This is a genomic window from Ensifer sp. KUDG1 (assembly GCF_050434285.1).
GTDB lineage: Bacteria > Pseudomonadota > Alphaproteobacteria > Rhizobiales > Rhizobiaceae > Ensifer.
In genome coordinates, this window is record NZ_JBNDIG010000002.1 from 1,000,791 (window position 1) to 1,043,180 (window position 42,390).

At 62.2% G+C, this 42,390-nt stretch carries 39 protein-coding genes and 3 tRNA genes (1 of these 42 cut by a window edge); 19 read left to right on the top strand and 23 right to left on the bottom strand.

Annotation, left to right across the window (positions count from 1 at the left end; translation table 11 throughout):
• Nucleotides 1-247, bottom strand: the 5' portion of a protein-coding gene (locus tag M2267_RS10415; protein WP_043620340.1) for a succinate dehydrogenase assembly factor 2. Its footprint begins 59 nt before the window's first position; the window shows 247 of its 306 coding nt (coding positions 1-247); the start codon lies at nt 245-247; its stop codon lies off the left edge, out of view.
• 154 nt (nt 248-401) lie between these two features.
• Between M2267_RS10415 and recG the strand changes: the two genes are divergently transcribed.
• On the top strand, nt 402-2,507 hold the full coding sequence (gene recG / locus M2267_RS10420) for an ATP-dependent DNA helicase RecG (protein WP_429114449.1): 2,106 nt from the start codon (nt 402-404) through the stop codon (nt 2,505-2,507).
• Nucleotides 2,508-2,551: 44 nt separating this feature from the next.
• Here recG and M2267_RS10425 read toward each other — a convergent pair whose 3' ends face one another.
• The 4 genes from M2267_RS10425 to glmU all read right to left on the bottom strand — a co-directional run bounded on the left by M2267_RS10425 (nt 2,552) and on the right by glmU (nt 7,183).
• Entirely contained in the window at nt 2,552-3,241 is a 690-nt protein-coding gene (locus tag M2267_RS10425) for a DUF502 domain-containing protein (RefSeq protein ID WP_429114452.1), read from the bottom strand.
• Between the two features lie 18 nt (nt 3,242-3,259).
• Nucleotides 3,260-3,757, bottom strand: a complete 498-nt coding sequence (locus M2267_RS10430; RefSeq protein WP_429114534.1) for a GNAT family N-acetyltransferase — start codon at nt 3,755-3,757, stop codon at nt 3,260-3,262.
• Nucleotides 3,757-5,583: a glutamine--fructose-6-phosphate transaminase (isomerizing) gene (glmS, locus tag M2267_RS10435; RefSeq protein ID WP_429114453.1), complete on the bottom strand. Its 1,827-nt coding sequence runs from the start codon at nt 5,581-5,583 to the stop codon at nt 3,757-3,759. Before glmS ends, M2267_RS10430 begins: the two co-directional genes overlap by 1 nt.
• Nucleotides 5,584-5,803: 220 nt before the next feature.
• A complete protein-coding gene (glmU, locus tag M2267_RS10440) occupies nt 5,804-7,183 on the bottom strand; it encodes a bifunctional UDP-N-acetylglucosamine diphosphorylase/glucosamine-1-phosphate N-acetyltransferase GlmU (protein WP_429114455.1) in 1,380 nt (459 codons plus the stop codon).
• 243 nt (nt 7,184-7,426) lie between these two features.
• On the opposite strand from glmU, the gene M2267_RS10445 reads away from it, so the two are divergent.
• The gene (locus tag M2267_RS10445; protein WP_429114457.1) at nt 7,427-9,187 is read left to right on the top strand and encodes a hypothetical protein; all 1,761 of its coding nucleotides are present in this window, start codon (nt 7,427-7,429) and stop codon (nt 9,185-9,187) included.
• 13 nt (nt 9,188-9,200) lie between these two features.
• On the opposite strand, the gene M2267_RS10450 is transcribed toward M2267_RS10445, so the two are convergent.
• Nucleotides 9,201-10,847, bottom strand: a complete 1,647-nt coding sequence (locus tag M2267_RS10450) for a Na/Pi cotransporter family protein (RefSeq protein ID WP_043620323.1) — start codon at nt 10,845-10,847, stop codon at nt 9,201-9,203.
• 350 nt (nt 10,848-11,197) lie between these two features.
• Here M2267_RS10450 and M2267_RS10455 point away from each other — a divergent pair, with 350 nt between their 5' ends.
• The 5 genes from M2267_RS10455 to M2267_RS10475 are packed head-to-tail and all read left to right on the top strand — an operon-like array spanning nt 11,198 to nt 16,652.
• Nucleotides 11,198-13,087, top strand: coding sequence for a SurA N-terminal domain-containing protein (locus M2267_RS10455; RefSeq protein ID WP_429114461.1), 1,890 nt, complete (start codon nt 11,198-11,200; stop codon nt 13,085-13,087).
• Nucleotides 13,088-13,104: 17 nt separating this feature from the next.
• On the top strand, nt 13,105-14,118 hold the full coding sequence (trpD, locus tag M2267_RS10460) for an anthranilate phosphoribosyltransferase (protein ID WP_429114464.1): 1,014 nt from the start codon (nt 13,105-13,107) through the stop codon (nt 14,116-14,118).
• A gap of 14 nt (nt 14,119-14,132) precedes the next feature.
• Nucleotides 14,133-14,948 carry an indole-3-glycerol phosphate synthase TrpC gene (gene trpC, locus M2267_RS10465; RefSeq protein WP_402317190.1) on the top strand — a complete coding sequence of 272 codons (816 nt, stop codon included), beginning with the start codon at nt 14,133-14,135 and terminating at the stop codon, nt 14,946-14,948.
• On the top strand, nt 14,948-15,436 hold the full coding sequence (gene moaC, locus M2267_RS10470) for a cyclic pyranopterin monophosphate synthase MoaC (protein WP_192446098.1): 489 nt from the start codon (nt 14,948-14,950) through the stop codon (nt 15,434-15,436). The genes trpC and moaC overlap by 1 nt, the downstream gene beginning before the upstream one ends.
• 4 nt (nt 15,437-15,440) lie before the next feature.
• Complete coding sequence (locus M2267_RS10475; protein ID WP_429114467.1) at nt 15,441-16,652, top strand: molybdopterin molybdotransferase MoeA; 1,212 nt, start codon at nt 15,441-15,443, stop codon at nt 16,650-16,652.
• Nucleotides 16,653-16,817: 165 nt separating this feature from the next.
• Here M2267_RS10475 and M2267_RS10480 read toward each other — a convergent pair whose 3' ends face one another.
• The 8 genes from M2267_RS10480 to pcsA all read right to left on the bottom strand — a co-directional run bounded on the left by M2267_RS10480 (nt 16,818) and on the right by pcsA (nt 25,729).
• Nucleotides 16,818-18,110, bottom strand: a complete 1,293-nt coding sequence (locus tag M2267_RS10480) for a hemolysin family protein (protein ID WP_043620310.1) — start codon at nt 18,108-18,110, stop codon at nt 16,818-16,820.
• Nucleotides 18,111-18,276: 166 nt separating this feature from the next.
• Nucleotides 18,277-19,056, bottom strand: a complete 780-nt coding sequence (locus M2267_RS10485; RefSeq protein WP_052201907.1) for a FadR/GntR family transcriptional regulator — start codon at nt 19,054-19,056, stop codon at nt 18,277-18,279.
• A gap of 219 nt (nt 19,057-19,275) precedes the next feature.
• Nucleotides 19,276-20,346, bottom strand: coding sequence for a BMP family ABC transporter substrate-binding protein (locus M2267_RS10490; protein WP_043620503.1), 1,071 nt, complete (start codon nt 20,344-20,346; stop codon nt 19,276-19,278).
• Between the two features lie 49 nt (nt 20,347-20,395).
• Entirely contained in the window at nt 20,396-21,316 is a 921-nt protein-coding gene (locus tag M2267_RS10495) for an ABC transporter permease (protein WP_043620304.1), read from the bottom strand.
• A complete protein-coding gene (locus M2267_RS10500; RefSeq protein ID WP_043620301.1) occupies nt 21,316-22,410 on the bottom strand; it encodes an ABC transporter permease in 1,095 nt (364 codons plus the stop codon). Before M2267_RS10500 ends, M2267_RS10495 begins: the two co-directional genes overlap by 1 nt.
• Entirely contained in the window at nt 22,400-23,974 is a 1,575-nt protein-coding gene (locus M2267_RS10505) for an ABC transporter ATP-binding protein (RefSeq protein WP_043620298.1), read from the bottom strand. The genes M2267_RS10500 and M2267_RS10505 overlap by 11 nt, the downstream gene beginning before the upstream one ends.
• Before the next feature lie 48 nt (nt 23,975-24,022).
• Complete coding sequence (locus M2267_RS10510; RefSeq protein WP_429114474.1) at nt 24,023-24,994, bottom strand: quinone oxidoreductase family protein; 972 nt, start codon at nt 24,992-24,994, stop codon at nt 24,023-24,025.
• A 9-nt stretch (nt 24,995-25,003) separates the two neighbouring features.
• Nucleotides 25,004-25,729: a phosphatidylcholine synthase gene (gene pcsA, locus M2267_RS10515; protein WP_034790952.1), complete on the bottom strand. Its 726-nt coding sequence runs from the start codon at nt 25,727-25,729 to the stop codon at nt 25,004-25,006.
• 273 nt (nt 25,730-26,002) lie between these two features.
• Here pcsA and M2267_RS10520 point away from each other — a divergent pair, with 273 nt between their 5' ends.
• On the top strand, nt 26,003-27,214 hold the full coding sequence (locus M2267_RS10520) for a UbiH/UbiF family hydroxylase (protein WP_043620292.1): 1,212 nt from the start codon (nt 26,003-26,005) through the stop codon (nt 27,212-27,214).
• Here the strand turns inward: M2267_RS10520 and M2267_RS10525 are convergent.
• The gene (locus tag M2267_RS10525; RefSeq protein ID WP_043620290.1) at nt 27,182-28,144 is read right to left on the bottom strand and encodes an AEC family transporter; all 963 of its coding nucleotides are present in this window, start codon (nt 28,142-28,144) and stop codon (nt 27,182-27,184) included. The two genes, M2267_RS10520 and M2267_RS10525, sit on opposite strands and share 33 nt — an antisense overlap.
• Nucleotides 28,145-28,260: 116 nt before the next feature.
• On the bottom strand, nt 28,261-29,007 hold the full coding sequence (locus tag M2267_RS10530) for a cytochrome c biogenesis CcdA family protein (protein WP_043620288.1): 747 nt from the start codon (nt 29,005-29,007) through the stop codon (nt 28,261-28,263).
• A gap of 191 nt (nt 29,008-29,198) precedes the next feature.
• On the opposite strand from M2267_RS10530, the gene M2267_RS10535 reads away from it, so the two are divergent.
• From M2267_RS10535 to M2267_RS10545, 3 genes are all read left to right on the top strand, one after another.
• A tRNA-Lys gene (locus M2267_RS10535) sits at nt 29,199-29,274 on the top strand.
• A 224-nt stretch (nt 29,275-29,498) separates the two neighbouring features.
• A complete protein-coding gene (locus M2267_RS10540; protein ID WP_034790944.1) occupies nt 29,499-29,753 on the top strand; it encodes a YMGG-like glycine zipper-containing protein in 255 nt (84 codons plus the stop codon).
• 154 nt (nt 29,754-29,907) lie between these two features.
• Nucleotides 29,908-30,171, top strand: a complete 264-nt coding sequence (locus M2267_RS10545) for a hypothetical protein (RefSeq protein ID WP_043623603.1) — start codon at nt 29,908-29,910, stop codon at nt 30,169-30,171.
• A gap of 116 nt (nt 30,172-30,287) precedes the next feature.
• Here the strand turns inward: M2267_RS10545 and M2267_RS10550 are convergent, their stop codons facing one another.
• Together M2267_RS10550 and M2267_RS10555 are read right to left on the bottom strand one after the other, a co-directional pair.
• Nucleotides 30,288-30,728, bottom strand: coding sequence for a DUF2441 domain-containing protein (locus tag M2267_RS10550; RefSeq protein ID WP_043623606.1), 441 nt, complete (start codon nt 30,726-30,728; stop codon nt 30,288-30,290).
• A 79-nt stretch (nt 30,729-30,807) separates the two neighbouring features.
• Nucleotides 30,808-31,788, bottom strand: coding sequence for a GlxA family transcriptional regulator (locus tag M2267_RS10555; protein ID WP_429114481.1), 981 nt, complete (start codon nt 31,786-31,788; stop codon nt 30,808-30,810).
• 374 nt (nt 31,789-32,162) lie between these two features.
• Between M2267_RS10555 and M2267_RS10560 the strand changes: the two genes are divergently transcribed.
• From M2267_RS10560 to M2267_RS10570, 3 genes are all read left to right on the top strand, one after another.
• Nucleotides 32,163-32,666 (top strand): hypothetical protein, encoded by a 504-nt coding sequence (locus M2267_RS10560; RefSeq protein ID WP_429114484.1) that lies wholly within the window; start codon nt 32,163-32,165, stop codon nt 32,664-32,666.
• 66 nt (nt 32,667-32,732) lie between these two features.
• Nucleotides 32,733-33,482 (top strand): FkbM family methyltransferase, encoded by a 750-nt coding sequence (locus M2267_RS10565; protein ID WP_429114487.1) that lies wholly within the window; start codon nt 32,733-32,735, stop codon nt 33,480-33,482.
• A gap of 74 nt (nt 33,483-33,556) precedes the next feature.
• Nucleotides 33,557-34,405, top strand: coding sequence for a glycosyltransferase family 2 protein (locus M2267_RS10570; RefSeq protein ID WP_429114489.1), 849 nt, complete (start codon nt 33,557-33,559; stop codon nt 34,403-34,405).
• A gap of 209 nt (nt 34,406-34,614) precedes the next feature.
• Here M2267_RS10570 and M2267_RS10575 read toward each other — a convergent pair.
• Nucleotides 34,615-34,691: transfer RNA gene (locus tag M2267_RS10575), tRNA-Arg, on the bottom strand.
• Nucleotides 34,692-34,728: 37 nt separating this feature from the next.
• Nucleotides 34,729-35,034, bottom strand: coding sequence for an ETC complex I subunit (locus M2267_RS10580; protein ID WP_034791376.1), 306 nt, complete (start codon nt 35,032-35,034; stop codon nt 34,729-34,731).
• A 225-nt stretch (nt 35,035-35,259) separates the two neighbouring features.
• Here M2267_RS10580 and M2267_RS10585 point away from each other — a divergent pair.
• The 3 genes from M2267_RS10585 to M2267_RS10595 all read left to right on the top strand — a co-directional run bounded on the left by M2267_RS10585 (nt 35,260) and on the right by M2267_RS10595 (nt 37,869).
• Nucleotides 35,260-35,336, top strand: a tRNA-Pro gene (locus M2267_RS10585).
• Nucleotides 35,337-35,567: 231 nt separating this feature from the next.
• On the top strand, nt 35,568-36,749 hold the full coding sequence (locus M2267_RS10590) for a GGDEF domain-containing protein (RefSeq protein ID WP_429114490.1): 1,182 nt from the start codon (nt 35,568-35,570) through the stop codon (nt 36,747-36,749).
• Between the two features lie 490 nt (nt 36,750-37,239).
• Entirely contained in the window at nt 37,240-37,869 is a 630-nt protein-coding gene (locus M2267_RS10595) for a DUF1062 domain-containing protein (protein WP_429114491.1), read from the top strand.
• A gap of 62 nt (nt 37,870-37,931) precedes the next feature.
• Here the strand turns inward: M2267_RS10595 and M2267_RS10600 are convergent, their stop codons facing one another.
• From M2267_RS10600 to M2267_RS10610, 3 genes are all read right to left on the bottom strand, one after another.
• A complete protein-coding gene (locus tag M2267_RS10600) occupies nt 37,932-38,585 on the bottom strand; it encodes an outer membrane protein (protein WP_429114536.1) in 654 nt (217 codons plus the stop codon).
• Between the two features lie 163 nt (nt 38,586-38,748).
• Nucleotides 38,749-39,234, bottom strand: coding sequence for a DUF192 domain-containing protein (locus M2267_RS10605; RefSeq protein WP_205238990.1), 486 nt, complete (start codon nt 39,232-39,234; stop codon nt 38,749-38,751).
• Nucleotides 39,234-39,812 carry a cold-shock protein gene (locus M2267_RS10610; RefSeq protein WP_043623636.1) on the bottom strand — a complete coding sequence of 193 codons (579 nt, stop codon included), beginning with the start codon at nt 39,810-39,812 and terminating at the stop codon, nt 39,234-39,236. Before M2267_RS10610 ends, M2267_RS10605 begins: the two co-directional genes overlap by 1 nt.
• A 196-nt stretch (nt 39,813-40,008) precedes the next feature.
• Between M2267_RS10610 and M2267_RS10615 the strand changes: the two genes are divergently transcribed.
• Nucleotides 40,009-40,449 carry a VOC family protein gene (locus tag M2267_RS10615; protein ID WP_043623639.1) on the top strand — a complete coding sequence of 147 codons (441 nt, stop codon included), beginning with the start codon at nt 40,009-40,011 and terminating at the stop codon, nt 40,447-40,449.
• 398 nt (nt 40,450-40,847) lie between these two features.
• On the top strand, nt 40,848-42,188 hold the full coding sequence (locus tag M2267_RS10620) for a D-Ala-D-Ala carboxypeptidase family metallohydrolase (protein WP_429114492.1): 1,341 nt from the start codon (nt 40,848-40,850) through the stop codon (nt 42,186-42,188).
• Nucleotides 42,189-42,390: the final 202 nt, after the last annotated feature.

The window sequence follows — 42,390 nt, forward strand, 5'->3', positions numbered from 1 at the left end:
ACATCTGCGTCTGATAGCGAGCCGGCACCGGCTGTTCGCCGATGATCCACTTGACGAGATCGTTGTCTTCCTCGCCCATGATCGTCTCGAGTTCGTCGAGCTGTGCTTCAGAAAGCGTCGAGAGCTCGGCCTCGGCAAACTGCCCGAGGATCAGATCCATCTCGCGAATGCCGCGATGCCAGGCGCGAAACAGGATCCGCCGTCGACGCGGATCGAGATCGGCGCTGGTGCGAGAGATTCCGGTCATGGGAAATTCCTTCCTGCCGCCCGCGATGACGCCCGCACACTCGGACGAACGCGCAAGGCTTTGGGGTACGGTTTGTCGTCAACGGCTCTATAAACTCTGAATAGCCGATTGTCAGCCTTGCCAAAGCCCGAATTATCGTCGCAATTTCATCGCCATGCGCCCCACCCTGCTCGATCCGCTCTTCTCTCCGCTCGACACGCTTCCAGGCATCGGCCCGAAGATCGGCGAACTCTATGCCCGTTTGCTCGGTCGCGAGACGATCGAGGACTGCCGGGTGGTCGACCTCGTTTTTCACGCGCCGCATTCGCTGATCGACCGGCGCCAGCAGCCGGGCATCGCCCACGCGCCGCAAGGAGTGATCGTCACTATCACCGGTCGGGTCGATCGCCACCAGCCGCCGCCGCGCGGCAAGCCCAACCTTCCCTATCGCGTGTTCCTGCATGACGAGACCGGGGAACTGGCGCTCACCTATTTCCGCGTCAAGGGCAACTGGTTGGAAAAATCGCTGCCGGTCGACGAGACGGTCATCGTCAGCGGCAAGGTCGATTGGTTCAACGGCCGCCCGTCCATGGTGCACCCGGATTATGCGGTTCGGGCCAGCGAGGCGGAAAACCTGCCGCTGGTCGAGCCGGTCTACGGGCTGACGGCAGGACTTTCACCACGGATATTGCGTAAGTCGATCGAGGCAGCCGTCGCCCGCGTCCCGGAAATGCCGGAATGGATGGACGATGCGCTGCTGACGAAGCAGGGCTTCGGCACGGCGGCCGAGAGTTTTCGCGCGCTGCACGATCCGCGCGACGCGACCGACCTCGATCCGCAGGCCCCCGCCCGCCGCCGCCTTGCCTATGACGAGTTTCTCGCCGGGCAATTGTCCCTGGCTCTCGTTCGCCAGCGCCTGCGCAAGGTCGCGGGAGTACCGGTTCACGCGACCGGCGTGCTCTCCCGTCCGGTCATCGACGCCCTTCCCTTTTCCTTGACGAACAGCCAGTCGACGGCAATCGCCGACATCCTGAAGGACATGGCCGGGACTGACCGCATGCTCCGGCTGCTGCAGGGCGATGTCGGCTCCGGCAAGACGATGGTGGCGCTGATGGCCATGCTGGCAGCCGTCGAATCCGGCGGACAGGCAGTGCTGATGGCGCCGACGGAAATCCTCGCACGCCAGCACCATGCGACGCTTGCCAGAATGGCCGCCCCTGCCGGCATCGCCATCGACGTTTTGACCGGCCGCACAAAGGGCAAGGAACGCGACGCCATTGTCGAACGGATCGCCTCCGGTGAGACCCGGATGGTGATCGGCACGCACGCGCTTTTCCAGGATACGGTGAGCTATAAGGAGCTGACGCTTGCCGTCGTCGACGAACAGCATCGCTTCGGCGTTCACCAGCGCCTGCGACTGACCGCCAAGGGCATCTCGCCGCATATGCTCGTCATGACCGCGACACCGATCCCGCGCACCCTCGTGCTTGCCGCGTTCGGCGACATGGATGTGTCTAAGCTCACCGAAAAGCCCGCCGGACGAAAGCCGATCCAGACCGTGACGATCCCAACGGAACGCGTGGACGACATCGTCGATCGGCTCGACGCCGCATTACGCGAGGGCAAGAAGGCCTACTGGATCTGCCCACTCGTGGAAGAGTCCGAAGCCGTCGACGTGATGTCGGCAGAAGAACGATACGAGAGCCTTGCCAAGCGCTTCGGCAACAATGTCGGCCTGGTGCACGGCCGCATGAACGGCGCGGAAAAGGACGCCGTCATGCTCGCCTTCAAGAACGGCGAGATCCGCCTGCTGGTTGCGACCACCGTCGTCGAAGTCGGCGTCGACGTGCCGGACGCGACGATCATGGTGATCGAACATGCCGAACGCTTCGGCCTTGCCCAGCTTCACCAGCTGCGCGGCCGCGTCGGCCGTGGCGACGAGGCATCCACTTGCATCCTGCTCTACAAGGGGCCGCTCGGCGAAACCGGCCGTGCCCGGCTCTCGATCCTGCGCGACAGCGAGGACGGCTTCCTCATCGCCGAGGAGGACCTGAAGCTGCGCGGTGAAGGCGAGTTGCTCGGAACCCGCCAGTCAGGCACGCCCGGTTTCCGCATCGCCAGCCTCGAAGCCCACGGCGATCTGCTCGAAATCGCGCGCAAGGACGCCGCCTACGTGATCGAGCGCGACCCGGACCTCACCTCGGAGCGCGGCGAAGCGCTCCGCACGCTGCTCTATCTCTATCGCCGCGACGAGGCCATCCGCTTCCTGCGCGCCGGCTAAAGCGTCCCTTTGTGCGTTCATTGGAACGCACGGCGCACTAGGCCTTAGACAGTCTCTTGCTGGGTGATTTTCAAGGGGGCGTTGGCGAGCGGCTTCTGGTCGGGGGTCACGAGGCCACCCGAGATCAGGAGCTTGGCCGCGTCCTCCGCGCTCATGTCGAGCGGGATGATCTTGTCGCGCGGGATGAACAGCAGGAAACCCGCCGTCGGGATCGGGGTCGGCGGCAGGAAGACGGCCACCATGTCCATGCCGCGTTCCTTGAATTTCGAGGCGATCTCGCCTTTCACATCCGTTGCGATGAACACCAGCGACCAGATGCCCGGGCTCGGATACTCGATCAGCCCGGCCTTCTTGAAGGAGGAGGACTGCTCCTGCAGCACCGTCTGGAAGATCTGCTTGGTGGACTTGTAGATCGTGCGGACCAGCGGGGTGCGATTGACGAGCGACTCGGCGAGATTGACGATCGACCGACCGACGAGGTTTGCGGTCATGAAGCCGACGAAGGTGATCACGAAAATGGCGACGAGCAGGCCGAAGCCGGGAATGGCAACGGGCGAATAGGTATCCGGATTGTAGAAGTTCGGCAGATAGGGCTTAACCCAGCCGTCGGCCCAATCGATGAAGGTGCGCACGAGCCAGACGGTGATCGCCACCGGCGCACAGATGATCAAGCCGGTCAGAAAGTAATTGCGCAGCCGCGTCGCGATATAGCCGCGTTTGGAATGTTCCGTCATGCTTCTTCCGTCTCAACCTCACTCGACGCCGAAGGCCGGATGATAGGCGACCGTGCCGGCCGCCATCGCGCCGGAAAGAGCCAGCGCCATGAAATATTGCGGCGCACAACCGGGGAATACAAGAGCCGATTCGTTGCGGAAGCCGAACTTTTGATAGAGGGCCGGATCGCCGACGACGACGCAGCCCGAGGCGCCTTCCGCCCGCAGCCATTCGAGGCCCTCGAGGATCAGTTGCCTGCCGATGCCCTGGGCCTGAACGTCCGGCTTGACCGAGACCGGACCGAGCCCGAACCAGCCGCTTTCCGCCGGGTCGAACGTTACCGGCGAAAAGGCGATGTGCCCGACGATTTCCTCGTTCATCTCGGCGACAAGCGAGACGGTCAGCGCGCCGGCCTCACGCAGCCGCTCGATAATGAGGGGCTCGCTCTGGTCGCTGTGCGGATGCCCTTCGAAGGCGGCCGCGGTGACGTCGCGGATCGCCTTCTCATCTCCCGGGCGCTCATGCCGGACATAGATCATTCGACGGTCACCGATTTGGCGAGGTTACGGGGCTGGTCGACGTCGGTGCCCATGAACACCGCGGTGTGATAGGCAAGCAGCTGGATCGGCAGCGAGAAGATCATCGGCGCGATGACCTCGTCGACATCAGGCAGCACGATCGTCGCCATGGTCTCGAGCTTGGAAGCGGCAGCGCCCTTCTCGTCGGTGATGAGAATGATCCGGCCGCCGCGGGCCGCCACTTCCTGCATGTTGGAAACGGTCTTTTCGTAGAAGCGGTCGTGCGGGGCAATGACGATGACCGGCATATTCTCGTCGATCAGCGCGATCGGTCCATGCTTCAGTTCGCCGGCGGCATAACCTTCCGCATGGATATAGGAGATCTCCTTGAGCTTAAGTGCCCCTTCCATCGCCAGCGGGAAGCTGGTGCCACGGCCGAGGTAGAGCACATCGCGGCACTTCGACAGCTCGCGCGACAGAAGCTCGATCTTCGGCTGAACGGCGTTCAGCACCTGGCCCATGATGCGCGGCATTTCGGCGAGAAAACGAACCAGGACCTGCTCTTCCTCGGCACTCACCGTGCCGCGGGCGCGACCGGCGCCGATCGCGAGCGAAGCCAGCACGGCGAGCTGGCAGGTGAAGGCCTTGGTCGAGGCGACGCCGATTTCGGGGCCGGCAAGGATCGGGAAGACCGCGTCGGATTCACGCGCGATCGTTGATTCGCGCGTGTTGACCACGGCGCCAATCTTCAGGCCGAGCTCCTTGCAGTAGCGCAGCGACGCCAGCGTATCGGCGGTTTCGCCGGATTGCGAGATGAACAGCGCGGCCGCATCAGAAGACAGCGGGATCTCGCGGTAGCGGAACTCGGACGCAACGTCGATTTCCACCGGCAAGCGGGCGTAACGCTCGAACCAGTACTTGCCGACGAGACCGGCGAGATAGGCAGTGCCGCAGGCGGAAATCGCAAGGCTCGGAACCTTGGCGAAATCGATCGTGCCCGGCAGCGCCTTGATGCGGTTGCCGGCAAAGTCGATGTAGTGGCTGAGCGCGTGCGCGATCACCTCCGGCTGCTCATAGATCTCCTTCTCCATGAAGTGCCGGTGGTTGCCCTTGTCGATCATGTAGGCGGCTGCTGTCGAGAGCTGCTTCGGCCGGTCGACGACGTTGCCGTCGAGATCGAAGATATGCACGCCATTCGCGCCGATTACGGCCCAGTCGCCATCGATCAGATAGGTGATCTCGTTGGTAAAGGGCGCAAGCGCGATCGCGTCGGAGCCGAGGAACATCTCGCCGCGACCGTGACCGATCGCAAGCGGCGGGCCGTTGCGCGCCGCCATGATCGTCGAAGGGTCGTCCTGGAACAGCACCGCCAGCGCATAGGCGCCGGTGACGCGCTTCAGCATCGCGTGCATGGCCTCGCGCCGGCCAAGTCCGTCGCGCCGGAACTTGGAGAGCAGATGCGCGACGACCTCGGTGTCGGTGTCCGTCTCGAACTTGGCGCCGCCGGCGATCAGCTCGTCCTTCAGCGCGGCAAAGTTTTCGATAATGCCGTTGTGCACGACGGCGACGCCGTCGGTGAAGTGCGGATGGGCGTTCCGCTCGGTCGGCGCGCCATGGGTTGCCCAGCGGGTGTGGGCAATGCCGATCGTGCCAGCAAGCGGCTCTTCGCGCAGCCTGATCTCCAGATTGACGAGCTTGCCTTCGGCGCGCCGGCGCTCCAGCTTGCCGCCAATGACGGTAGCGACACCGGCGGAATCATAGCCGCGGTACTCCAAGCGCTTCAGCGCATCGACCAGTCGTTCCGATACCGGCTGGTTGCCAACGATGCCTACAATACCGCACATAGTCGTCTCCGAATTCGTCCCCGCGCCGTGATCGGCGCCCCTGTTCAACGAGGGCGAAAAATGCCGCCCGGCGCGCTGCCTTGGTAAAGCATTTGCGGATCGAGGCAATCCGCCCCGATTTCACTTTCGATTTCAATGTTTAACGCCGCCGCATGTTCCCGCGAATCCAACCCGATCCAAGGGGCGTGCGACAATCCGAAGTGCTCGGCGCCCGCACGCGTCAGCGCGCGGGCATCATAGGCTTAGCCGCCTTCTTGGCCGCCTTCACCGCCTGGTAGCGCTCGCGCAGCAGCCGTGCCCGGCCGGGCTTGATTTCCTGGCGCGCGCGGCCGAAAGCGACGGCGTCGGCCGGCACGTCCTCGGTGATCACGCTGCCGGACGCGACCAGAGCACCGTCACCGATCGACACGGGCGCCACAAGCGACGAATTCGAGCCAATAAAGGCATTTTCCCCGATCCGCGTTTCGTGCTTGTTCACACCATCGTAATTGCAGGTGATCGTACCGGCGCCGATGTTGGTGCCTGCGCCGACGAAGGCATCGCCGATATAGGTCAGGTGATTGACCTTGGCGCCGGCGCCGATCTCCGCCTTCTTGACCTCGCAGAAATTGCCGACCTTGGACTTTTCACCGAGATCGGCACCCGGGCGCAGGCGTGCATAAGGGCCGACCGTCGCACCGGAGCGCACCGTCGCACCCTCGACATGCGAAAAGGCGTGAATGATCGCGCCGCTTTCGACGCGCACGCCCGGACCGAAGACGACATTCGGCTCGACCAGGACATCCTGCTCCAGCACGGTATCCCAGGCGAGAAATACGGTTTCCGGCGCGATCATCGATACGCCCGACAGCATCAGCTCGTGACGACGGCGCTGCTGCCACAGACGCTCGATGAAGGCGAGTTCGGCGCGGGTGTTGCAGCCGGTCAGCTCCTCTTCGGGGGCCTCGACGGCAATCGCCTGCCCGCCGATCTCGCGAACGATCTCGACGAGGTCGGTCAGGTAGTATTCGCCCTTGACGTTGGCGTTGCCGATGCGGCCGAGAAGGTCGAGCGCCTTGCGACCGTCGATCGCCATCAGGCCGCCGTTGCAATAGGTGATGCGGCGCTCTTCTTCCGTTGCGTCCTTGTGCTCGCGAATGGCAAGCAGCGCGCCGTCCTTAACGATCAGGCGGCCGTAGCCCGACGGGTCTGCCGCCTCAAAGCCGATCACCACCACCTCATTGCCGGCCGCCAGCCCCTCGCGGGCGGCCCTAAGCGGCTCCGGCTTGATCAGCGGTGTATCGCCGAAGACGACGAGAATGTCGTCGTAACCCTTTGCGATGGCGTCGCGGGCCGCAAGCACCGCGTGACCGGTGCCGAGCCGTTCCTTCTGCAGATAGGAGGAAACCGACACGCCGCCGATGTCGGCGGCGGCCGAGACCGCGTCGGCGTCGCGGCCGACAACGAGAGCGATATCGGAGATGGAAGCACTTGCGAGCGCCTCGACGACGTGGGCGATCATCGGCCGGCCGGCCACCGGATGCAGCACCTTCGACATGGACGATTTCATCCGCGTGCTTTCACCCGCAGCCAAAACGATGGCCAGGCACGTCCGTTCCATATATCTCTCCTTGGTCTTTTCCAGGCTCACGCCCTCTGCACAATTCCTTAGATCGGAATCGGCTCAAGTACAAAATCGCCGTTCGATTCGGCGCGGTGCTAGCAGCAACATATTGCGAGAAGCATAATTCTCACAATCACGTCGCATTAACCCGCTTAAAACCGGATGATGGCATAAGAAGGCGCGGAGCCTGTGTCAGCAAAACCGTGCGGGTGCATCGCTCCTTCGGGGGATCAAGCCGCAATGCACAGCCGCACTGACATCGACACACCGGCAAAGCCTACCGGCGCGGTTGTTCTTCTCGCCCGATCTCCGCTTCTGCTGCTGGCCCTTGTGCTTGGCGTACTCGCGGTTCTGTTGAGCTTCACGATCCCGCAGCCGATCGGCCCGATGTTCTGGGACCACTATCTCTATCTCGATGCTGCCAACCGCATCCGCGACGGCCAGATCCCGTCGGTCGATTTCTTCACCCCCGTCGGCGCCCTCGGCTACTATCTCTTCACCGGCCTGCAGGGCATCTTTCCGCACGGCCAGCCGCTGCTCCTGGCAAGCTGGTGCCTGCTTCTCGCCACAGGACCGCTGATCGCGCTGGTGGTCGTCGATGTCCAGAAGCGTTCAACGGCACTCGCCTATGCGATCCTGCTGCCGTTCCTGGTGTTTTCGGTGCTGCCGTTCAACACCGGCGACTTCTACCCCTACCCCGGCTCCGACGGTTTCGGCATCTACAACCGCCAGGTCTGCCAGCTTCTCTATGTGCTTGCAGCCGCACTCGTCCATGTGCGCGATCGCCGGCTGCTCGTCGCAACGGTCGCCGGTGCCATGGCGGCACTCTTCTTCGTCAAGATCACCGGCGCGGTTGCCGGCACGCTCATGTGCCTCATGGCCTTTGCTGCAGGACGCCTGCCGTTCCGCTCGGCTATTGCAGCCGGGCTTGTGGTCTTTGCTGTCCTCGCCATCGTCGAAGTCGCCTTCGGCGGCGTCTCCGCCTATCTTGCCGATATCCTGGCGCTGCTTTCCGTCAATGACGGCAGCTTGCTGCCGCGCCTGCTGCAGGCCGCCTCCCTCAATGCCGGCCTTTTGATCCCGGTCGGACTGCTTTGCATGGTGCTTTTCGGAAGCCACCTTTCGTCCTTCACCCAGTCGCTGCGCCAACTTGGAAAAAGCCCGTCAATGGCGGCGATTGGCAGGACGTTCGACCAGCCGTTTTTCTGGCTGACTGCCTTCGTTGTTGCCGGCATCGTCTTTGAGAGCCAGAACACCGGCAGCCAGGCGTTCATTTTCCTGTTGCCGCTGCTCCTCAAGCTCGCGATTGACGAGGTCGCGACCGCCAAAACAAGGCCCGCCGCAATCGCCGTCGCTGTTCTCGCGCTCGCGGCAGCCTTGCCGCCGGTCACGGCCGTTGCGCAAAAGAGCGCGCGCGCCTGGATCGGGGCCGTCAACAACGTGCCGCTGGAAAGCCGCAACCTCAAAACCTTGGGCGCCGTCAATGTGCGGCCCATCCTGGCACTGCGCGCCGAGCGCCTGCGCACCATCTACGCGACCGAGCGCTCCGCTTTCGACGCCTTCGCCAAGGCCGGCGAGTTGCCGTCGTTCCTGCTCTATAGCGATTTCGATTTTCAGGCGGGATGGCTGATGAATGTCGACGACGCGGTCGACGCGCTCAGGGCCTACGAAGATTCAAACCGCGTGCGCTTCGAAACGATCTTCAACGTCGACTTCACCAATCCCTTTCCGTGGCTGATGGACCGCAGTGCGCCACTGCATGTCGCGATCGGCGCAGATCCCTTCCGCGCCATTCCGCCGCCGGATGAAGATGTTCGCGCTGCCATCGCTGCTGTCGACATCGCGCTGGTACCGACCTGCCCGGTGACCAACGTCAACCAGACGCTGCTGTCGCTCTATCTGCTGAGCCTCGAGACGGGGCACAGCCGGATCACGCTGACACGCTGCTACGACGCCTTTGTCCGCAACGGCCTGAAGCCTGCGGCCAACGTCGGCGGCTGACGGACGCCGATGACTAAGCGCCCGGCCGCAAGCGGCTCTCGCTGAGCAGCCCGTTTTCCTCAAGGATTGGATAGGCGACGGAAGCGATATGCGCGTTGACGCGCTTCAGATCCCTGAGCATGTCGAGGTGCAGGGAGCTCGTCTGCAGGCTCTGGACCAGCCCGTCGCGTAACCGCTCGATATGGCGCTCGGCGGAGCGTTTTTCCATGTGGCGCACGTTGACCTTCACCTCGATGAGCTGCTTGGCGAGATCGGCGTTGCGGGTGACGAATATGGTCTGCGCGACACGCAGATTGTCGATGGTCAGATTGAAGAGGCTCTTCAGCTCCTGATAGCCCTCCTCCGAGAACTTCAGGCCGTTGCTCACCTTCTTCGCGATCTGCTCGCACAGCCCCTTCTCGATGATGTCGCCCATGTGTTCGAGATTGATGGCGTAGTCGATGATGACGATCGAGCGGCGGCCGTCGTCGGCGCTGAGGCCATCGCGGCCCAATCGCGACAGGAAGATCTTCACCTCCTGCTGCAGCTGATCGACCTGTTTTTCGAACTTGCCGATATCGCGGATGTCCGAAAGATCGTTGTTGTTGAAGGCGTTCGCGGCGCGCATCAGCATCGCCTCGACCAGATCGCCGACACGCAAGACCTCGCGAGTGGCGCCCGAAAGCGCCATGACAGGCGTATTCAGCGTGCCCTCGTCGAGATAGCGCGGACCGGTCTCCTCCGCTTCTCCGTCCGGAATGAACCGCGCCATCAGCTGCGACAGCAATCCGGCGAAGGGCCAGGCAAGAATGGCGACAGCAAGGTTGAAGGCCAGGTGAATGTCGACCGGCAGGTTCTGGCGCGGCAGCGGCAGGCTCTGCAGAAACTCCACGCTCATGCCCGTCAGCGGCAGCGCGATCAGGCAGCCAATGGCACGAACGACGAGGTTGGCGATAGTGACGCGGCGCGCCGACGGCGCGGAACCGAGCGTCGCCATGACGGGCGGAACGGCGCCACCAAGATTGGCGCCAAGCACGAGCGCCACGGTCAGACCAACGCTGAGGATGCCTGTCGTCGAGAGCGAGAGCACCAGCATCACCACAGCGAGGCTCGACGACGACGCAAAGGCAAGTCCCGCGGAAATGAGCAGTGCCACCGGCCAGGCGCTGTCGAGCATCGACAGGAACGCCCCAAGGGCCGGACTGTCGCGCATCGGCTCCGTCGCCGCGCCCAAGAGATGTAGCGACAGAAGCATGAGGCCGATGCCGACGAAGGCAGCACCCAGACCCTGGCGGGCGTTCGACCGGCTGGCGCGGTGCAAGACCACGCCGATGAGAATGACGAGCGGCGACAGCCACTCGATGCCGGTCGCCACGATCCAGGCGGTCATGGCGGTGCCAAGATTGGCGCCGAGCAGGACGATCTGCGCCATGCGCGAACGGATAAGCCCCTTCTCCACGAAGGATGCCGTCATCAGTGCCGTCGCCGTGGAACTTTGCAGCGCAAGCGTTGCGACAAGTCCGGTCACGAAGGAACGGAGAGAGCCGTCGGTTCCCTGAGCGAGGCCGGCGCGCAACCGCGCCCCGAAGGCACGGGTCACCCCGTCCTTGACCAGGGACAGGCCGAAGAGAAGCAGCGCCACTGCTCCAAACAGGTTTACCATCACGATTGTCGACTGCATGGAATCTTTCCCGCGGAAGCTCCAAAGAATCGCTCCGCCCCTGCAACAGAACCACAGAACAGCGGCATGTTCGAGCCAATGTGACAGATATTTTTCGGTTGCCGGCTAATGAATCCGACATCAACTTCAGCGTTCGCGCCGGCCCGTGCGGCGCGCGCGTTTCGCAGGATCTTCGCTTCCCATGATCGTGTCGCGGCATGCGCCGGAAAAACAGGTGCACCACCGGGATCAACGATCCCGTGAGCGCGCGCAATTTGCGGCAAACAACCCTTCATTTCCTGTTTCGTTTGTTTTAAGGAACGATTTCGTTTGGCCGATGGCCACCGCATTGCAACGAGGTTTCTGCCCCCATGCTCGAATTTCTGAGAAGCGCCGCCCAGACCTGGGTCGTCAAAGGCCTGCTAATCGTTCTCGTTCTGTCGTTCATGGTGTGGGGCGGCTCGTCGCTGACGATGACCAACCAGTCGGACGCGGTGGTCGTCGTCGGTGACGTCAAGGTCAAGCCCCCGGAATTCCGGCTCGCCTACGAGACCATGCTGGCACAAGCCTCCCGCCAGCTCGGCACGCGGCTGACGCCGCAGCAGGCGCGCGCTTTCGGCATCGAGCAGCGGGTCTACTCGCAGATCGTCGCCGGCGCGGCTCTCGACCAGCTCGCCAACGACATGAATCTCGGCCTGTCGCAGGATCGGCTCGCAAAACTGATCGCCGACGATCCGGCATTCCACAGCGTCAACGGCCAGTTCGACCGAATGACGTTCACGAGCGTGCTGCGCAATGCGGGCCTGCGCGAACAGGATTACATCAACAGCCAGAGCCAGACCGCGATCCGCTCGCAGATCGTCGATGCGCTGTCGGATGGCTATGTCGCTCCGAAGGTTCTCACCGACGCAATCGGCGCCTACCGGCACGAGAAGCGCACGATCGATTACCTGCTGCTCTCGAATGCCAACATTGATCCCGTCAAGGTGCCCGGCGACGATGTGCTTTCTCCGTGGTACGACAGCCGCAAGGCAAACTACCGTGCACCGGAATATCGCAAGATCACCTACGTGAAGCTCGAGCCGACCGACGTCGCCGATCCGACCGTTGTGACCGACGACGAGATCCGCGCCGAATACGAACGCCGCAAGGAAAGCTTCCGCAGCGCTGCCGCGCGGACCATCGAACAGCTCTCCTTCACCTCGCGTGAAGCCGCAGACGCATCGTCGGCAAAGCTTGCTGCCGGCACCAGCTTCGACGATCTCGTGAAGGCCGAAGGCAAGTCCTCCGCCGACGTACTTCTCGGCGAATTCACCAAGGATCGCGTTCCCGACGCCAAGATCGGCGAAGCCGCTTTCGCGCTGCAGGCCGACGGCGTGACCCCGGTTGTCGACGGTGCCTTCGGTCCCGTCATCCTGCGCGTGACGAACATCCGCCCGGAAACCGTCCGCAGCCTCGACGAAGTGAAGGAAGAACTGCGCAAGGACATCGCCCTGTCCACGGCGGGCGAGGAAGTCATGCGCCTGCATGACAAGATCGAAGACGAGCGCGCTTCCGGCGCGCCGATCAAGGAAGTCGCCGACCAGCTCAAGCTGAAGTTCATAACCGTCGATGCGGTGGACGCGACCGGCAAGGACAAGAACGGCGATGACGTCGTCGGCCTGCCGGAACAGGCAGCTCTTCTCCAGGAAGTCTTCAAGGCCGACGTCGGCGCCGAAACCCTGCCGGTGAATGTCGGCCGCGAAGGTTACGTCTGGTTCGACCTCGATGAAGTTATCCCGGCGCGCGATCGCACGATGGACGAAGCCCGCGACGAAATCGGCGCCGACTGGATGGCCGAGCAGCAGCGTGCAGCCCTGGCCAAGAAGGCCGGTGAACTGAAGCAGCGCGTCGAACAGGGCGCAAAGCTCGCCGACGTCGCGACCGAACTCGGCCTCGTCGTCGAGACCAAGGCAGGCCTGACGCGCGCAACCGCGGACGTCGCTCTCAGCCCGGCTGCCGTCGCCGCCGCCTTCTCCGGCGCGAACGGCTTTGTCACCAATGCTCCCGGCATCGGCGGCGAAGGTCAGATCCTTCTGCAGGTCACCTCAGTCGACACCGCCGGCCCGGCAGACGTGCTTCAGGACGACAGCCGCCAGATCGAGGCCCTCGCCCGCGTCAGCGGCGAGGACATCCTGGACCAGATGGTCGCCACGCTGCAGGCCGCCTACGGCGTTTCGATCAACCAGACGCTCGCTGAAACCGCCATTGCGCAACGATAGGCCCAAGGAAACCATCGATGAGTGATCTGAAGCCATTCGTCGCCAAGGTCGCCGCCCGCGAGGCGCTGAACCGCGAAGACGCACGTGCCGCCTTCGAAATCATCATGTCGGGTGCCGCAACGCCGTCGCAGATCGGCGGCTTCCTGATGGCATTGCGGGTGCGCGGCGAAACCGTCGATGAAATCGTCGGCGCGGTGGGTGCGATGCGGGCCCGCATGCTGCCGGTCGATGCCCCGGCGGACGCAGTCGATATCGTTGGCACCGGCGGCGACGGCGCCGGCACCTACAACATCTCGACGCTTGCCTCGCTGATCGTCGCCGGCGCGGGCGTGCCGGTCGCCAAGCACGGCAACCGCGCGCTGAGCTCGAAGTCGGGCACGGCCGACGCGCTCTCCTGCCTCGGCGTCAAGCTCGACATCGGTCCGGAAGCGATCTCGAAATGCATCCGCGAAGCCGGTGTCGGCTTCATGTTCGCCCAGCAGCACCATTCCGCCATGCGCCATGTAGGCCCGACGCGGGTGGAGCTTGGAACGCGTACGATCTTCAACCTGCTCGGTCCGCTCTCCAACCCCGCAGGCGTCAAGCGCCAGCTCGTCGGCGTCTACGCGCCGCAGTGGGTGCAGCCGCTCGCCGAAGTGCTGCGCGATCTCGGCTCGGACAACGTCTGGGTCGTTCACGGCGACGGCCTCGACGAGATCACCACGACAGGCACGACCGAGGTCGCCGAACTCAAGGACGGCAAGATTACGACCTTCACGCTGACGCCGGCGGATTTCGGGCTTCAGACGGTGACGATCGATGCGCTCAAGGGCGGCGACGGTGCGCACAATGCAGTCGCGCTCCAGGCGGTGCTCGACGGTGCCGAGAACCCCTATCGGGACATTTCCCTTGCCAATGCGGCCGCATCGCTGATGATAGCCGGACGGGCAAAGGACCTCACCGAAGGCATGGCGCTCGCGCGCCAGTCGCTTTCAAGCGGCGGCGCGAAGACCGCGCTGCAGCGCCTGATCAGCGTTTCGAACGCGGCCTGAGGAAGGATCAGCACATGACGGATATCCTGCGCAAGATCGAAGCCTATAAGCGCGACGAGATCGCGGCCGCCAAGTCGCATGTCGCGCTCGACGAGCTCAAGGCGCGCATCGCTGACCAGTCCGCCCCGCGCGGCTTCCATGCGGCGCTCGCCGCGCGCAAGGCCGCCGGCACGTTTGGGCTGATCGCCGAAATCAAGAAGGCAAGCCCGTCGAAGGGGTTGATCCGCCCGGATTTCGATCCGCCTGCGCTCGCCAAGGCCTATGAGGCCGGTGGCGCGGCCTGCCTGTCGGTGCTGACGGACGCCCCGAGTTTTCAGGGCGCGCCTGCCTTTCTCGAAGCGGCGCGCGCGGCCTGCGCCCTGCCGGCGCTGCGCAAGGACTTCATGTTCGACACCTACCAGGTGTTCGAGGCACGCGCCTGGGGCGCCGACTGCATCCTTCTGATCATGGCTTCGCTCAGCGACGACGACGCCCGCCGCCTTGAAGAAGCTTCCTTCGAACTCGGCATGGACGTGCTGATCGAAGTGCATGATGCCGAGGAGATGGAACGGGCGCTGAAGCTTGCCTCGCCGCTCGTTGGCATCAACAACCGCAACCTCAGGACCTTCGAGGTCGATCTCGCTGTTTCCGAGCAGCTTGCGGGCATGGTGCCTGCCGACCGTCTGCTCGTCGGCGAAAGCGGCATCTTCACGCATGCGGATTGCCAGCGGCTGGAAAAGAGCGGCATCACGACCTTCCTCGTCGGCGAGAGCCTGATGCGCAAGAGTGACGTCGAATCAGCAACACGCGCACTTCTGACGGGCGCTGCGACCACGCTGGCGGCCGAGTGATGAGCAAGCCGACGCTCACGCATATCGGTGGCAGCGGCGAAGCGAACATGGTGGATGTCGGCGACAAGACCGAAACGGTGCGCATCGCCGTCGCCGAGGGCCATGTGCGGATGAAGGCGGAAACGCTGACTCTCATTCTCGAAGGCGACGCCAAGAAGGGCGACGTCATCGGCACGGCGCGGCTGGCGGGCATCATGGCCGCCAAGCAGACCGCCAACCTCATTCCGCTCTGCCATCCGCTGATGCTGACCAAGGTCACCGTCGACATCACGCCGGATCCGACGCTCCCTGGCCTTCGGGTCGAGGCGCTTGCCAAGCTGACGGGACGCACCGGCGTCGAAATGGAAGCGCTGACGGCTGTCAGCGTCGCCTGCCTCACCATCTACGACATGGCGAAAGCCGCGGATCGCGAGATGGAAATCGGCGGCATCCAGCTGGTCAGCAAGTCCGGCGGACGATCTGGCGACTACCGACGCGAAGGGAACTGAGGCCATGGCGTTGCTGTCCGTCGAAGACGCGCTCGAGCGAATCCTCCACGGCGCCATGCCACCGCAATTGACAGAACTCGTCAGCCTTCATGACGCGCTTGCCCGCGTGCTGTCTCAAGATATTCCGGCGCGCGTCACCCACCCGGCCTTCGACAATTCGGCGATGGACGGCTACGCCGTGCGCCACCGGGACATCGAGACCATCGGCTCCGAACTGACCGTCATCGGCCAATCGGCGGCAGGCCACGGCTTCAAGGGCGAGATGAAAGCGGGCGAAGCCGTGCGCATCTTCACCGGTGCGCCAGTGCCATCGGGCGCCGATACGGTGATCATCCAGGAAGATACCGAGCGGTTGCCGGGCAACCGAATCCGCACCACATTCGTGCCCGGCAAGGGGCGACACATCCGAACCGCAGGCCAGGACTTTATCGCCGGCGAAGCGGGACTTTCGGCGGGCGACGTGCTCGATGCCGGGCGCTTGACGCTCGCTGCCGGGATGAACCATGCGAGCCTGCCGGTCTTCAAACGCCCACGGATCGCGATCCTCGCCACGGGCGACGAACTGGTGGCTCCGGGCAGCAAGCCGGGCAACGATCAGATCATCGCCTCCAACAGCTTCGGAGTCGCGGCGATTGCCCGCGATAACGGCGCTGAGGTCATCGATCTCGGCATCGTCCGCGACGATCGGGACGCGATCGGTGCGGAGATCGGCCGCGCGCAGGCCGCCGATGTCGACGTGATCGTCACGCTCGGCGGCGCTTCGGTCGGCGACCATGACCTGGTGCAGTCGACGCTGATTGCCTGCGGCATGACGCTCGACTTCTGGCGCATCGCCATGCGGCCGGGAAAGCCGCTCATGGTGGGACAGCTCGGAAAGGCCACGGTGCTCGGCCTGCCGGGCAATCCGGTCTCCAGCCTCGTCTGTGCCCTGCTCTTCCTAGAGCCGCTGACCCGTAAGCTCGCCCGCTTGCCATCGCGCGACCGATTGACGACCGCGCGGCTCGCAAGCCCGCTTCCGGGCAACGATGTCAGGCAGGACTATGTGCGCGCGCGCCTGACGAGGGACAGCGACGGCGCATTGCTCGCCCATCCCTTCTCACGGCAGGACTCGTCAATGATGAAGGTTTTCGCGCAGTCCGATTGCCTGATCGTACGACCGCCGCACGCGGGCGAGGCGCCCGCGGGCACGCCCTGCGACATCCTCAAGCTTCGCTGAACAAACCAGGCGCGAGCCACCTAGGCGCGCAAAAGCAAAAGGCCGGGTAGAACCCGGCCTTTGTTTCCGTTCGATCTCGGCGATGATCACGTGGCTTCGTCATAGAGCGCCGCCATGTCAGCGTGCCGCTGTCACCGCTTTTGCAGCATCAGGCCGGGGTGCGAATCAATTGACCGTCTCGTCCGAGCGGCTGACCAGGATCTTGTCGATGCGGCGTGCGTCCATGTCGACCACTTCAAAGCGGTAACCATGGGCAATCGCGACATCGCCCTCCTCCGGCGTCTTGCGCAGTTGCTGGACGAGGAAGCCGGCAATGGTCTCGAAATTACCGTCGGCGTCGATGCCTTCGATGCCGATCGTCAGGTGGATTTCGTCGATCGGCGTGCGGCCGTCGACAAGGTAGCTTCCGTCTTCGCGCTGGCGGATCAGGGCATGCTCGATGTCGTCGTAGTTCGACGGCAACACGCCAACGATCGCTTCGAGAATATCGGCGATGGTGATGATGCCCTCGGTGCTTCCGTACTCGTCGACGATCATTGCCATGTTGATGCTCGACGACTTGAAGGCTTCCAGTGCCTTCAGGCACGACGCCGTCTCCGGCAATGTGTGGATTTCCTTGATGTACCTGCGGACATCGAACGGCCCGGAGGTGGGAGCGTTTAGAATTTCCTTTGCCAGAACCGCGCCGAGAACGTCGCCGCTTGGACCGTCAACCACCGGGTAGCGGGAATGGCCGAACTGATCGATCTTGCGGCCAACCGTTTCGAGGCTGTCGTTGACGTCGATGAAGCTCACCTCGGTGCGGTGGGTCATGATCGACTTCACGTTGCGGTCGCCGAGGCGGATGATTCGCCGAAGCATCTCATGCTCCGACTTTTCGATGGCACCGCTTTCGACGCCTTCGGCCATGATCGCGTGCACTTCCTCTTCCGTCACATGATCCGGATCGTCGGGACGGATGCCGAGAAGACGCATGGCGAGCGATGCCGCCGTCTCGAAGAGGTAGACGACCGGCGCTGCGATCCGTGACAACAGGTGCATCGGGCGCGCGACGAACATGGCTAGCGCCTCGGAATTTTTCAGCGCCAGCTGCTTCGGGATAAGTTCGCCGATAACCACCGACAGGAAGGTGATGAGGGTAACGACGAGCACCAGGGCGACCGTGTTGCCGTAAGGATTGATCCAGGCGATCTCATCGAGCAGCGGCGCAAACTTCGCAGCGATGGTCGCGCCGCCGTAGGCGCCGGCCAAGGTGCCGACGAGCGTGATGCCGACCTGAACCGTGGAAAGAAACTTGCCGGGGTCTTCAGCAAGGCGCAGCGCCACCTCGGCGCGGGCATTTCCCTGTTTTGCCATCTGGCGAAGCATGGGCTTGCTTGCCGAGACGATTGCCATTTCCGAGAGAGCAAAAAATGCATTGATCAAAAGCAGGACGAAAATGACAAAAAACTCGGACATGGTCTCCAGGTCACCGTTGACGAAAGTCGCTCCGCAAGGAGCGAGCCCTCACCAAATAAGGCCAGCGCGCGATCCGAGCAAGCACAAGCAATGAAATCGCTGCAATCTTCTGAACATTGGAAGGGTCGAGCGCTGTTTTGTTGAACAATCTCGACCGGTGGCAGCATCAACTGCGGCTGTGCAGGGCGCTGCGAACGCGCTCGCGTCCGATCTTGATCACGTTTTCCATCGCAAGGCGCGCGCCGAGCTCGTCACGCCTGCCGATCTCTTCGACGATCCGGATATGGTTGCGGGCAACTTCGTCTATGCCGCCCTTTTCGGCGACCGGGGAGCTCAGCTTGAAGACGCCGACCAGCGCCGCCTCGATCAGCCCGCCGACCGTGCGCATGAATGGGTTGCCGGATGCCTCGGCGACAGCAAGGTGGAATTTCAGGTCAGCGCCGGCGAGGCTCTCGGCGCTATGGCCCTCCTCGCCCATCGCAACCGCGAGCCGCATCATGCGGCTGATTTCGGCCTCCGACGCGTTTCGCGCCGCGAGCGCGGCGGCATGCGGCTCGAAGGCCAGGCGCACTTCGCTGAGATGATAGAGGAACTCTTCGTCGACACCGCACTCGAAATGCCAAGTCAGGATATCGTTGTCGAACAGGTTCCAGTCGTTGCGCGGCGTCACGCGGGTGCCGATTCGCGCCCGCGGCACGACGAGCCCCTTGGCGGCGAGCGTCTTCATCGCTTCGCGCAGAACGGTTCGCGACACCTTGAAACGGGCCGCGAGTTCCGGGTCACCCGGAAGAATGGAGCCGACAGGAAATTCGCCGGATATGATAGCCTTGCCGAGTTGATCGACAACATGTGCGTGGCTGGTTCGCTTGCGCGAGCCGGACACAACGGTTTCCAGCACACTCCTGTTCAATCCATCTCCTCCAGGCACTCCCCTGCCTGACTTCATACGGCGCGCTGCGCCACAACGCCTTCGTGCGAAGCACGGAGGTCACCCCTAAACCTGTGCAAATGAATGTAGTTTGAACGGTCGATTCCGGAAAGCCCCAGGGCGGGCGCAAAACCGTAAACCGCGCACCGCCGAACGGACAAGCAACCCTTGCGCGATCTCCAAACGACAAACCCCGCCGAAATGGCGGGGTTTGCATTGTGTTTCGTAGGCGCTTGCTTACTTCGGCAGCTGGTCGTCGACACCTTCGACGTAGAAGTTCATGCCGAGCAGCGTGCCGTCGTCCGACGATGCGCCGGCTGCCAGCCACTCGCTACCGTCCTGCTTCTTCAGCGGGCCGGTGAAGGGCTTCAGCTCGCCCGACTCGATCTTGGCTTGGGTGTCCTCGGCGAGCTTCTTCACGTCGTCAGGCATGTTGGTGTAGGGCGCCATCGTCAGAATGCCGTCCTTCAGGCCGTCCCAGCTCGAGGTCGTTTCCCACTTGCCGTCGAGGAAGGCCTGGGTGCGCTTGATGTAGTAGGCGCCCCAGGTATCGACGATCGCCGTCAGCTGCGTTTCCGGGCCGGCCTTGATCATGTCGGACGCCTGACCGAAGGCCTTGATGCCACGCTCGGCGGCAACCTGCATCGGAGCCGTCGTATCAGTGTGCTGCGTCAGGATATCAACGCCCTGGTCGACCAATGCCTTGGCAGCATCGGCTTCCTTGCCTGGATCGAACCAGGTGTTGGCCCATACGACCTTGATCTTGAAGTCCGGGTTGACCGAGCGCGCGCCGATGACGAAGGAGTTGATGCCCATCACCACTTCCGGGATTGGGAAGGAAGCGATGTAGCCGGCGACGCCCTTCTGCGACATCTTGGCAGCGATCACGCCCTGGATGTAGCGGCCTTCATAGAAGCGGCTGTTGTAGGTCGCGACGTTCGGCGCAGTCTTGTAGCCGGTCGCATGCTCGAACTTCACGTCCGGGAACTTCTGGGCGATCTTGATCGTCGCATCCATGAAGCCGAAGGACGTCGTGAAGATCAGGCCGCAGCCCGAGCGTGCGAGACGCTCAATCGCGCGCTCGGCATCCGGACCTTCCGGCACGCTTTCCAGATACTGCGTCTCGATCTTGTCGCCGAGCGCCTTTTCCAGCTCCTGGCGGCCGATGTCGTGCGCCTGGGTCCAGCCGCCGTCGGTCTTTGCACCGACATAGACGAAGCAGACCTTGGCCTTTTCCTGGGCGCTTGCGCCGGTGGCAAAGCCGAGCGCGGCCGCGGAGCTTGCGAGAACGAGCAGTAGTTTTTTCATTTTCTTGACCTCTGTCGGTTTGAGAAACGTCAGTATGAAATGCTTGCGATCACCGGTCCGGCACAAACGGTTTGCCGAGCGATGCCGGCGTATTGATCAGGGTCATGCGCCGGTTATGCGAAATGAGAATGAGGACGACGATCGTTGCGACATAGGGCAGCGACGAAAGGAGCTGCGAGGGAATGCCCAGACCGAAGGCCTGCGCGTGCAACTGGCTGATCGAAACAGCGCCGAAGAGATAGCCTCCCGCCACCAGCCGCCACGGACGCCAGGACGAAAAGACCACCAGCGCCAACGCGATCCAGCCGCGACCGGCCGACATGTTCTCCACCCATTGCGGCGTATAGACGAGCGACAGTTGCGCGCCGGCAAGGCCGGCGCAGGCGCCGCCGAACATCACGGCGAGATAGCGGGTGCGAATGACGTTGACGCCGAGCGCGTGTGCTGAGGCGTGGCTGTCGCCGACCGCACGCAGCTTGAGGCCAGCGCGGCTCTTGAACAGGAACCAGTGCACGCCTGCGACGATCGCGATCGAAAGATAGAAGATGATGTCCTGCCGGAAAAGCAGCGGCCCGATGTAAGGGATATCGGCGAGAAGCGGGATCGCGATCGGCTGAAGCTTGACGCCCTGCATGCCGAGGAAACTCTCGCCCATCATGCCGGAGACGCCGATGCCGAGCAGGGTCAAGGCCAGGCCCGTCGCCACCTGGTTTGCCACCAGGCTCAGCGTGAGGAAGGCAAAGAGCTGCGAGAACAGCGCGCCGCAGGCGATGCCTGCAAGCATGCCCAGATAGGGCGAACCGGTGATCTGGGTGATTGCGAAGGCGGAGACCGCCCCCATGATCATCATGCCCTCGACGCCGAGGTTCAGCACGCCGGACCGTTCGGTCACCAGTTCGCCGATTGCGGCCAACACCAGGGGCGTTGCGGCCGTGATGACGCTCAAAAGGATCGCTTCGACGATACCCATCAGCGGCTCCCCTCGCTGTTAGTCGCGGTCAGCCGGTCGAAGACCAGCTTGATGCGATAGTGGATGAGCGTGTCGCAGGAGAGCACGAAGAAGAGCAGGAGACCCTGGAAGACGCGCGTGACTTTTTCGGAAACGCCGATCGACAGCTGCGCCGCCTCACCGCCGAGATAGGTGAGCGCCAGCACCAGGCCGGCGGCGACGATGCCGAGCGGATTAAGGCGGCCGAGAAACGCAACGATGATGGCGGTGAAGCCGTAGCCGGGCGAGATGACCGGGCGCAACTGCTGGATCGCGCCGCTGACCTCGGAAATGCCGGCCAGGCCGGCAAAGGCGCCGGAAAGCAGCATCGAGAACCAGATCATCTTGCGCGAGGAGAAACCGGCAAAGCGCCCTGCCCGCTCCGATTGGCCAAGCACGGAAATCTCGAAGCCCTTCAGCGTGTAACGCATCATGAACCAGACGAGGATCGCGGCTATGATGGCGAAGGCGAAGCCCCAGTGGGTACGGCCGGAGGCAAGCATTTCCGGCAGGATCGCATCGACGGCAAAGGTGCGCGTCTCCGGAAAGTTCATGCCGCCCGGATTGCGCCAGGGTCCTCGCACCAGCCAGTCGAGAAAGAGCTGGGCGACATAGACCAGCATCAGGCTCGTCAGGATCTCGTTGGTGTTCATATGCGCCTTGAGGAAGGCGGGGATGGCGGCAAACAGCGCGCCGCCGAGCATGCCCATCAGCATCATCAGCGGCAGCACCAGCGGCGACTGCCAGTCGTAGAAGACCACCGGCAGGATCGAGCCGGCAATCGCGCCCATGATGAACTGGCCCTCGGCGCCGATGTTCCAGTTGTTGGAGCGGAAGCAGACCGATAGCCCGACGGCAATCAGGATCAGCGGGGCGGCCTTGATCGCCAGTTCGTGCAGCGACCAAACCTCGCTCAGCGGCTCGATGAAGAAGCTGTAGAGCGCCATCACAGGATTCTTGCCGAGCAGCGCAAACATGATGCCGCCGAAGATGATCGTCAGCAGGAAGGCGATGAACGGCGACAGGATCGAAAACAGCGTCGAGACCTTGGCGCGCTTTTCCAGTTCAATGCGCATGTGCGGCCTCCGTGCCTTCCGTCTTGCCGTACATGCCGCCCATCAGCAGGCCGATCTTTTCACGCGAAAGCTCCTTGGCCGGATAGGGATCGGAGAGCTTTCCGTCGCTGATGACGGCGATCTCCGTCGCCACTTCGAAGATCTCATCGAGATCCTGGCTGATGACGAGCACGGCAGATCCGGACTTGGCGAGATCGACGAGCGCCTGGCGGATGCGGCTGGCAGCACCCGCATCGACGCCCCAGGTGGGCTGGTTGACGACGAGCACGCTCGGCTGGCGGTCGAGTTCACGCCCGACGATGAACTTCTGCAGGTTGCCGCCGGAAAGCGAGCCGGCCGGCGGGTCCTCGCCACTCTTGCGCACGTCCATCGCCTCGGAGATGCGCTTCGTGGCGCTCGTCACCGCATCGCGCCGGATGATCTTGAGGAAGCCGCCGCCGAGGAACGCCTTGGCGTCCGAGCGACTGCGGGCAAGCACGAGATTGTCGGAAAGCGGCAGCGCCGATACCGCCGCGTGACCATGGCGTTCCTCGGGAACGAAGCCCGCGCCCATCAGCCGGCGGGCGTTGATGTTACGGTTGCCGACCGGCTTCTGGCGGATCTGCACCGCATTGTCGTCGGCAACCGGATATTCGCCCGAGAGCGCGTCGAAGAGTTCACCCTGGCCGTTGCCGGCAACACCGGCGATCGCCAGCACCTCGCCGGCATGCACCTTGAGACAGATGTTCTTCAGCGAAACGGCGAAAGGCGTGCGCGCCGGCACGCTCAAGTGCCGCGCTTCCAGCTGCACCTGGCCCTTGGCGCTGGTGCCTTCGGCCGTCACGGCCGCGACGTCGCCGCCCACCATCATGCGCGCCAGCGACGAGGGGGTCTCCGTCTTCGGATCGCAGGCGCCGGTCACCTTGCCGTGGCGCAGCACCGTTGCGCGGTCGCAGATGCGCTGCACCTCTTCCAGCCGGTGGCTGATATAGAGAACAGAACGGCCTTCGGCCTTCAGCTTGTAGAGTGTTTCGAACAGGCGATCGGCTTCCTGCGGCGTCAGCACCGAGGTCGGCTCGTCGAGGATGATGAGGCGCGGGTTCTGCAGGAGCGCGCGCACGATCTCGATGCGCTGGCGCTCGCCGACCGAGAGATCCGCCACATGCGCCTTGGGGTCGAGCGGCAGGCCATAGGCATGCGACAGGCGCGACGCCTCTTCCGCCACCCTCGCCAGCGAGATGTTCGCATCCATGGAAAGCGCGATATTCTCTGCGACCGTCAGCGCCTCGAACAGCGAAAAGTGCTGGAAAACCATGCCGATGCCGAGCTTGCGCGCTGCCGCGGGATTGGCAATGCGCACGCTCTGGCCCTGCCAGAGGATCTCGCCGGCCGTCGGCGCCAATACGCCGAACAGCATCTTGACCAGGGTCGATTTTCCGGCGCCGTTTTCGCCGAGAAGGGCGTGGATTTCGCCCGGTTCAATCTGCAGATTGATCCCATTGCAGGCCGCGAAGCTGCCAAACAATTTCGTCAGGTTGCTCACAGCCAATAGATGACCGTTCGCCGCTACTCCCTCAACAGGCACGCTGCCCTCTTTCCCCTCTGTTGATCCGCGTCCGCCTTAAGGCTTCGATCACGGAATCAGCAGTGTTGTTCCACTTGTTTTTCTTGTCTCGAGATCCGTATGCGCTCGCCCCGCATCGGCGAGCGGATAAGTCTGATTTATATTGATACGCACTTTGTTGCTTCGCACAATATCAAACAGGGAATTTGCACACGCTTCCAGCGCAGGCCGCGTGGCAACATAACCAAAGAGTGTCGGACGCGTCGCAAAAAGCGAGCCCTTTTGAGCCAGGATGCCGATGCTGAAGGCATCCACCGGACCGGACGAATTGCCGAAGCTGACCCAGAGGCCGCGCGGCTTGATGCAATCCAGCGACGCCGGATAGGTGTCGCGCCCGACGGAATCGTAGACGACATCGACGCCGCGGCCGTCGGTCAATTCCTTGACCCGAGCGACGAAATTGTCGGTGCGGTAGTTGATCACGTGGTCGTAGCCATGCGCCAGCGCCAGATCAATCTTGTCCTGCGAGCCCGCGGTACCGATGACCGTCGCGCCAAGCGCCTTCGCACACTGGCCGGCGATGAGCCCGACGCCACCGGCTGCGGCATGAAAGAGGATCGTCGTGCCCGGCCCGACCTGATAGGTCTGATTGAGCAGATATTGCGCCGTCATGCCTTTCAGCATCATCGCAGCCGCGGTCTCGAGGCTGATGCCTTCAGGCACCTTCACCAATTGCGCGGCATCGACATTGCGTTCGCTCGCATAGGCGCCATCGGCCGAGGCATAGGCGACGCGATCGCCGACGGAGAACAGGCTGACGCCGTCGCCAACCGCAGTGACGATGCCGGCACCTTCCTTGCCCGGCACGAACGGCAAGGCCGACTTGTAGAGGCCGGTGCGGAAGTAGACGTCGATGAAATTGAGTCCGACCGCCACTTGGCGGATCTGCACCTCACCCGGCCCCGGCGGCGAGAGTGTCACGCCTTCGAGCTTCAGGACCTCCGGTCCTCCGAGTTCGCGTACCACAATCGCCTGTGCCATTGCCTGCTCCTATTTCCGGCCGAGACTTGGGAAAATCTGCAGCACGAAGCCAATCACGTAGAGATAGATGCCTGTGACGACGAAACCGGTGACGACCCATGCCGGTGTCGCAAAATGCAGGAGCAGCGCATAGATGCCGAGCGCCGACCACAGAAGGAAGATGCCGAGGTTCAGCGGTCGCAGGCGCTGGACGCGGACCGGATGAAGGAAGTTGATCGGCAGGAAGGTCAGGACCACCGACACGAAGACGACGATCGACGCCGTCAACTCGCTCGCCTGGATGACGAACAGCGTGAAGACGACCATGTTCCAGACGACGGGGAAGCCGGAGAAGAAGTATTCGTCCGTCTTCATGCCCATGTCGGCATAGTAGATCGCACTCGAAACCACGATCGCGCCTGCCGCGACGAACGACCAGGGCTCGCCGATCATGCCGCTCTGGTAGAGTGCAAAGGCCGGCAACAGCACATAGGTCACGTAGTCGATGACATTGTCGAGCGTGTCGCCCGACCAGTTGGGCAGCACTTCCTTGACGCGCACCTTGCGGGCGATCGGCCCGTCGATGCCATCGACGAGCAGCGCCAGCCCCAGCCACCAGAACATGTCGACGAAACGGTGCTCGGCCGCAGCCACGACACCCAGGAAGGCGAGAAACGATCCCGATGCGGTCAAGATATGCACGGAGAAGGCGCGAATCTCGGCGTAGGGAACTCGTCTGTAGTTAAAGAACTTCATCTGCGGACGCCGCCCACCCCTGCTGTTTTCCCCGTGCGGGCCTTGACCCGCCTCGACCGCTGTGCGGCGCGTTGCCCGTAATATGCACCCTTTGCAACGCATCGCCACTAAAATTCAAGTATTACGGCCTCTCCTCGCCCCATTGTCCTGTGGACACCTGCAAATTGCTTCTGCGCTGATTCTACCCATTTATTTCGCATGCGCCGACGACTAGAGGTATGATCGAGGCTGGGCCAAGACGCCTCACAGCTTGCGCGAAAGGGCTTTTGCATCATGGACCACTTCGACATCGCCATTATCGGTGCGGGCCTTGCCGGATCGCTCGCGGCCATCGCGCTTGCGGATGCTGGCTACCGCGTGGCCTTGATCGGACCGGAGCCGGCGGTTGCCGACGGACGCACGACGGCGCTGATGGACCAATCGATCGAATATCTGAAGAAACTCAATCTTTGGGAAAAGGTCGAGCCGCTGACCGCGCCGCTTTCGACCATGCGCATCCTCGACGGCACCAACCGGTTGCTGCGCGCCCCGCCAGTCAATTTCCGCGCTTCCGAAGTCGGGCTCAACGCCTTCGGCTACAATATTCCGAATGCCCCTTTCATTGATATTCTCCGCCACCGCGCCGAAGAGAGCCCGACGCTGACGCGCATCACCACGTCGGCGATCGGCTTTGAACTTTCGGACACGGTCGCAACGATCGAGCTTGCAAACGGCAGCCAATGCAGCGCGCATCTGCTCGTCGGCGCCGATGGTCGCCGCTCGCCGGTGCGCGAAGCGGCGAAGATCTCCGTCAGCACCTGGTCCTATCCGCAGACGGCGGTCGTGTTGAACTTCGCACACGAGCTGCCGCACCAGAACATCTCGACCGAATTCCACACCGAAAGTGGTCCCTTCACGCAAGTGCCCCTGCCCGGCAACCGCTCCAGCCTTGTCTGGGTGCGCAAGCCCGAAGATGCCGCGCAAACGCTGACGCTCGATCTTGCGGCGCTCTCCCGCGCCGTCGAAGACCGGATGCAATCGATCCTCGGCAAGGCAACGGTCGAAGGCGCGCCGCAATCCTTCCCGCTTTCGGGCATGACCGCCCAGCGCTTCGGCAAGGGCCGCGTCGTGCTTCTTGGCGAAGCAGCGCACGCCTTCCCGCCGATCGGCGCGCAAGGGCTCAATCTCAGCCTTCGCGATGTAATGACGCTCGTCGATATCATCGGTGCATCCGGCGGCGAGCCGCTTGCCGGCGATATCGGTGACCGCTTCGACAGCCGCCGCCGGCCGGATATCATCAGCCGTACGGCGAGCGTGGATCTCCTCAACCGCTCGCTACTTTCCGGATTCCTGCCGGTGCAGGCGCTGCGCGCGCTGGGGCTGCATGTGCTTTCCGCCGTCGGGCCCCTGCGCAGCCTGCTGATGCGCGAAGGCGTCCACCCCGGCAGCGCGCTCAATGCCTTCAAGGAAGGCTTAAGGGAAAAGATCGGGCGGAAGAGCGCCTGAACGGATCAGGTAAAGCAGGCCGGTCACCGTTGCGACCGACAGCGTCGTGGTGATGAGGATGGTGGCCGAGGCTCGCTCCTGCCACACACCATACTGATGGCCGATAACGAAGACGTTCGTCGCCGTCGGAAGGGCCGCGAGCAGTACCGCCGTCTGCACCCAGACCGGATCATAATTCCCCGTCAGGCTCATCGCCGTGAACATGACGAGCGGATGCAAGAGCAGCTTCGCCGGGACGATGTAGCCGATCTCGACGGGAATGCGCTTGATTGGGCGCAGCGCCAGCGTCACGCCCATGGCAAAGAGCGCGCAGGGCGCCGCACACTGAGCGAGATAGTCGATCAATCTTTGCACTGGCACCGGCGGCTGTACCGCGAAGAAGGCGGCGACCACGCCCGCAAGTGTGGCGAGAATAAATGGGTGCAGGATGATCTTGCGTGCAACACTGGCTGCAAGCACCAGCGGCTTTTCCTGCCGGCCGCCTGATATCGCCATCATCGCCGGTGCGACCGCGAAATGCGCGGCATTCTCGAAGCTGAAGATCAGCGCAACCGGCACGGCAGCGGCATCGCCCAAGGCGAGAAGCGCAAGGCCGGGCCCCATATAGCCGATATTGCCGTAAGCTGCGCCAAAACCCTGGATCGTCGCTTCGGCAATGGAGTTGCGCCTTACATAGACGCCGATGAGAAAAATCAGCGAGAAGACGATGTAGGTCGCGCCGACCGTGGTCAGGATGAAGTCGGCGCGCGCCAGCTGTTCGATCGGCGTGCGCGAGACGAGCTTGAAGAACAGCGCCGGCAGAGCGAGGTAGATGATGAAGGTGTTCAGCCAACCCATCGCCTCGCCCGGATGGTGGACGAAGCGCGCCGTCAGATAACCGAGGAAGATCAGGCCGAAGAACGGCAGCACCAGGCCCGCGATTTCCGTCATCTTGTCCCCCGCATTCTTCACCTTCCCGCGCCGACGCCCGCACGCCTAGCGCATCAACCGCCCTGACGATTAGGCCGGTCCGGCCGTAAAGTGATTCTAAAATACGAGGGTATGCCCTAGCCGATTTTCATCAGGATCGGGAAGGTCGTCTGGAACCAGATGGCGACGGAACTGATGAAGCCGAAGAGAAAAGCAAGGCCTGCCAGCACCAGGAGGCCGCCCATGAGTTTCTCGACCAGACCGAGATGGCGGCGGAAGCGGAAGAGGAAGCGCATGAAGGAGCCGGAAAACGCAGCAGCGATCCAGAACGGCACGGCAAGCCCCAGCGAATAGATCGCCAGCAGCATCGCACCGTCGGACACGGTGTCACGTGCGGCAGCGACGCCAAGGATCGTGCCGAGGACCGGGCCGATGCAGGGCGTCCAGCCGAAGGCAAAGGCCAGACCCATGATGTAGGCGCCCGAGAGCGTCGCCGGCTTGCCGCCGCCCTGGAAACGGGCTTCGCGCGCGAGCAGCCCGATCTTGAACACGCCAAGGAAATGCAGGCCCATGATGATGATGATCACGCCGCCGATGCGCGACAGCAGGTCCATATGCTGCCGAAGCACCATGCCGATCGACGAGGCCCCCGCCCCGAGCGCCACGAAGACAGTGGCAAAACCGAGCGTGAACAACAGCGCTGCCGGCAAGACAGCGCGTCTCGTGCTACCGATGGTCGCCGCATCGCCGCTGCGGAACTGATCGACCGAGACGCCGGCCATATAGCAGAGATAGGGCGGTACGAGCGGCAGAACGCAGGGAGAAAGGAACGAAAGGGCGCCGGCAAGTACGGCGGTCCAGATGGAAATATCGGCGATCGACAACGGCAAGAACTCCGGCACGCGGCATTTGGGCCATTCCTTAGCCGCAGGATCATGATGATACCAATCACCTTTTGGCGATCATTGCGCCATGCACCGTTTCTTCACAAAACCCGCAATTTTTCGGTTGACCGGGGGGAAACACGCGTGCATATGTCCGCCCACTTCCGCCGGGCTTCACCGCCGCGGCCAGGGAGCGCGTAGCTCAGCCGGTAGAGCAACTGACTTTTAATCAGTAGGTCCAGGGTTCGAATCCCTGCGCGCTCACCACGAAAACCCCAATGAAATTGGTTATTTGTCAGCGTTTTCCGACGCCGATTCTCATCGCCATGTGCGCGTATTAGCCCCAATATTTGGTGCGCGCCGCGCCCCATCTTTCGCCTGTTGCATTCCGTGCTATCGACAATTCGTCGCGTTGAGTAGATGCTGAGGCTCTCGCTGAGGATGCAAAGCGGTGAACTGCCCAGTTTGGTATCGAGCAAAGGGGTGAAGGCATGAGAAAGCTTGTCATTGCGGTTTTGATGATTGGTACGCTTGCTTCCTGCACGCAGACCGAGAAAGGTACGGCGATCGGCGCCGGCACCGGTGCGATCATCGGCGGGGCGGTCAGCGACAGCTGGGGCGGCGCGGCAATCGGCGCGGTCGCAGGGGGCGTTATCGGCAACCTGATCGGACGCTCCCAGGAGCGCCAGGGCTATTGCATCTATCGCGACCGCTACGGCCGCCGCTACGAGGCCCGCTGCCGGTAACGGCAGGACCATTCACCAAGGTAACAGGCGCGTTCCGGTCCAAACCTTCGTGGAGACGATCGGATGTGCCTGTGTGCCCGGCTGAAGCTGCGAGCAGCATAGTCGAGGCCGAACATAGCAGGACGTCCTCAAGCAAGCGTGTTACACTTCGGAAATGACTGACGAAGAACAGAACTACGAGTTTTCGGAATTTTCCGGCCAATTCAGTGACGACGGCGTCGTCGTGGAATTGCGGATCTACCGGGAGGCAGGCACGAATCGCGACTGGACCCTCGAGGTCATCGACGAGGAGGGCTTCTCGACGACATGGGAGGAACCCTTCCCGACCGACAGGGAAGCTTTCGAAGAGTTTATCGCCACGGTGCAGCGCGACGGCATCCAGGCCTTTACCGATGAGCCACCACAAACGGTTCATTAGCGTCTAGCGGCCCCGCCACTGCACCCGGCCGGCTCAGCTCACCTACGCCTGGCCGGCAAACCGCGTCACACGCCATGCATAACGAACGTCAATGATGCGGTCGGAAGGCGAATGGGTCAAAAGACCCGAACAACCCGGATCGACGACGCCGTGTTCGCGATCCCCCTCGCCCCGGCCTTCCAATAATCGCGCGCCTGACGGCGGTAGGAATCCAACAAGGACATGCTCTGGTTCTCATCCAGCACGCTCAGCGCACCGGTATGTGGCGACGCACCGAGTTCAACAATCTCCACCTCGTGAAGCACTTGTAGAAAGTGAGGATCGTAGGCCGCCTGATATCGCATGGCGTCATCATAGGTCGGACACATGAAGCAGGCATTCAGCCGCGAGGGAGCTTTGGGAGCGTAGGCCTCACGGGCCTGCTCGAAGAGCAGTTCCCCGGCCAACCGCCAGCCGTCGCCAAATTGATCTGGCCGGTAGCACCTGATCATGCGCCCGAAATTGCCAGGCTCGACAATGCTGCCTTCTCTCAAGCGGATTGGCGACCAGTGAAACATGCGGAGCCCCCTCTTTCTCGTTGCACGACGAGAACGATGCGGCCCTAAATTATCAATGGCCTCTAACGGGATGCGCTGCCTAGGCCTCCGCTCCTCTGCGGGCCAGTCGCATCTTCAGCGGACTCATTCCATACTCGCGGCTATAGGCGCGCGAAAAGGCGGACAGGCTGTCGAAACCGCATCGAAGGGCAATCTCTCGGATCGGAGTAGCAGAGTCTCGCACCAGTCGATGGGCGAACTGAAGACGCAGGCGAAGGTAATAGGCGCCGGGACTCGTCGATAATCCTCGCGCAAACAGCAACTCCAGCTTGCGCTGCGAGATCGACAGTCGTTTCGTCAGTGCCGCGATCGTCAAGGGACGCTCCAGCGTGCGCTCCATCAGGCGGATAGCCTCGGCGAGCTTCGGGTCGCGCGTCTCGATCCGCCCGAGCGAAACATAGGGCTGAACGTCGGCTGCACTATGCGTCTGGTCGTAGACAAAGATGCTGGCGACATCGAGCGCCAGGGCAGACCCCAGCCGCTGCGTGATCCAGTGCAGCATCATGTCGAAGGTCGGCGAAGCACCGCCCGAGGTCCAGAACTTGCCATCGATGACGAAGCGGTCGCCAAGCACCGCCAGCTCTGGAAACGTCTGGCTGAAATCCTCCAGTTCCTCCCAATGCGCCGTCGCCTTGCGGCCGTTGAGCAGACCACTGCGGCCGAGCAGCCAGCAGCCTGATTCGATGCCGGCGACGATATCGAAGTGCCGTGAGCACTCCTGCAGCCCGCCGATGAATTTCTTACCGGCGTGACGATCAAGGTTGAAGCCACCAATCACCAGCAGCGCGTCGCCGGCAAGCGGCGGGTGCAGCATCCCCTCGACCGCGATCGGCACACCGCAGGTCAAGACCACCGGCTTGCCATCGGCCGAAAGCAGCCGCCAGCGAAACACCTCGCGGCCCGAGATGCGGTTTGCAGCGCGCATCGGGTCCAAGACGGAGGCTAGCGACATGATCGACGACTCCGGCAGGATGACGACGGAAACTTCGATCACAGATTGTAGGCGACCATCGGAAGGCATGCGGGAAATGTCAAATTTCAAGCGGGAAATGTCAATTCCAATACTGCCTTTCGGGCATTATCAGACCGTATCGATCTCCCTACGCGCGGCGCTGCAGCCCCGCGCAGAGACGTTCCCCTTTCCGCCTTTTGCCGGAACGGGCCGGTCGGAAACCATCCGCCGGCCCGTTTTTTTATGTGACTTGCGGCTTCGTAGCGGCACTGCCGTAACGTCCAGCGCCTCGGCAAGCCGACCAAGGCGCCCATTGTTCGTGAGGAATCGGCGATGAGGCTGCTCGGTGACGGACTTCGACGCTTGCCAGAACCGCGTTTCAATCGCTTGCGCTAACAAAACATATAAGCCATTAAGCATGTCCGAAACTGAGGGAGACTATGATGCTGGGCGCGATGAAGAACTTCGTAAAAGCGACAAAGCTCATCGGCCGCATTCCAAAGATCGAGCAGAAACTCGACCTGCTTCTGTGGGAGACTCCGGATATCCCGCGCGACTTCTTCCCGAAGTTCGTCGAAAGCGCGAGGCAGATGGGTTGGTTGGAAAGTGCAAAACAGCACAAGCCGATGACCGCCGACGGTGAACCATGCCCCTGGTACACCTACCCGATGCTGCATTTTCTCACGCGCCACCAGGATACCACCTTCGACGTTGTCGTCATCGACGGCCGCGATCGTGTGAATTGCGCCAAGGCGACGATGAACCTGAAGCAGAGGCCCTCCGCAATCATTTGGGACAACAGTGAGCGCGAGCGGTATCAGGAGGGATACGACCTGCTGATCAACAACGGCTATCGCCGTCTCGACTTCGACGGCTTCGGACCGGTCAACGGCCGTCCGTGGCGGACGTCCGTGTTCTACATGCCGGACAACTGCCTGAAAATCTGAGCACCAGCACTACGTTAACCTGGCCAGACATTTCGTCTGGAGAAAATTGTAATTGCCGAGGGGACTATGACCAAGGGAAAGCTGTTCAATCGGGTGCTTCGCTCAGCCGCCTCGATGCTGACGCGACAAGGTTTCCACGTTTCCGAGGAACGTTACTCTACTGCGTACCTGAAGCGCTACGGCTTCGATATCAACACATTCATCGATGTCGGCGTCTATCAGGGCAGCCCGGTGTTCTACGAACTGTTCAAGGACAAGAAGTTCGTCCTGATCGATCCCCAGCCGGATACGATGGAGAAGGCCGCAGACAGCGTAAAGGGCCTGAACTTCGACTACATTCAATCGGGCGCAGGCTCTGCCAAGGGCGTAGCAACGCTTTCCCTGGAAGGTCCCTCCTCGAGCCTGATGAAACGCAGGGACTGGAAGCGGCAGCCGGAAAAGACGGTCGAGATACAGATTTCGCCGCTGGACGAACTTCTGGAAAACAAGGGTTACAAAGGTCCATTCGGATTGAAGGTGGACACCGAAGGCTTTGACCTTGATGTTCTCAAGGGAGCAGAAAAAACGCTTCGGGAAACGCAATTCGTCTTCACAGAGGCGAGCCTTCGTCGCCGGTTTGAAGGTAGCTATCGGTTTTCGGAACTTGTCGCGTACATGGCAGAGCAAGGCTTCGAAGTCGCCGATGTCATCCCCCATCGTTCGCACAATCGCCTCGTCGACGTCCTCTTCGTGCGCTCGGACAGCTCATATCTGGAGCCCAATGCCGTTCCGGTGCGCATGGTCGGCTCGTCCGTCAAAGCGCACAAGCAGAATTAGTCTTCATCCGGAAACATGCCGGCGATGGCGGAACCGTCACCGAACAGCACAGGTCGCAACAGGAACAGGCATCAATGCGCGTAACACTTGCGATATGTTGCTACAACGCCGAAGAGACGATCGAGCGGACGCTCTTGTCTGCCAGACAACTCGACTGGGAGGATCTGGAGATCCTGGTCTGCGACGATGTCTCTACCGATCGCTCCGCCGCCATCGTCCAATCCGTCAGCCAGCAGGATCCGCGGGTCAGGCTGGTTCGTCACGATATCAACAAGGGCAACGCTGGCGCGCGCAACACGCTCGCGCGCGAAGCGACCGGCGAAATCCTTGCGTTCCTCGATTCGGACGACGAAAACGCTCCGGAACGGCTAAGGGTTCAGGTCGCAAAGCTGCTTGCGGCGGAGGAACGGCATACGGCGCCTATCTCGGTCTATTGCACGAGGCGCGTGATCACCAACAGCAAGACGAGGAGCCTCAGCGCCATGGGCACCGCGCAGCCGGTGGGTGGCGATGCGGTCGCGCTCCATCTCCTCTGCGACGATCCCCTCCCCGGCGACGGAAGGGTCGGCACCTGCACTATGCTCACCCGCGTTTCGACCTTGCGCAAGTTCGCCTTCGACGAGAATTTCCGCAGGGCCGTCGATCGCGAATGGGCCATTCGCTTTGCCTTGGAAGGCGGGCTGATCGTTGGCTGCGAAGAAAGCCTGGTCACGCAACACCTCAGCCTCACGGACGCAAAGCGGTCTCGACAGAACGATGCACGGCGTCAGGTCGTGCAGAAATTCCGGTCCTACTTGCAAGGGAAGCGCTCGTATCTTTATGCGCTGACGATCCATCGGCCGGGCCGCATGTACACCAAGGGCCATAGGCTCTTGTTCAAGCCCGTTACGGCGCTTCTTTCCTGCTTCCGGAAACGAGCTTAGCGTTTGGGCGTGAATCGGCGGGCCTATGCGCCGCATGCTGGCGTACCGGAGATCTGCTCCTCATAGCGGATGAAAAAATCGCTGAGAAGACAAGCCGGCGATGACGCTGTCTCGCAGATCATCACGTAATGCGTTCTGTAAACGGTAGCGAGAGACCGTAAACGTCGTTCTTTAGCCGGCCGACGCACCAGCTAAGCGTTTGAAATTATTGGCGACCCCTGCAGGATTCGAACCTGCGACAACCTGCTTAGAAGGCAGGTGCTCTATCCAACTGAGCTAAGGGGCCGTCCCGGGCTTTGCCCGTCGAATGCTGCTGAAGGACCTTAGTGGGTCCAGGGCTGCATCCGGTTGAAACGGAAGTTGTCCGGATAGGACACGCTCTTGCGGGTCGCTTCCTTCGGCGCGATCACGCGGTATTCGATGCCGTTGCGCTCGGCGTATGCGATTGCCTGCTCGGCGTTTTCGAACGTCAGTCGCAGCTGCTGCTTCATGTCGCCGGAGCTGGTGTAGCCCATGATCGGGTCGATGGTGCGCGGCTTTTCCTGATCGAACTCCAGCACCCACAGATTCGTCTTGGCCTTGCCAGACTGCATGGCGGTCTTTGCTGGACGATAGATCTTTGCGGACATGGTTTCGAACGGCTCCATACTTTCGCTGGCAACGTTCACGGGCGCCAGCATTCCGTCTTCCCATAACGCAGAATGATTTAAAACGGAATGACTTTTGGCCGGATAAATTTGGCTTTCCGGTAGGAGATGAGCGAAGTTGTGCGTTTGTCCAACCGTAGATGTGGCTTTGGGAAACTTTGCTGTTGCAGCCCTGCTACGAAGCGTGTATCTCCGGCGCCGTTGGCACGGAGTGTAGCGCAGTCTGGTAGCGCATCTGGTTTGGGACCAGAGGGTCGGGAGTTCGAATCTCTCCACTCCGACCATTCATCGAGACGGAAGCGTCACTTTCCCCTTTTTCAATCTGTTCGTGATCTGCAGGCTAAACATCGCCGTAAGATCGCTCGATTGCGTTGGTAATCGAGCGAGTTGTCCCGAATTGGGACAAGAATGCCTATTTGTCATACGAATTTAGGAATCGCTCAATCCATTGTGGATAGAGCGGACCGGCGCGCTTTCCAGCCCTACCCGCCTCCCAAGCCCGCCCGAGCGATCCAATGACTGCCCAACTCGACCTTGCCACCGTTCTGTTGCTTCACAAGTCGTCGTTCCTGATCGGCGCCTTCTGCTTCCTCTATGCGCGCTGGCAATCGCCACGGGACCAAGGGCTTGGCATTCTGGCGAGCGGCTTCCTCTTCCTGGCGCTCGCCTCGACGCTTGCGGGCTATGGCGAGCAAAAACTGCTGCCGCCTACCCTGTGGCGGCTCTCCAGCTTCACGCTCGGGATCGGCGGATACGCCCTATTCTGGATCGGCGTGCGGCGCCTCAGCGGCGGCCGGCGCCGGCTGGCGGACTGGCTGGCGCTTCTTGTGCCGCTTGCCGGAGCGCTCGTCGGTCTCGCCACGCATTTCCACATGGACAACGTCGTCAGAGCTAGCGTCTTCAACGCCGCCGCCTTTCTTTTCCTCGCGGCTTCAGCCGCTGCCGTCATCGCTGACCGCTCGAAGGAGCCGCTGCCGGCGCGCGCCATGCTGGCGGCCGCCATGGCCATAGGCGCCAGCCTTTGTCTTGCGGTGGTCATTGGCCTCCTCAAGCCCGGCATCGTGCCGATCACGACGACCTACGCCTTCTTTCTCTCGATCATCTGCCACTTCGCCATCGCGCTCTTCGCGCTCGTGCTCGTCAAGGAGCGGGCGGAAGCGGAGTTGCGCCGATCTGCGGATACCGATGCGCTGACCGGCGTGGGTAACCGGCGATGGTTTCTGGCGCAACTGCCTCAGGCGAGCTGGCAGGGCGATTGCCTGATCGTGATGGACCTCGACCATTTCAAGCGCATCAATGACCGCTACGGCCACCATACGGGCGATCAGGTGCTCGTCGCCTTCGCCGATCTGGTCCGGAAAAATCTGCGTAGAGGCGACAGCTTCGCACGTCTCGGGGGTGAGGAATTCGGGCTCTACCTCCCGCGGACAAGCGAGACACAGGCATTTGCAATTGCCGAGAGGTTGCGCCGCGCCGTGGAGGAACTGCGGGTCGCAAGCAGCGGGCAAACCGTTACGGTCAGCATCAGCATCGGGCTTGCTACCGCCAGCGGCGCGGAGCGTTCCTGGGAGGCATTGTTCAACAGGGCGGATGCCGCGCTCTATGCGGCCAAGCGAAACGGGCGCAACCGTGTCGCGTCCGATGCGGAACCTGCGGTTTCGGAACCGCCTGCTGTGAGCCTTCACCGCGCCAGCTAATCAGGCGGGGCTTCGACGCAAGCCACCTTCAAAAAAGAGAAGCGGATCCAAGCATTTCCGATCCGCTTCAGATTGGAGGTATAAGGCCTATTTTAGCGCAATACGCCGAATTCGCTTGTGGCCAAATTTTGCCTAGCGCGCCACCTTGGCGCGAACCTGTGTCTTTGTTGCACTTTTCGGCATGCGTGCAAGCGTGTAGGACGCACAAGCAGCCACCATCGCGCTGTCTCTCCTGGAGTTTCGCTTTGCCTTTGTAAAATCCGGTCTCGCTAGTTTCACCCCGTACGCCCGATAGCGCTCCCGCTGTCGGATTGAATTTTCATGCGTTCGTTGAGGTGGCGGTTCGAGACCGGAATGGCATTGCCGATCTCAAGCCCGACGTACCTTCGTCAGGCGGAACCATCACGCCCAACAACTGCCAGACCGCGTCCCCGGAACGGGTACTCAAACCGTCGTCTCGATGGACTTCCAATTGGAAGAACCAGACGACATGTCTCATACATTGACGGTCCAGTGGACCATCGAACCCCAAACCGCACCCCGCCCCTGGCTTGCCTGCAGCCGCTGCGGCGGCCAACGCCCTTTCGTCTGCAGCGGCAAGGCGCGGCTGAACGCCAACGGACGCCGGCTCGACGCCTGGCTGATCTATCGCTGCGCCGTTTGCGAAGACACCTGGAACCGCCCGATCTTCGAACGGCGGACTGTCACAAGCGTCGCGCCGGACGCGCTCGCAGCGCTACAAAGCAACGATCCCGCCTGGATCCGCCAGGTGGCGTTCGACATCGAGGGTCTTCGCCAATGCACGGACCGGATCGAGGATCTGGCCGATTCCAACGTGGAACGGCGCGTGTTGAGCGGGACCGTAGATAGCGCACGGCTTGAGATCGTCGTTGTCGCGCACCACGCGAGCAGCCTGCGCGTCGACCGCCTGCTATCCGTGGAACTCGCGCTCTCACGCGCAAGGTTGACCAAGCTCGAAACCGCGGGGCGAATCACCCTTCTGCCCGAATCGCGAAAGGCCCTGCAACGCCCGATCAGAGACGGCAGCCGCATCGTCCTCGATCTCACGGCGGAAGATGACCGAGCCGAGATTGCCCAGCGTGCCCGCGGGGGCCCGTAGTCGAAAGGCATCATGGAGCGCCCGGCACCGCGCCGGCGCTCCATGACGTCAATGGTCGCTGGTCAGAACTTTACGCCGACACCGACGGTGAACTGGTGCTGGTCGAGATCGACATTGACGCCGCCGAAGTCCTTGTCGCCATAGTCGTTGTAGCGGTACTCGGCGCGGCCGAAGACGCTGTCGGTGAACGAATAGTCGACACCGGCACCGATCGTCCAACCGTTGAAGGTTTCCTTTTCCTTCGATGCGCCGGGAACATCGACGAAGCCGCGGGTCACCGCCCAGCCGCCGGCGCCATAGAGCAGCGCCTTGTCGTTCAACAGATAGCCGACGCGGCCGCGTATTGCGCCAGAAACGTCGGTACCGACTTCGGTCGAGGTTCCACCGACATCGAACGTCTTGTCGTTCCAATTGTAGTTGACGTCACCCTCGATGCCGTAAACCCAGTCGCCCTGCTGAAAGTTGAAACCGGCAAAGGCGCCGAGTAACCCACCATTGAAATCTTCCGAAGCGCTGCCGCCAGGCGCACTGAAATCTCCGTTGAGCCATCCGCCGCCGCCCTGTAGGCCGACATAGCCGCCGGTCCAGACGAATCCCGGCGTTGGCTGCACGACCGGTGCCGGCGGCTGGCTCAGATCGGCCGCCAGATCCGCTGCCATCGCGGTTTGCGCAACGGCGCAGGTCGCTACGATTGCAACAAGCACACTCCGGATCATCACGGATGCCTCCTGTTGTCGCCAGAAGAATATTAGTAACTCGTTAACACGCAGTCTGCCCGAAAGGCTTCACGATCTCAACCATGAAACCCGTGGGGTTCAGACACATAATTTAGGAACGGATAGGAGAAGGACAAGGACGGCCGCGACGTGGCCCCGGCGCCTACGGCTGCGAAGGCGGAATTCGGGCACCTTCCAGCCGGTCTCCAGGTCGGATGTTCAGCCGCTTGACCGCGCCGGCATTGAGTTCCAGCACAAAAGCAACCGGCTCTTTCGAATCGATGATTGCTTCGGAAAAAGGCACGGCGCCTTCATGGATCGTGCGAACGACGCCCTTGTTGTCGATGAACAGCATGTCGAGCGACAGATGGGTGTTCTTCATCCACATCATCACGCGGCGTGTCTCGCCAAAATCGAACAGCATGCCGTGATCCGGCGCCATGGATGTGCGAAACATCAGGCCCTGCTCTCGCTGGGCCGGATCGACGGCGAGTTCGACCGTCAGCTCGTGCACCGCCTTGTCGGCATTGACCAGGCGCATCTTGTCCTTGGTGAACTGGACGTCGGCAAACGACGAAACCGTCAGTGCAAGCAACAAAAAAAGCGCCAGAAAGGCGCTTTTTCCGAAAAGGTCTCGAACCGCGACCATCAGTGCGACCGGCTCGTCGGCGACGGACCATCGGGATGGATCTCTGCGGCCATCAGGCCCTTTTCGCCATCGCCGAACCGGACGAGCACGACCTGGCCCGGCCGCAGCTCGGTCAGACCGAAACGCCTGAGCGTTTCCATGTGCACGAAGATGTCTTCCGTTCCCTCGCCGCGGGTCAGGAAGCCAAAACCCTTGGTGCGGTTGAACCACTTGACGAGGACGCGCTCAAGCCCGCTCGTCGGCGTCACCTGGACGTGGGTGCGGACCGGCGGCAATTGCGACGGATGCACCGCCGTCGACTGGTCCATCGAGAGGATACGGAACGCCTGATAACCGCGGTCCCGCTTCTGGATGAGCGCAACGACCCGCGCGCCCTCAAGAACCGTCTGGTAGCCATCGCGGCGCAGGCAGGTCACGTGGACCAGCACATCCTGCATGCCGTTGTCCGGAACGATGAAGCCGAAGCCCTTCGCGACGTCGAACCACTTTATCACGCCGGTGATTTCGATGAGGTCGAGAGCATCGCTGCCAAAGTCGTCACCATGCATGACGTCTTTTGAAGATGTCCTATCCGCCATTCTCTCCCAGCCCCTCGTTTACGCGCGACTACCGATACGGTTAACTGATTCTTATTGACCAGAATAACATCGTCCCGCCGCGGATACGCAAGACCCTCGGCATATTTTGGCCGAGAACTAATATGGGGACGCAGCCTTGCCTCTGGCTTGCTGACGGACCACTATACGCCATCTTCTGCAAAACAGGGACATTGCAATGCGCTATCTGCACACGATGGTTCGCGTCAAGAATCTGGACGAGGCCTTGAACTTCTACGGCAAGATTTTCGGCCTGACGGAAATCCGCCGCTACGAAAATGAAAAGGGCCGGTTCACGCTGGTGTTTCTGGCCGCTCCCGGCGACATCGATCGCGCCCGCGCCGAACTCTCGCCCTGCCTCGAACTCACCTACAACTGGGATACGGAAGACTATACCGGGGGACGGAATTTTGGCCACCTCGCCTACGAAGTCGACGACATCTACGGCTTCTGCCAGCACCTGATGGAAAACGGCGTAACCATCAACCGGCCGCCGCGCGATGGCCACATGGCGTTCGTCCGCTCTCCGGACGGCATTTCGATCGAGATCCTGCAGAAAGGCGAAAACCGTCCGCCGCAGGAACCTTGGGCATCGATGGCCAATACCGGCGTCTGGTAAGCTCCGCACAATTCTCGCGGACGAAGATGGCCCCGTGCTGTCGGTGAAATCCGGCGAGCATGGCCGAGCCGTCGATCAGCAGCAGCTATGAATGATCCAGGGCCCGGTCTATCCGGGCCTTTGCATGTTGGAAACATGCGGGCTCAAGGTTAGCGCCGGTTTACAAATCGCGTATCGTTGAGTACTTTTTCGCGCGAAACGTTGATGCCGGGTCCTATCCGCGATGTCTCGTGGCGGCGACCCCCTTTTGTACTTGGCCTGATCTTTTCCCGTGGCGCTCATTCCGGTCGCCGCGAGAAGCATGAGTTTGTTTGTTCTGAGCGATGTTTCGGAGCTGAGACTTAATGCATGACAAGGCGAGGCTTCGCCGGTCATGCACGGAGAGCGGGGATAGGACGTTGCAACATCCGGAAACGAAGAGCGCGGTGCTCGTCACCATTGCGCGGGCTGCAGCTTTATCCGTTTCGCTGCTGGCCTTGAGCGGCTGCATGTCGGCGGTCGGGGAAAACGATGCCGCGACCGCGCTGAAGGCCGAGGGGCAGGCAGCCCCGGCGCAAACCGCAGAATCGGAGGCCACGGTCCAGGACGGACAGGTGGTCGCGCTCGGCAGCGATCCGCAGGCGCAACAGGCAGCGGGCAATGCCATGGTTCCCCAGGATGCCGGACAGCCGCAATCGCTGACGATGCAGGGAACCGGCCTGCGCGCCGCCTCATCCAGCATCTATGGCCAGGCGCCTGCCGCACAGGCAACGACGACCGGCCAGCCGCAGACGACGGGAACTGTTCCACTTCCCGCCGGGCAACCCGGCATGAACGCAACCAACAACAGTCTTTTCAGCGGCACCCAGCGACAGCCGCTGCCTGTTATCGCGCCGCAACAGGGGGCCGCCAACATGGCCACCGACGTCGTGACGGACACCGCCGTCGCCGCCTATGCTCCGTCCGCGGCGCAGGACGCAACCCTCCCCGTTGCCGTTCCGGTGCCGATGAGCGCCGAGGCTGCAGCCAGCGGCCAGACCTCGTCGACGCCACAGGCCGTGGCCAATGCAGAAGCCGCACCGGCAGCGACCGAGGTCGCGGCCGCGCAACAGGCAGCAGAAGCCACGCCAGCCGACGACAACAACGACACGTCCAAAACCTGGACGCTCGCGGCCCTTTTTGCCGGCAAGCGCAAAGTGAAACCGCAGCAGGTGGCACTTCGCTCGGCCCCGCCGGCGGAAAAGAAGACGATTACCACCAGCAATGCGAGCCAGCCGAAAACGGCCTCCCTCGCCTACACGCTTCCGGGCGTCAAACTGAACTCGCTCTACAACTACGAGCACGAAGAGCATCTCGGCGATGACGACGACGGCGCACCGGTTCAGGTCGCTTCGCTCTCGGGTCTCGCCCGACTGGCGCCGAGCGGGTTGATTCTGCAGACCGAAAAAGTCGATGCCGGCTGCTTCAAGCCAGAGCTCATGCAGATGCTGAAGAAGGTGGAAACGCATTACGGCAAGCAGGTCATGGTGACGTCGGGCTTGAGGCCGATCAAGGTCAACCGCGCCAAGCAGTCACTGCACACCCGTTGCGAGGCGGCTGACATTCAGGTCCAGGGCGTCAGCAAGTGGGATCTCGCCGAATTCCTGCGCAGCGTCCCGGGCCGCGGCGGCGTCGGCACCTATTGCCACACGGAGTCGGTCCATATCGATATCGGTGCACAGCGGGATTGGAACTGGCGCTGCCGACGCGCCAAGGGTTGAAGGCAACCATTTGTTTCCATGGAGGATTCGACGAGAAGCCTCCAATCTTCCAGGCCTGTGGAATTTTACAGAAATATGAAAATTGCCGCTTGCGGTTCTGAAATCCTCTGGCTATAAGGCGCCCACACAGCGAGTGCGCCCTTCGTCTATCGGTTAGGACACCAGATTTTCATTCTGGGAAGAGGGGTTCGACTCCCCTAGG

Bases quoted from the DNA above. Each gene is read 5' to 3' on its own strand.
- M2267_RS10455 (WP_429114461.1), top strand. From the start codon at position 11,198: ATGCTCGAATTTCTGAGAAGCGCCGCCCAGACCTGGGTCGTCAAAGGC.
- M2267_RS10490 (WP_043620503.1), bottom strand. From the start codon at position 20,346: ATGAAAAAACTACTGCTCGTTCTCGCAAGCTCCGCGGCCGCGCTCGGC.
- M2267_RS10445 (WP_429114457.1), top strand. From the start codon at position 7,427: ATGCACAGCCGCACTGACATCGACACACCGGCAAAGCCTACCGGCGCG.
- M2267_RS10615 (WP_043623639.1), top strand. From the start codon at position 40,009: ATGCGCTATCTGCACACGATGGTTCGCGTCAAGAATCTGGACGAGGCC.
- M2267_RS10485 (WP_052201907.1), bottom strand. From the start codon at position 19,056: ATGAAGTCAGGCAGGGGAGTGCCTGGAGGAGATGGATTGAACAGGAGT.
- M2267_RS10605 (WP_205238990.1), bottom strand. From the start codon at position 39,234: ATGGTCGCGGTTCGAGACCTTTTCGGAAAAAGCGCCTTTCTGGCGCTT.
- M2267_RS10610 (WP_043623636.1), bottom strand. From the start codon at position 39,812: ATGGCGGATAGGACATCTTCAAAAGACGTCATGCATGGTGACGACTTT.
- glmS (WP_429114453.1), bottom strand. From the start codon at position 5,583: ATGTGCGGTATTGTAGGCATCGTTGGCAACCAGCCGGTATCGGAACGA.
- M2267_RS10510 (WP_429114474.1), bottom strand. From the start codon at position 24,994: ATGGCACAGGCGATTGTGGTACGCGAACTCGGAGGACCGGAGGTCCTG.
- moaC (WP_192446098.1), top strand. From the start codon at position 14,948: ATGAGCAAGCCGACGCTCACGCATATCGGTGGCAGCGGCGAAGCGAAC.
- trpD (WP_429114464.1), top strand. From the start codon at position 13,105: ATGAGTGATCTGAAGCCATTCGTCGCCAAGGTCGCCGCCCGCGAGGCG.
- M2267_RS10580 (WP_034791376.1), bottom strand. From the start codon at position 35,034: ATGTCCGCAAAGATCTATCGTCCAGCAAAGACCGCCATGCAGTCTGGC.
- M2267_RS10555 (WP_429114481.1), bottom strand. From the start codon at position 31,788: ATGCCTTCCGATGGTCGCCTACAATCTGTGATCGAAGTTTCCGTCGTC.
- M2267_RS10590 (WP_429114490.1), top strand. From the start codon at position 35,568: ATGACTGCCCAACTCGACCTTGCCACCGTTCTGTTGCTTCACAAGTCG.
- M2267_RS10600 (WP_429114536.1), bottom strand. From the start codon at position 38,585: ATGATCCGGAGTGTGCTTGTTGCAATCGTAGCGACCTGCGCCGTTGCG.
- M2267_RS10550 (WP_043623606.1), bottom strand. From the start codon at position 30,728: ATGTTTCACTGGTCGCCAATCCGCTTGAGAGAAGGCAGCATTGTCGAG.
- M2267_RS10475 (WP_429114467.1), top strand. From the start codon at position 15,441: ATGGCGTTGCTGTCCGTCGAAGACGCGCTCGAGCGAATCCTCCACGGC.
- M2267_RS10540 (WP_034790944.1), top strand. From the start codon at position 29,499: ATGAGAAAGCTTGTCATTGCGGTTTTGATGATTGGTACGCTTGCTTCC.
- M2267_RS10595 (WP_429114491.1), top strand. From the start codon at position 37,240: ATGTCTCATACATTGACGGTCCAGTGGACCATCGAACCCCAAACCGCA.
- M2267_RS10500 (WP_043620301.1), bottom strand. From the start codon at position 22,410: ATGCGCATTGAACTGGAAAAGCGCGCCAAGGTCTCGACGCTGTTTTCG.
- glmU (WP_429114455.1), bottom strand. From the start codon at position 7,183: ATGGAACGGACGTGCCTGGCCATCGTTTTGGCTGCGGGTGAAAGCACG.
- M2267_RS10480 (WP_043620310.1), bottom strand. From the start codon at position 18,110: ATGTCCGAGTTTTTTGTCATTTTCGTCCTGCTTTTGATCAATGCATTT.
- M2267_RS10450 (WP_043620323.1), bottom strand. From the start codon at position 10,847: ATGCAGTCGACAATCGTGATGGTAAACCTGTTTGGAGCAGTGGCGCTG.
- recG (WP_429114449.1), top strand. From the start codon at position 402: ATGCGCCCCACCCTGCTCGATCCGCTCTTCTCTCCGCTCGACACGCTT.
- M2267_RS10565 (WP_429114487.1), top strand. From the start codon at position 32,733: ATGACCAAGGGAAAGCTGTTCAATCGGGTGCTTCGCTCAGCCGCCTCG.
- pcsA (WP_034790952.1), bottom strand. From the start codon at position 25,729: ATGAAGTTCTTTAACTACAGACGAGTTCCCTACGCCGAGATTCGCGCC.
- M2267_RS10520 (WP_043620292.1), top strand. From the start codon at position 26,003: ATGGACCACTTCGACATCGCCATTATCGGTGCGGGCCTTGCCGGATCG.
- M2267_RS10425 (WP_429114452.1), bottom strand. From the start codon at position 3,241: ATGACGGAACATTCCAAACGCGGCTATATCGCGACGCGGCTGCGCAAT.
- M2267_RS10570 (WP_429114489.1), top strand. From the start codon at position 33,557: ATGCGCGTAACACTTGCGATATGTTGCTACAACGCCGAAGAGACGATC.
- M2267_RS10495 (WP_043620304.1), bottom strand. From the start codon at position 21,316: ATGGGTATCGTCGAAGCGATCCTTTTGAGCGTCATCACGGCCGCAACG.
- M2267_RS10525 (WP_043620290.1), bottom strand. From the start codon at position 28,144: ATGACGGAAATCGCGGGCCTGGTGCTGCCGTTCTTCGGCCTGATCTTC.
- M2267_RS10545 (WP_043623603.1), top strand. From the start codon at position 29,908: ATGACTGACGAAGAACAGAACTACGAGTTTTCGGAATTTTCCGGCCAA.
- trpC (WP_402317190.1), top strand. From the start codon at position 14,133: ATGACGGATATCCTGCGCAAGATCGAAGCCTATAAGCGCGACGAGATC.
- M2267_RS10560 (WP_429114484.1), top strand. From the start codon at position 32,163: ATGCTGGGCGCGATGAAGAACTTCGTAAAAGCGACAAAGCTCATCGGC.